The organism is Holdemanella biformis DSM 3989, from assembly GCF_000156655.1.
Lineage (GTDB): Bacteria > Bacillota_I > Bacilli_A > Erysipelotrichales > Erysipelotrichaceae > Holdemanella > Holdemanella biformis.
Window position 1 is genome coordinate 67818 of record NZ_DS996841.1, and the last position, 51821, is coordinate 119638.

Annotated in this window: 51 protein-coding genes, 1 pseudogene and 1 other annotated feature; of the genes and pseudogenes, 6 read left to right on the forward strand and 46 right to left on the reverse strand. The window is 33.4% G+C overall.

Annotation, left to right across the window (positions count from 1 at the left end):
* Positions 1-11: 11 nt before the first annotated feature.
* Positions 12-308, reverse strand: coding sequence for a hypothetical protein (locus EUBIFOR_RS01865; protein WP_147344676.1), 297 nt, complete (start codon positions 306-308; stop codon positions 12-14).
* Positions 309-339: 31 nt separating this feature from the next.
* Complete coding sequence (locus EUBIFOR_RS12630; protein ID WP_003864198.1) at positions 340-516, reverse strand: hypothetical protein; 177 nt, start codon at positions 514-516, stop codon at positions 340-342.
* A 206-nt stretch (positions 517-722) separates the two neighbouring features.
* On the opposite strand from EUBIFOR_RS12630, the gene EUBIFOR_RS01870 reads away from it, so the two are divergent.
* A complete protein-coding gene (locus tag EUBIFOR_RS01870) occupies positions 723-1847 on the forward strand; it encodes a GGDEF domain-containing protein (protein WP_050755922.1) in 1125 nt (374 codons plus the stop codon).
* A 63-nt stretch (positions 1848-1910) separates the two neighbouring features.
* Here the strand turns inward: EUBIFOR_RS01870 and EUBIFOR_RS01875 are convergent, their stop codons facing one another.
* The 5 genes from EUBIFOR_RS01875 to dxr all read right to left on the reverse strand — a co-directional run bounded on the left by EUBIFOR_RS01875 (position 1911) and on the right by dxr (position 8547).
* Positions 1911-2093, reverse strand: a complete 183-nt coding sequence (locus EUBIFOR_RS01875) for a hypothetical protein (protein ID WP_003864200.1) — start codon at positions 2091-2093, stop codon at positions 1911-1913.
* Entirely contained in the window at positions 2093-4018 is a 1926-nt protein-coding gene (metG, locus tag EUBIFOR_RS01880; protein ID WP_003864201.1) for a methionine--tRNA ligase, read from the reverse strand. Before metG ends, EUBIFOR_RS01875 begins: the two co-directional genes overlap by 1 nt.
* 41 nt (positions 4019-4059) lie before the next feature.
* Positions 4060-4257: a binding site (T-box leader), on the reverse strand.
* 40 nt (positions 4258-4297) lie between these two features.
* Positions 4298-5806: a PHP domain-containing protein gene (locus EUBIFOR_RS01885; RefSeq protein WP_040466164.1), complete on the reverse strand. Its 1509-nt coding sequence runs from the start codon at positions 5804-5806 to the stop codon at positions 4298-4300.
* Positions 5807-5871: 65 nt separating this feature from the next.
* Positions 5872-7359 carry an FIVAR domain-containing protein gene (locus tag EUBIFOR_RS01890; RefSeq protein ID WP_040466061.1) on the reverse strand — a complete coding sequence of 496 codons (1488 nt, stop codon included), beginning with the start codon at positions 7357-7359 and terminating at the stop codon, positions 5872-5874.
* A 51-nt stretch (positions 7360-7410) separates the two neighbouring features.
* Positions 7411-8547, reverse strand: coding sequence for a 1-deoxy-D-xylulose-5-phosphate reductoisomerase (gene dxr, locus EUBIFOR_RS01895; protein ID WP_003864204.1), 1137 nt, complete (start codon positions 8545-8547; stop codon positions 7411-7413).
* 74 nt (positions 8548-8621) lie between these two features.
* Here dxr and EUBIFOR_RS01900 point away from each other — a divergent pair, with 74 nt between their 5' ends.
* Positions 8622-9260 carry a cyclase family protein gene (locus EUBIFOR_RS01900; protein WP_003864205.1) on the forward strand — a complete coding sequence of 213 codons (639 nt, stop codon included), beginning with the start codon at positions 8622-8624 and terminating at the stop codon, positions 9258-9260.
* A gap of 16 nt (positions 9261-9276) precedes the next feature.
* Here the strand turns inward: EUBIFOR_RS01900 and EUBIFOR_RS01905 are convergent, their stop codons facing one another.
* The 14 genes from EUBIFOR_RS01905 to EUBIFOR_RS01960 form a co-directional block, all read right to left on the reverse strand.
* Positions 9277-10056, reverse strand: a complete 780-nt coding sequence (locus EUBIFOR_RS01905) for a GGDEF domain-containing protein (RefSeq protein WP_147587352.1) — start codon at positions 10054-10056, stop codon at positions 9277-9279.
* 45 nt (positions 10057-10101) lie between these two features.
* The gene (locus tag EUBIFOR_RS12635; RefSeq protein ID WP_003864207.1) at positions 10102-10362 is read right to left on the reverse strand and encodes a hypothetical protein; all 261 of its coding nucleotides are present in this window, start codon (positions 10360-10362) and stop codon (positions 10102-10104) included.
* Positions 10363-10424: 62 nt separating this feature from the next.
* A complete protein-coding gene (locus EUBIFOR_RS01910) occupies positions 10425-12839 on the reverse strand; it encodes a glycogen/starch/alpha-glucan phosphorylase (protein ID WP_003864208.1) in 2415 nt (804 codons plus the stop codon).
* A gap of 61 nt (positions 12840-12900) precedes the next feature.
* On the reverse strand, positions 12901-13419 hold the full coding sequence (locus EUBIFOR_RS01915) for a winged helix-turn-helix domain-containing protein (RefSeq protein WP_003864209.1): 519 nt from the start codon (positions 13417-13419) through the stop codon (positions 12901-12903).
* Between the two features lie 113 nt (positions 13420-13532).
* Positions 13533-14324: a Type 1 glutamine amidotransferase-like domain-containing protein gene (locus EUBIFOR_RS01920; RefSeq protein WP_003864210.1), complete on the reverse strand. Its 792-nt coding sequence runs from the start codon at positions 14322-14324 to the stop codon at positions 13533-13535.
* A gap of 33 nt (positions 14325-14357) precedes the next feature.
* Positions 14358-14996: a hypothetical protein gene (locus EUBIFOR_RS01925; RefSeq protein WP_003864211.1), complete on the reverse strand. Its 639-nt coding sequence runs from the start codon at positions 14994-14996 to the stop codon at positions 14358-14360.
* Between the two features lie 73 nt (positions 14997-15069).
* Positions 15070-16491 carry an Asp-tRNA(Asn)/Glu-tRNA(Gln) amidotransferase subunit GatB gene (gene gatB / locus EUBIFOR_RS01930; RefSeq protein WP_040466062.1) on the reverse strand — a complete coding sequence of 474 codons (1422 nt, stop codon included), beginning with the start codon at positions 16489-16491 and terminating at the stop codon, positions 15070-15072.
* Positions 16492-16493: 2 nt separating this feature from the next.
* A complete protein-coding gene (locus EUBIFOR_RS01935; protein WP_003864213.1) occupies positions 16494-17867 on the reverse strand; it encodes an amidase family protein in 1374 nt (457 codons plus the stop codon).
* Position 17868: 1 nt separating this feature from the next.
* Positions 17869-18162, reverse strand: coding sequence for an Asp-tRNA(Asn)/Glu-tRNA(Gln) amidotransferase subunit GatC (gene gatC, locus EUBIFOR_RS01940; protein WP_003864214.1), 294 nt, complete (start codon positions 18160-18162; stop codon positions 17869-17871).
* Between the two features lie 9 nt (positions 18163-18171).
* Positions 18172-19242: a CamS family sex pheromone protein gene (locus EUBIFOR_RS01945; RefSeq protein ID WP_003864215.1), complete on the reverse strand. Its 1071-nt coding sequence runs from the start codon at positions 19240-19242 to the stop codon at positions 18172-18174.
* Positions 19229-21223, reverse strand: coding sequence for an NAD-dependent DNA ligase LigA (gene ligA, locus EUBIFOR_RS01950; protein WP_040466063.1), 1995 nt, complete (start codon positions 21221-21223; stop codon positions 19229-19231). The genes EUBIFOR_RS01945 and ligA overlap by 14 nt, the downstream gene beginning before the upstream one ends.
* 9 nt (positions 21224-21232) lie before the next feature.
* Positions 21233-23410: an ATP-dependent helicase gene (locus EUBIFOR_RS01955; RefSeq protein WP_003864217.1), complete on the reverse strand. Its 2178-nt coding sequence runs from the start codon at positions 23408-23410 to the stop codon at positions 21233-21235.
* Between the two features lie 72 nt (positions 23411-23482).
* Complete coding sequence (locus EUBIFOR_RS12640) at positions 23483-23629, reverse strand: hypothetical protein (protein ID WP_003864218.1); 147 nt, start codon at positions 23627-23629, stop codon at positions 23483-23485.
* Positions 23630-23634: 5 nt separating this feature from the next.
* Positions 23635-24816, reverse strand: a complete 1182-nt coding sequence (locus tag EUBIFOR_RS01960; protein ID WP_040466064.1) for a hypothetical protein — start codon at positions 24814-24816, stop codon at positions 23635-23637.
* Between the two features lie 87 nt (positions 24817-24903).
* Between EUBIFOR_RS01960 and EUBIFOR_RS01965 the strand changes: the two genes are divergently transcribed.
* Positions 24904-25776: a class I SAM-dependent methyltransferase gene (locus EUBIFOR_RS01965; RefSeq protein ID WP_003864220.1), complete on the forward strand. Its 873-nt coding sequence runs from the start codon at positions 24904-24906 to the stop codon at positions 25774-25776.
* Between the two features lie 46 nt (positions 25777-25822).
* Here the strand turns inward: EUBIFOR_RS01965 and EUBIFOR_RS01970 are convergent, their stop codons facing one another.
* Positions 25823-26548, reverse strand: coding sequence for a hypothetical protein (locus tag EUBIFOR_RS01970; protein ID WP_003864221.1), 726 nt, complete (start codon positions 26546-26548; stop codon positions 25823-25825).
* Between the two features lie 59 nt (positions 26549-26607).
* On the opposite strand from EUBIFOR_RS01970, the gene EUBIFOR_RS01975 reads away from it, so the two are divergent.
* Positions 26608-27267, forward strand: coding sequence for an alpha/beta hydrolase (locus tag EUBIFOR_RS01975; RefSeq protein WP_003864222.1), 660 nt, complete (start codon positions 26608-26610; stop codon positions 27265-27267).
* Between the two features lie 227 nt (positions 27268-27494).
* Here the strand turns inward: EUBIFOR_RS01975 and EUBIFOR_RS01980 are convergent, their stop codons facing one another.
* The 21 genes from EUBIFOR_RS01980 to EUBIFOR_RS02080 all read right to left on the reverse strand — a co-directional run bounded on the left by EUBIFOR_RS01980 (position 27495) and on the right by EUBIFOR_RS02080 (position 46516).
* Positions 27495-27797: a hypothetical protein gene (locus EUBIFOR_RS01980; RefSeq protein WP_003864223.1), complete on the reverse strand. Its 303-nt coding sequence runs from the start codon at positions 27795-27797 to the stop codon at positions 27495-27497.
* A 24-nt stretch (positions 27798-27821) separates the two neighbouring features.
* Positions 27822-29402 carry an AAA family ATPase gene (locus EUBIFOR_RS01985; RefSeq protein ID WP_003864224.1) on the reverse strand — a complete coding sequence of 527 codons (1581 nt, stop codon included), beginning with the start codon at positions 29400-29402 and terminating at the stop codon, positions 27822-27824.
* Between the two features lie 78 nt (positions 29403-29480).
* Complete coding sequence (locus tag EUBIFOR_RS01990; RefSeq protein WP_003864225.1) at positions 29481-30830, reverse strand: MATE family efflux transporter; 1350 nt, start codon at positions 30828-30830, stop codon at positions 29481-29483.
* A gap of 1 nt (position 30831) precedes the next feature.
* Positions 30832-31485: an HAD family hydrolase gene (locus EUBIFOR_RS01995; protein WP_003864226.1), complete on the reverse strand. Its 654-nt coding sequence runs from the start codon at positions 31483-31485 to the stop codon at positions 30832-30834.
* Between the two features lie 49 nt (positions 31486-31534).
* Positions 31535-32599 carry an SIS domain-containing protein gene (locus tag EUBIFOR_RS02000; RefSeq protein ID WP_050755924.1) on the reverse strand — a complete coding sequence of 355 codons (1065 nt, stop codon included), beginning with the start codon at positions 32597-32599 and terminating at the stop codon, positions 31535-31537.
* Position 32600: 1 nt separating this feature from the next.
* Positions 32601-33026 (reverse strand): PTS sugar transporter subunit IIA, encoded by a 426-nt coding sequence (locus EUBIFOR_RS02005; protein WP_003864228.1) that lies wholly within the window; start codon positions 33024-33026, stop codon positions 32601-32603.
* Positions 33020-33652, reverse strand: a complete 633-nt coding sequence (locus EUBIFOR_RS02010) for an HAD family hydrolase (RefSeq protein ID WP_003864229.1) — start codon at positions 33650-33652, stop codon at positions 33020-33022. Before EUBIFOR_RS02010 ends, EUBIFOR_RS02005 begins: the two co-directional genes overlap by 7 nt.
* Positions 33652-34737, reverse strand: a complete 1086-nt coding sequence (locus tag EUBIFOR_RS02015; protein ID WP_040466067.1) for an SIS domain-containing protein — start codon at positions 34735-34737, stop codon at positions 33652-33654. The genes EUBIFOR_RS02010 and EUBIFOR_RS02015 overlap by 1 nt, the downstream gene beginning before the upstream one ends.
* A 13-nt stretch (positions 34738-34750) precedes the next feature.
* Complete coding sequence (locus tag EUBIFOR_RS02020) at positions 34751-35224, reverse strand: PTS sugar transporter subunit IIB (protein WP_040466068.1); 474 nt, start codon at positions 35222-35224, stop codon at positions 34751-34753.
* Positions 35148-36071 (reverse strand): PTS system mannose/fructose/sorbose family transporter subunit IID, encoded by a 924-nt coding sequence (locus EUBIFOR_RS02025; RefSeq protein WP_003864232.1) that lies wholly within the window; start codon positions 36069-36071, stop codon positions 35148-35150. Before EUBIFOR_RS02025 ends, EUBIFOR_RS02020 begins: the two co-directional genes overlap by 77 nt.
* A 3-nt stretch (positions 36072-36074) precedes the next feature.
* Positions 36075-36860 carry a PTS mannose/fructose/sorbose/N-acetylgalactosamine transporter subunit IIC gene (locus EUBIFOR_RS02030; RefSeq protein WP_003864233.1) on the reverse strand — a complete coding sequence of 262 codons (786 nt, stop codon included), beginning with the start codon at positions 36858-36860 and terminating at the stop codon, positions 36075-36077.
* A gap of 183 nt (positions 36861-37043) precedes the next feature.
* On the reverse strand, positions 37044-37775 hold the full coding sequence (locus EUBIFOR_RS02035) for a GntR family transcriptional regulator (protein WP_003864234.1): 732 nt from the start codon (positions 37773-37775) through the stop codon (positions 37044-37046).
* A complete protein-coding gene (locus EUBIFOR_RS02040; protein WP_003864235.1) occupies positions 37772-38293 on the reverse strand; it encodes a UTRA domain-containing protein in 522 nt (173 codons plus the stop codon). The genes EUBIFOR_RS02035 and EUBIFOR_RS02040 overlap by 4 nt, the downstream gene beginning before the upstream one ends.
* A gap of 130 nt (positions 38294-38423) precedes the next feature.
* On the reverse strand, positions 38424-39083 hold the full coding sequence (locus EUBIFOR_RS02045) for an HAD family hydrolase (RefSeq protein WP_003864236.1): 660 nt from the start codon (positions 39081-39083) through the stop codon (positions 38424-38426).
* Positions 39067-40146, reverse strand: a complete 1080-nt coding sequence (locus tag EUBIFOR_RS02050) for an SIS domain-containing protein (protein ID WP_003864237.1) — start codon at positions 40144-40146, stop codon at positions 39067-39069. Before EUBIFOR_RS02050 ends, EUBIFOR_RS02045 begins: the two co-directional genes overlap by 17 nt.
* 53 nt (positions 40147-40199) lie before the next feature.
* Positions 40200-41198, reverse strand: a complete 999-nt coding sequence (locus EUBIFOR_RS02055; RefSeq protein WP_040466069.1) for an SIS domain-containing protein — start codon at positions 41196-41198, stop codon at positions 40200-40202.
* 28 nt (positions 41199-41226) lie between these two features.
* Positions 41227-42045 carry a PTS system mannose/fructose/sorbose family transporter subunit IID gene (locus tag EUBIFOR_RS02060; RefSeq protein WP_003864239.1) on the reverse strand — a complete coding sequence of 273 codons (819 nt, stop codon included), beginning with the start codon at positions 42043-42045 and terminating at the stop codon, positions 41227-41229.
* The gene (locus tag EUBIFOR_RS02065; protein WP_003864240.1) at positions 42032-42808 is read right to left on the reverse strand and encodes a PTS mannose/fructose/sorbose/N-acetylgalactosamine transporter subunit IIC; all 777 of its coding nucleotides are present in this window, start codon (positions 42806-42808) and stop codon (positions 42032-42034) included. Before EUBIFOR_RS02065 ends, EUBIFOR_RS02060 begins: the two co-directional genes overlap by 14 nt.
* A 10-nt stretch (positions 42809-42818) precedes the next feature.
* Positions 42819-43286: a PTS sugar transporter subunit IIB gene (locus EUBIFOR_RS02070; protein WP_003864241.1), complete on the reverse strand. Its 468-nt coding sequence runs from the start codon at positions 43284-43286 to the stop codon at positions 42819-42821.
* 15 nt (positions 43287-43301) lie between these two features.
* Positions 43302-43715 carry a PTS sugar transporter subunit IIA gene (locus EUBIFOR_RS02075; protein ID WP_003864242.1) on the reverse strand — a complete coding sequence of 138 codons (414 nt, stop codon included), beginning with the start codon at positions 43713-43715 and terminating at the stop codon, positions 43302-43304.
* A gap of 101 nt (positions 43716-43816) precedes the next feature.
* Positions 43817-46516, reverse strand: coding sequence for a sigma 54-interacting transcriptional regulator (locus tag EUBIFOR_RS02080; RefSeq protein WP_040466070.1), 2700 nt, complete (start codon positions 46514-46516; stop codon positions 43817-43819).
* A gap of 57 nt (positions 46517-46573) precedes the next feature.
* On the opposite strand from EUBIFOR_RS02080, the gene EUBIFOR_RS02085 reads away from it, so the two are divergent.
* Positions 46574-47794 carry an RNA polymerase factor sigma-54 gene (locus EUBIFOR_RS02085; RefSeq protein WP_003864244.1) on the forward strand — a complete coding sequence of 407 codons (1221 nt, stop codon included), beginning with the start codon at positions 46574-46576 and terminating at the stop codon, positions 47792-47794.
* A gap of 225 nt (positions 47795-48019) precedes the next feature.
* Here EUBIFOR_RS02085 and EUBIFOR_RS02090 read toward each other — a convergent pair whose 3' ends face one another.
* The 3 genes from EUBIFOR_RS02090 to EUBIFOR_RS02100 form a co-directional block, all read right to left on the reverse strand.
* The gene (locus tag EUBIFOR_RS02090; protein WP_040466168.1) at positions 48020-49372 is read right to left on the reverse strand and encodes an MATE family efflux transporter; all 1353 of its coding nucleotides are present in this window, start codon (positions 49370-49372) and stop codon (positions 48020-48022) included.
* An 86-nt stretch (positions 49373-49458) separates the two neighbouring features.
* The gene (locus tag EUBIFOR_RS02095) at positions 49459-50211 is read right to left on the reverse strand and encodes a ZIP family metal transporter (protein ID WP_040466169.1); all 753 of its coding nucleotides are present in this window, start codon (positions 50209-50211) and stop codon (positions 49459-49461) included.
* Positions 50212-50247: 36 nt separating this feature from the next.
* On the reverse strand, positions 50248-51420 hold the full coding sequence (locus tag EUBIFOR_RS02100) for a M15 family metallopeptidase (RefSeq protein WP_040466071.1): 1173 nt from the start codon (positions 51418-51420) through the stop codon (positions 50248-50250).
* Positions 51421-51546: 126 nt separating this feature from the next.
* Here EUBIFOR_RS02100 and EUBIFOR_RS12885 point away from each other — a divergent pair.
* A pseudogene (locus EUBIFOR_RS12885) lies at positions 51547-51821 on the forward strand (amidohydrolase); the annotation flags it as partial.

Here is a 51821-nt window from a genome sequence, read left to right on the forward strand (position 1 = left end):
ATACCTCTTCCTCATTTCTTTTTGATTTTTTTAAAATCCTTCGAATTTAAAAAATAATACAAGATAAATGCCCATACAAGAAGGAGTACCGCACCTAATGATATAAATGCTTTGTAGTAAGGATAGGCAAAAATAGCTCCTACACTTAGAATCATGCCAACAAAGATATAGGAAACAAATTCTTGAATCACATCATAAATATCTTGAAAACTATATTGATTATGTGTTCCTTCATTTTCTTGTAGTCCATCATATACGCCTTGTGCAATATCTTTTAAAAACTTTTTCATACCTATAATATACCACAAGAAAAGGCTTTCTCCTTAGGAAAAGCCAACATTATTTATGATTCATCATTTTAAGTGCGATTCTTAAAATACAAACGCCCATTACCACAATCACAATTGAATTCAATAACCAAGTGTTCATTGTACTTGGAAGTTTATAAATAAAAACGGTACATGCCAAGAGAAGTAAAATAAAGAGTTCTACCACTGAATTTTTAATCACAATCATATCTGTACCTCCTTATACTTTTAGTATAAATTGCTTTAAACAAAGTACAATATGACTCGATACGATTGAACAGAAATTTATCCAACACTTAATTCATCCTTAATCTTTGTTAATTTTAATTTACATAAGAACCAATTTCTCATTTGCAAGTTCTTATAAAGAGGATTATTATAAAAGTGTTTAACCATAAAGAAACGGAGTTTATTATGATCAACATACCCGAGATACTGGTGGCAAACGGGACTGGGGCATTTTTAGTACTCTTCTTATTGTTATATCGAATACGAATTGCCCAAACAAATCAGTTTGATGAAAAAGCATATAACTTTATGCTTATAGTTACCTTTATTGCCACGATCAATGAAACGCTTAGTTTTATCATTGATGCACGCCCAGGTTTTATCTTTCATATTTTACAATATATCTCAAATACAATTTCTTCAGCTAGCTCAGGCATCATCGGATATTGTTGGTGTTTATTCGTAGAATATCATATTCACAGAAATTTTAAACGCATTAAAAAGAAATCAAGAATCCTAGCCATCCCATTGATCATAGCTATGATTTTATTAATTATCAATTTATGTGGTACCGATATTATTTTCGATATTTCTAAACAAAACAAATATACTCGTGGCCCTATCAATTTCCTTTTATATATCATTGTCTTTATTTATTATATCGAAAGTATATATACTGTACAAAAAGCTAGAAGCGACTCCATTTTAGTCGAATTCTTTCCCATTTACTTCTTTATCATCCCTTGCATGATTGGCACTATGATTCAAGGTTTCTTCTTTGGGATTTCTACGATTTGGCTTTGTGTCGCAATCGCATTTATCATTGTTTACATTGAAATTCAAATATCTATATCCTTTATTGATGATTTATCTGGACTTTACAATCGAAAATACATGAACCATTATCTAAATAAGCTACAAAACGATAAAACAAAACATGTATATGGATTTTTGATGGATATTAATGATTTCAAAGCCATCAACGATATATATGGACATTTAAAAGGTGATCAAGCCATCATTCAGTTTGGAAAAATTCTACAAAATTCAATTGACAAAGATTCAGTTGCCATTCGTATGGGTGGTGATGAATTTGTGATCTTCGCAATATTAAAATCCAATAAAGAAGGTTTAGCCTTAAAAAAACGCATTGAACAAAACGTACGACAATTTAATACGAATTCAATAGAACCATTCCACTTATCTTTCTCAATTGGAATTGCTAAATACAGCGGTAATATTGAGACATTCTTATCATCGATGGATGATTCCATGTATGAAGCTAAAAACATGCATCGTTTAATGCACTGATCAAGGCGAGTTCATCGCCTTTTTTATTTTGCACAAAAAAAAGATGAGCAATTTTAAAATTGATTACTCATCTAGTTTTTCAATTACTTTTTTAATGTAGTAGGTTCTTAATAAACCAAAGATCAAGATCACGATTCCGATAATGGAAATCGCTTTTTCTTGATACAACAAACCAAACACAAAGACGACAACGCCAAGGCCAGCAAGTTGTAATTGTTTAAAAACAACCTTTTGTTTATCATTCATTAGCGAACAGTTACACCATTAGGCATTTCTTTTGCGACTGTGACAAATGATAAGTCTTTATCGTCTGTAGCACAAAGAATCATACCATAAGATTCTACACCACGTAATTTAACTGGTTTTAAGTTTGTCACTACGACAACCTGTTTTCCAATCAACTCTTCTGGTTTGTAGTGTTTTGCGATACCACTCACAATTTGACGAACTTCACCACCCAAATCAACTTGTTCTACCAACAAACGATCAGCCTTTGGATGAGGTTCACATTTTACAATCGTACCTACTTTAAATTGTAGTTTCGCAAAATCATCAATTGTAACTTCTTCTACTTTTTCTTCTTCCTTTTTCGTTTCTTCTTTTTTCTTATTGAATTCTTCCATAAATTTCTTCTCGTCAATACGAGCAAACAATGGTTCACACTTTTCAACGACATGAATATCTGTTTCTAAGTTTCCAAAAGAATCACAAGAATCTAAATCGGTTACTTTTGTATTTAAGTACGCAAACATCTTTTCAGCTGTTTCAGGCAAGAATGAGTGTAATAATACAGCTGAAATACGAATTGATTCAAGCAAGTTATAAAGAACTGTTGCCAAACGATCTTGTTTCGATTCATCTTTAGCAAGTACCCAAGGCATAGTTTCATCAATATACTTATTTGTACGACGTAACAATGTGAATATTTCATCTAATGCATCACCAACACGAAGTTCTTCCATTTTAGCTTCCACTTTTTTCTTAGTCTCTAAAGCACAAGCCTTCAATTCTTCATCCACTGCCTCACATACATTTGGATTTGTAACTAAACCACCAAAGTATTTATTTGACATCGCAATTGTACGTGATACTAAATTACCTAAAATATTTGCCAAGTCCGAATTGATTCTTTCAATCACTAGATCCCAAGTAATTGTTCCATCTTGGGCAAATGGCATTTCATGTAAACAATAATAACGTACGGCATCTACACCAAAGTGTTCCACTAAATCTTCGGCATAAATTACATTTCCTTTCGATTTAGACATTTTATCACTACCAGTAAGTAGCCATGGGTGTCCAAACACTTTCTTTGGCAAAGGTAAATCTAAAGCCATTAAGATAATTGGCCAATAGATTGTGTGGAAACGTAAAATATCTTTACCAATAATGTGAGTTGCAGGCCAGTACTTTTTAAATTTTTCATCACTTTCACCATTGGCATGATAACCAAGAGTCGTAATATAGTTGCTTAATGCATCGATCCAAACGTATACAACGTGTTTTGGATCAAAATCAACAGGAACTCCCCAACTAAATGAAGTACGTGATACACATAAATCTTGTAATCCTGGACGTAAGAAGTTGTTCAACATTTCATTTTTACGAGATTCTGGTTGAATAAAATCAGGATGATCTTCAATATATTTGATCAAACGATCTGCATATTTTTGCATATTGAAGAAGTAAGCTTCTTCTTTTGCCTTTTTTACTGGACGACCACAATCTGGGCAACATCCATCAACAAGTTGAGATTCTGTCCAGAAAGATTCACAAGGCGTACAATACCATCCTTCATATGTTCCTTTATAAATATCTCCTTGGTCATATAAACGTTTAAAAATACTTTGTACTTCTTTAACATGATAATCATCTGTAGTACGTACAAAATAATCATAGCTTGTATTCATTAAATCCCAGTTGGATTTGATTTGAGCAGCTACACCATCGACAAATTCTTGTGGAGTAACTCCTGCAGCTTTTGCCTTTTCCTCAATTTTTACACCATGCTCATCTGTACCTGTTTGAAAAAATACATCATATCCTTGTGCTCTTTTAAAACGAGCAATCGCATCCGATAAGATAATTTCATATGTATTTCCAATATGAGGTCTACCAGATGTATACGCAATGGCAGTTGTTAAATAAAACGGTTCTTTCTTTTGTGTCATTTCTATTTCCTCCTATATTTTACAAATAAAAAAAGCCTTCATCCAAGGACGAAAGCTTCGTGGTACCACCTTAGTTTGTGTTTGCACACCTCAAGCTGTTAACGCCAGCATACGTCTTTATCTACATATCAATAAAGAAGCTCCAAGACCATATTCTTTATATCTTATACACAGATTTTCACCAAACATCTGCTCTCTATAGTATGCAATATAAATACTCTTCTTTTCTTTGCTTATTGACTGCTCTATTATACGCTATAAAACATATTTTGAGCAAATTTATTTTGCGGCTTTTGTCAAAATTCTTACAAGTGGCAATGCCTTTTCTGGGCAATTTGAAACACCCATATGATATTTTGGCTTAGTCGGACCATGATAATCACTACCACAAGAAACAAACAATTTACGTTTCTGTACAATTTTTAAAGCTGCCGCAATCGTTTGTTCATGAATATCATTTGAGAAGCATTCCACTCCATCCATACCTAAATCGACAATTTCTTCTAATACTTCATCTGAAATATAATCTAAATGCCAACTTGATAAAATCGCAATTCCACCAGCATTATGAATCGCATCAATGACTGCTTGAGCATCTGGATAATCTGCCTTTACATAACAAGGTCCATTCTTGCCAAATACATCTGTTTCAAATCTTGACATTGCAGCACTATGGCTTTCACAATTATCCAAATATTTCTTCACAAATGGCAATGAACGCGTTCTTTCATTATGGAAAACCATTTTTGTAATTTCTGTTGGTGTAATTGTTTGAAAACGAGAATTTGACATCAAAGAATCCACATCGATACGAATTCCTGAGAAATTTTCAAATTTTTCGACACGTTCAATCGATAATTCTTTTTCGCGCTTCAAAGAATTTTGTTCTAGTACTTCAAACACTTCGTTTGTCCAATCAATATAATAACCTAGAATACGAACTCGCATTCTTTTATATTGTGCATCAATTTCAACGCCTGGAATATATTGAATATTATACAGACTCGAAAAACGCATAGCTGCCGCATTTGCTCTTGCACAGTTATGGTCCGTAATCGAAATCACTTCTAAACCATTATCCTTTGCCTGCTTAAACAATTCTTCAACATCATAATATCCGTCATCACTATAATTTGATCGAATGTGTAAATCGATTGGTGTAACATGTAATTCTTCTTGAACCACTTCTGGCTTTGTTTCAAAACGAATCTCTTGATCTGGTTCACGAACTGGAACTAAGCCGAAAATCAAATCAAATAAAGTTTGTTGGTGTGGCATAACCAATACAAAGATTCCATTGATTATCCACCATAAAATAACACCTAAAACTTGAAAGAAGAAGCCAAAAATCATAAGTGGAACACCAAAGCCTAATGCTTGTCTTAAAATCAAGTTTAATGGCATTGCCTCTTTTTTATCTTTTTTTCTGACTAACTTCAAATCCAGCATGGCATAGCCAAAAGATTGACCATTTGTCCTAGCTGTAAAAAATGCAAGCAATAAGACGCTCGACACAAATAATAGTGCGAACATAATATAGAATAATAAATCAAAAAAGTGCGGTGGAATCAATCCACACATAATTAATAAAAACTCAATAACCCATATATAAACAGGAAGTAAACAAATATTGATATCCATTAAAAACGCAAATAAATGATCTTGATAATCGGATAGACTACGTTTTAAAGGCATCGCATATTTATATCCACCTGCACGATACAATTTCGATTTTTTTTGAAAATATGCCAGAGTTAGATCCTTAGCATTGTATTTTTGTTGTTTCATAAAATCATAAGCCTTTCTCGCATTATTATAACAATTTTTAAACATGAAAAAAAGGGCCACAGCCCTTAATCTTGTTTTCTTAGACGTTTTGTTACAAATGTTAACATACCCAAAGACATTACACATAACCATGTATATAATGTAGAATCTGTATTTGTAGCTGTGTTGATACTTGTACCAGAACTCATTTTTAAATTCTGTGCTTCCTGTAATAATTTTTGGTATGTTTTACCAACCTTATTTTTTAATTCGGCATTGACTGCTTTTTGATCCGGTGATGATAACTTTAACCAGCTAGGCATTGCCGAAAGAATCTTTTGATAGTTTAAATAATTTGCGGTAGCAAACACATTTCCACTTGCACTCGTTAAATAAGTCTTAATGAAATTATCTGCAGCGCTTGTTGTTGCCTTAGGCGAAGGTGTTTGTACAGATTGAACTGTATTCACTTGTTCTTGCACAACCAATTGAGGTGTATCCAACATTTGTTTTTGAGGCTCTACAACCACATTATTTTCTAGTGTCATCACCTTATATACAAAATTATCTTTATTTTCAAAATAAGCATTCAATCGTGCTAATGAATCATTGATTTCATCTTGTGTGGATTCATCGTTTGTAAGAATAACACTACAAGCATCCAATTCATTTTTAAAATTCATATAAGATGCTTCTTCAAGCATATCTTTGTCGGATTCTAAAAATGCATAGCCTTCCTGCACCTTTTCATTCAAAATACTAAAATCGGCTTTTTTTACCAATGCTTGAATTGCATTCTCTAAATCCTCTTGTGCCTTTTGAATTTCTTCGGCTGTACTATTTGCATTTTCTAAAACCGGCTTTGCCTGATTCAATGCTGTTTCATATGTGCGATAACTATTTTTTGTATATTCATCTTTCACATAATTTGATTGTTCAACTACACTCTTTAATCCAGAAAGATCGATCAATGCATTTTTTGCATTCACTAACTTAACTTGTGCTTCAACCACCTGCTCTAAAGTTGTAGTATCTTGTGCAATCAAATTATTTGATTCATTCACTTCAGATTTTAATGATGCATATGTACTTGCCGTATATAAAGAGGCATCTAAACTTTCTGCATCTTTTACTAAAAGTGACAATTGTTCTTTCGCATCCAAAACCATTTTACTAGCTTGACTTACAATAATGTCATATGCACTTAATGTACAATTCTTTGCCTTTTTCATACCTGCATCTTTATATGCAGTTTCATACGCATTCTTAATTTCATCCTGGTTTTCTTTTGTCAATTCCTTAAACAATTGATTACCAGTCAATACGATTGTACAATTCTTTTCATCTACTTTTGTGATCGTAGTATATTTTTCAATATCTTTATTGTTAAGGTCTTTAACAATTTCTTTTGTACTCAAATAATACTTAATATAATCTTCTGCTGAAATTGTTTGTTGGGCTTTTTCTTCTAATTTTACTGGCTGTAAATGTTTTGCAAGTACATCCATACTAGGATTTGAAGCCACACAAACCGCAACAGCACTTGCTACACAATAAACCTTTGTTTTATTCACGACAAACCCTCCATTCCATTTCACTATTTTACTCCCAAAATTTCAATTGGTCTAGTCCCAATATTCAATGACGAACTTTCTTGCCCATGCATCCGATGCTTCTAATTGCTCAATTGTAGGATTTTCAATATATTTTCCGTTCTTACAAGCTTGTTCAATACTCTCTTCAATTTGTAAAAAAGAAATCTTCTTCTCTAAGAATAATTGTACGGCCTGTTCATCCGCCCCATTAAATACAGCACCTAGATTTCCTTCTTTTTTACCAATTTCATAGGCTAGTTTCAACATTGGATAACGAACATAATCCATTTCTTTAAAATTCAAATCCATTGTCTTTGTCATATCCAAAGGATGATCCTCCTTTAATACCGGACGATCTGGATAACATAGTGCATATTGAATTGGTAAGCGCATATCGGCTGAACCTAGTTGTGCAATAATCGCATTATCATTATATTCAACCATAGAATGTACAATACTTTGACGATGTAATACTGTATCAATTTTTTCATAAGGCAAATCAAATAAATAATGAGCTTCAATCACTTCAAACCCCTTATTCACCATTGTTGCACTATCCACTGTAATTCTTTTACCCATATTCCAATTTGGATGTTTTAAAGTCTGTTCTACTGTTACATCACTTAATTCATCTCTAGATTTATCTCTAAAACTACCTCCACTTGCCGTAATAATCAAACGTTTTACATCTTCATTACGATTGCCTTGTAAAGACTGGAAAATAGCTGAATGTTCCGAATCAATTGGGTATAATTTTGTATTTGTTTCATGCAATGTCTTACGAACCAAAACACCACCCGCTACCAAACTTTCTTTGTTGGCTAAGGCAACATCGATACCTTTCTTTAAGGATGTAAGAGTTGGTTTTAAGCCTCTAAATCCAACCACCGCATTCACTAATAAATCATATTCACAATTTTCAATACAATCCACCATGGCATTCGTTCCACTAAAAACCTTTACGCCCTTTAATTGATTTGCCTTTGAAACATCTGAAATACCAGCTACTTGAATCGATGGATGTTTATCAATGATTTTTTGCATCACATCCGCTTGATGTCCAGCCGCTATTCCTACTAGACAAAACTTGTCTGGATGTTGTTCAATCACATCCACAGTTTGTAATCCAATTGAGCCTGTAGCCCCTAATAATAATATTCTTTTCATAACTAATCACCTGTATCTATAATTTTATCACAATACCACAAAAATTGTGGTTAAATATCTTTAGGAGGTAACTTATGAAAGTCATTGATTTAACACATACGATTTCTGAAGCTATGCCGGTTTACCCTGGAACCGAAAAGCCAAAACTCACTACCGTAAATACATATTCAAAAGATGGATTTAAAGAAACACTGATTCAAATATATTCTCATGTGGGAACGCATATGGATCCACCTGCCCATATCTTTGCGAGCCAAAAAACATTGGATCAATTTTCACCGGAACAATTCATTGGTAAAGCTCTAGTCATTGATTGTAGAGATTTAAAAGAAGGACAATCCATCACAATTGATAAAATCAATATAGACAAAGCTGTATCTGCAGACTTTCTTTTATTTAATTTAGGTTGGGACAAAAGATGGAAAGACGAGTCATACTTTAATGATTATCCATGTATTGATGATGAAGTATTAGAATTTATCCTTCAAGGAAATTTTAAAGGCATAGGTTTTGATGTGATTGGATTAGATCCTATTCATGATGAAAATTTAACTCGACACAAAGCTTTATTTAAAAATCGAGATATTGTGAATATTGAAAATCTTAAAAACCTAGATCAATGTGGAAATGACTTATTTTGGTTTAGTTGTTTTCCACTTAAAATTGAAAACTGCGATGGCTCACCCATTCGAGCTATAGCTTGGTACGATTAAAGACCGGCAATTTAATTTACCGGCCTTTTAATTTCTTCTTTTCATCATATAATTGTTTATCGGCTTTGATAAACCAATCATTCCATTTACGCATTTCTTTTTTATATTGCGCATATCCAATACTTACATCTAAATCAAACGGAAAAGATAATTGTTGTATATAAGTATGAATTCTTTGGCATAATCCTTCTACATCATTTCCTTTATAGACAATCACAAATTCATCGCCACCATAACGAGCAATAAAATCACTTTTTTCAATACAAGATTCTTTTAAACAGTTCGCGATGGCCTTTAATGCTAAATCCCCTTGCGTATGTCCATGCTCATCGTTGATTTTCTTAAATCTATTCACGTCCAACACTAACAAGTACATATTTAAATCTTGACTTCTTACGCACTCAAATAAATGCTGTTCCATACGATTACGGTTATTCAATTGTGTTAATGGATCAATAGAAATCATTTGTTCTTCCAAACTAATATATACAATAAGGATACTAAGACTAGTTCCGACACAAAAGATAGGAACCTGGCGAAAAACATCTTGAAGCGTACCTACAATCATCATAACAGCCATGTATATTCCTAAAATCTGATAGGATTTCTTTTGTTGATAATTTTTTGCTCTACAACTATACACATAAGCTTTATAAGCTCCTACAAGATAATATAAATCATTTATAAAAACATATAGAAGATAGAATGGTCCTTCTTGAAACTTTCCATTTTGATCAATTTTAAACAATATGCCATTTAATGGATTCATTAATAATAAAACAACACTTACAATCAAAGAAATTAAAGCTATAAGCGTTTGTCTTTTTTTGACATACTGTATTTATAACATTGTTAAAATGTAGTTAAACCATGAAAAAGTACACAATGAAAAGAACAGAAAACTCATTTCATTCAAAAAAAGATTCTGCACATTACTCATTCGTACTAAATCGGTTTGAAAATATAATATATGTACAAAGACAACTGCCAAAAAGCTGACTTTTTGACTGTTTTTCATCATGGAACGATACGTTTTAAAGCCTAGAATCAACATGATAGCTATACATATATAGTAGATTTCCGCAAAAAGAATTTCATTCATACAAATCCATTTTACCATGAAAAAAGACCATATCATCAAAGACATGATCTTTTAAAGTATTTTTATTTTTCAAATGACAATGGTTTTAAATCCCAAATTTCTTTTGCGTATTCGCTAATTGTACGATCACTTGAGAAATATCCAGACTTCGCAATGTTAATTAACATTGTCTTAGCCCAACGACTCTTATCCATGTAACGTGCTTGTACTTTTTCTTGCGCATATACATATGCTTCAAAGTCAGCTAATACGAAGAATTCATCATTACGCATCATTAAGTCGTTGTTGATCAACTTAAATTCATTTGGATCATTTGACCAAGTGCAGTTTTTAAGCGAATCAATTACCATACGAATATTGTAGCTTGAATTATATAAATTCCATGCATTATATGAGTTTTCATGACGAAGTTCATTAATGTCTTCTACATGTAAACCGAAGATTTCAGCATTTTCATATCCAACACGCTCAACAATTTCAACATTAGCACCATCTAATGTTCCAAGTGTAATAGCACCATTCATCATGTATTTCATGTTTCCAGTACCACTTGCTTCTTTACCAGCTGTAGAAATCTGTTCAGAAACATCTGCAGCGTTCAATAAGATTTCGGCAATAGAAACTGAATAGTTAGGAATGAATACAACCTTCATATATTTAGAAATTTCTGGATCATTATTAACCACATTGGCAACCATGTTGATTAATTTAATGATTTCCTTCGCTAAATCATAGCTAGCTGCAGCTTTTGCAGAATAGAAGAATGTACGAGGATAAATTCTGAATGAAGGATCTTGTTTCATTCTTAGATATAAATACATTACATGGAAGATATTTAATAATTGACGTTTGTATGCATGTAAACGTTTTGCCTGGCAATCAAAAATTGAATTTACATCAATATCGATACCAAGATTTTCTTTTACATAAGCAGCTAAGATCTTTTTACGCTCTAATTTCACATCCATGAATTTAGTTTGTAAAGCTTCATCTTCAACATGTGCCATTAAATCTTCTAATTTTTCTGGATTTGTTTTGAACTCATCACCAATTGTTTCTTCTAACAACTTTGTTAATTGAGGGTTAGAGAACAACAACCATCTACGATGTGTAATACCATTTGTTTTATTGTTAAATTTATTTGGATAAATTGTCACAAAATCTTTGAACACATCATTTACTAAAATTTCAGAGTGAAGTTTTGCAACACCATTTACACTATGTGAACCAACAACAGCCAAATTAGCCATGTGAACTTGTCCTTCTTTAAGGATAGAAACATTGTTGAAAATTCCACATAATCCTCTATGATCTACATCATATTTAAAACGACGGTTAATTTCTTCAATGATCATATATAGACGTGGCAACAATGAACGAACCATGTCTTGTGGCCATTTTTCTAGGGCTTCTGCCATAACTGTATGGTTTGTATACGCAACCGTCTTTGTTACGATATTCCATGCATCATCCCAATCATAGAAATAGTCATCTAATAATACACGCATTAATTCAGGAATAACTAATACTGGGTGTGTATCATTTAATTGGATTGCAACTTTATCTCCTAAGTTATCTAAACTTGGATATACACGTAAGTGTGAACGAATAATTTGATCGATACCAGCGCATACGAAGAAGTATTCTTGTGTTAAACGTAGACGTTTTCCTTCGATTGTTGAATCATCTGGATATACATTTGCTGTAATAGCTGTTACTTGATTTAAATATTCATTTAATCCACCTGAGTTTACAGAATCTTCATCAACTTCTGCATCCCATAAACGAAGTGTATTTGTAGTTGTTGTGTGGTATCCTACGATTGGTTCATCATAAGGTACAGCACGTACAACAAAATCCGGGTGATGTTGTGCATGGAATTTTCCATATCCATCCATATATCCATCAACATATCCACCAAATTTTACTTTAACAGCATGTTGAGGTTTCCATACTTCCCAAACATTACCATTTTTTAACCAGCAATCTGGCAATTCAATTTGTTGGTTATTTTCAATTTTTTGTTTAAACAAACCATAACGATAACGAATACAGTTACCATGTCCGGCTAAATCAAGAGATGCTAACGAATCCATGAAACAAGCAGCTAGTCTTCCTAAACCACCATTTCCTAATCCTGCATCGCTTTCAATATTTTCCATGTCATTAATGTCCATACCTAAATCTTTTAATCCATCTTTTACAACATCATAAATGTTAAGGTTCATTAGGTTGCTAGTCATTAAACGACCCATCAAAAATTCCATAGAAAAATAATAAAGCTGTTTCGATTCCGTTTTCTTGATCGCATTTTTTGTTTCTCTCCAATGCTCTCCAGCAAAATCACGAATCATGTTACCTAGGACAATATATCTCTCCTCTGGATATGTATCTTCAAAATCACGTCCGTAGGCATCAGAAACAGCTTCTTTAAAATTCTCTTTAAAACTATCTTTAGACTCAAATAGATGTGGCATAATCTAAAATCTCCTTCCAACGCCTTTATATTATACCTTTATTTGAGCCTATTTTTCAACTTTATCCCACTTTAAATACGTCAAACTGCCAAAAATAACCCACTGTTTTATGCGTTCCAATGTATTCATCACCCAGTAAACGACGAATTGTGGCAATATGTACAGTTAAAGTATTATCTAAAATCTCATGGTGATAAGCTTGTTCCAAGTAAAAGACCAACGCATTTCTTGAAACTGTCTTATGCGGTACATCCATTAATGTTGTAATAATTGTAAAGGCTGCTTTAGAAACCATAATTTTTTCAAGTCCCTTTTGAATAATATTCGAATCCATATCAATCAACAGATCTCCAGTTTTATATAACCCTCTTTTTCTTCGAACATTTTCAATATCCATATGAATTAAACCATTACTATAATTTGTAACCTCATCATTGACCTTCATATTCTGACAAAGCATGGCCGGTGTTTTATAATACACCTGTCCGTTTTCTTCAATACGATCAATGGGATATCCATTATTTAAAAGCCACTCCAACAATTCTAGATCCACTTCTGTGATCAACTTACAAAATTTCATTTACACTCTCCTATTTCTAACCATTTCACATGTGACTCACTATATTAAGTATCCCATATTAATGTGAATTTAACATGAAAAAATAACCAAAAACTAAAATGTGCAAATAATAATCAAAATAAATCAATTTTTCCAAAACAAGTAATACCCTTATCGATGATCATGCCACCATCTTCATAGATTCCATATATGGAAATTCCTTTTTCTTCTTTGACTTTTTCAATACTTTCCATTTGAATCTTACTTCTTCTAAAATGGGGTTCAATATCAAAACCGGATAAACAACCTAAACCATTTTGATACGAAAATTTTGGATAATCTTCATCCGGACTTATATGATACAAATCCAGTTGAATCATAGCTCCAGCACTATATCCAATCATAATACCCTTATAATTTTTAATGATTTTCTTTAACTTCTTTTCCTTAATACGCTTCATCATCAAATCTGGAGCTCCACCTGTCAACATTAAAATGGAACTATTTAATATTTTCATCTTCATTTCATCAATTGTATCTTTAAAATAATTTACCCATACAATTTGCTCATCACAAATACCATATTTATGGAATACATCTTGATTTGAACGATACCATATGCCTTGTCCTGGTGCATATTGTTTATTCCAGTCAACCTCATTTTTTGTATCATCAAAGAAACTAAATGGTAATATACAAACACGATCCTGTTTTGAAATATACTTTTTTAAATTCATATAGATCCATTTTTCATCGATCATACTCGTGTTGAGCAATATATGGACTGGATTTTCTAAGCCCTTTACTTCTTTTACTGTATCAAACGTATATGGTTTACTATTTTCAAACTCCTCAAAACATTTCATATCCCCACTAGCTTCATGCATCGTTACTACATTATTCTTTTGATCAATATATAATTTCATTTTTGTTTTACCTCCAAGAAAAAAGATGGACGCTTATTGTCCATCCTCTTCATTTTGTGCATTTGCGCTATTCTGTTGAATTTGTTCACTTGCTGCTTTTAATTGATTTGAAAGCTCTGCATCTTTAGCGGCTGTCATATTGTCTGTTATAGGACCACTACTTGCACCTGTCTTTGTCAATTTTAAATATGTCCAACCATCCGCAGTATGTGTATCATCAATTAAATAATTATAAGAATCGATTTCTAAATCATACATTTTTGATCCATCTTTGTTTGTAAAATATGTATCAATTGGAAGTTGCTCATTCACAATATTATAAGCACTATCAATAGCTGCACTTGCCACATCATCCGTAGCACTATCTACCAAATCAATATGTACTCTAAGTGTAGCACTCAATAGATTCACACTTACTTTATCTACATTTTCAATATTAGAAAGTGCACTCTCTAATGATGAAATATTATCATCCGTAATAGCTGGATCTAAATCTGTTTTAGAAAAACGACTTCCTTCAACAGGATGATTTTGCCCACCTATACTCGTCAATAATACATAACCCACAATCACAACCGGAATCAAAATTATAATTAACGTAAACCATACAAGTTTATGTCCTTGTCCTTTAGATTTATTGGAAGCAACTCTTTTACGTTTCATCTTGGCCATAAAAAACCTCCTAACAACATTATTATTATACCACAGGATATAAAAACATTAAAAGTCTGAATGAATCAGACTTTTATCTTTTCTTTAATTCTTCTTGAATCAATTCGTTTGTACGCTTAGGATTTGCCTGTCCACGACTTGCCTTCATGACCTGTCCAACCAAGAATCCTACAGCACGATCCTTACCATTTTTAAAATCTTCAATAGATTGAGGGTTGGCATCTAAAACACTATTGACGATTGCCAAAATAGCACCATCATCACTCACTTGTTTCATTCCCTTTTCTTCGATGACCTTCTTAGGATCTTTTCCTTGCATAACTTCTTCAAAGACGACTTTACCTTGTTTACCACTAATTTCACCAGCCTCAATAACATTGATCAAACTAGCTAAGTTTTCACTTGAACAAGGCACATTTTTGAAGTTTAAGTTATTTTTATTTAAATAAGCTGAAACATCCCCGATCACCCAGTTACATGCTTTTTTCGCAAATTTTGTAGATTTCAATACTTCTTCAAAGAAATCCGCCATTTCACGATCTGAAACCAATACACTCGCATCATATTCACTAAGTTCATAATCTTTCATGAAACGTGCTAAACGTGCATCTGGAAGCTCTTCTAAGTTATCTTGAATGGATTTAACCCAGTCAAGATCTAATTGGATTGGGAAAATATTTGGTTCTGGGAAATATTTATAGTCAACATTTCCTTCTTTTTTACGCATTAGAATTGTAGTCTTTTGTGCTTCATCATAACGACGAGTCGCCTGTTCTACTTTTTCACCTGCATCTAACAAGGCACTTTGACGTTCAATTTCAGCTTGAACTGCCTTTTGTACATTCGCAATCGAGTTCAAGTTCTTGATTTCTGTCTTTGTTCCTAAAGTATCTTTATCTTTACTCAACGAAATATTGACATCACAACGCATACTTCCCTCTTCCATCTTAACGTCACTGACATTCAAATATAGAAGGTTTTTACGTAAGGTTTCTACATAAGCCGCTGCTTCTTTTGCGCTATGCATATCTGGCTTAGATACAATTTCAATCAATGGCGTACCCGCACGGTTGAAATCAATATAAGTACCTGTCTCTTTATGGAACTGTTTTGCGGTATCCTCTTCCATATGAATACGTTCGATACGAATTTGTTTCTTTTTGCCATCTACATCAATTTCTACATAACCATTTGTTCCGATTGGATGGAATTGTTGTGTAATTTGAAATCCCTTAGGAAGATCTGAATAATAATAGTTTTTACGGTCAAAACGAACCAATGTTTCTAGATCACAATGCATAGCTGTACATGCCTTAATAGCTAAAGCTACTGCCTCTTTATTTACACAAGGTAAACATCCAGGATGTCCTAAATCAACAACGCTTGTACATGTATTTGCCGTTTCTCCAAAACGAACGGGAGCACCTGAAAACATTTTTGTGTTTGTCTTTAATTCACAGTGAATTTCAATACCAATTGTTACAAAATAATTCATTCCTATCCCTCCACACATTGTCCTTTTAAACCAGTGCACTCTTCAATAGCACTTGACACATCAAACATTTTTTGTTCTTCAAATGGCTTACAAGTTAAATTCACAGCTACAGGCATAGAATCAACTTTACCTAAAGGAAGTGTAATACTTGGATAACCAGAGAAATTTTGTAGTTGCATATGCTCTTCGGCAAAACTAGATACACCAAAACGAACATTTGAACTTTCATGGATCAATGGTGCAATTGTTGGTGCTGCAACACTTAATACAGCATCACATTCTTCAAACATCTTCGCATAAGCTTGAACAATTAAACGACGAATCTTTTGTGCTTTTCTAAATAAACGATCTTGGTTTTCTTCAAATAAAGAATAAGAGCCAATCACAAAACGAGCACGAACATAACTTGAGAACCCTTTTGTACGTGTATTTGTCATGACCTCTTCTAAATCTTGACCTTCTTCACGCATACCAAAACGAATACCATCTAAATTTGAATGGTTGGCCGTTGCTTCTGCATTCGCAATTGTTTTATAAACAGGGGCAATCAATTCCATGTATTCTTTTGGCATTTCAACATTGACAATTTTTGCCCCTTTTTCTTCTAATTTAGAAACTAAGGCATTAAATTGCGCTTTTAACTCTTCATTTTCAACTTCATCTAAAACGGTTTTAAATACACCAATTGTTTTATTTGTAAGATCGCTATTCAATAATTTCGAATATTCGCCAACTTCTTTGTAGCTTGAAGTCATATCATGGTCATCACGACCTGCCAAAACTTCTAAAGCTAAAGCTGCATCTTTTACATTTGTCGTAAAATATCCAACGTGATCCAAAGAACTTGCATAAGGAATAATTCCATAACGTGAAATACGTCCATAAGTTGGTTTTACACCAACAACACCACAATATGCTGCAGGTTTTCGAACACTATCACCTGTATCTGTACCGATTGCCAAAGGTACACATCCTGCGGCAACTAAAGCTGCACATCCTCCACTAGATCCTCCAGGAATACGATCTAGATCATAAGGATTGTGTACGGCTCCTGTATAGGCATTTTTATTGGTTCCGCCCATACCAAGCTCATCCATACTTGCTTTACATATAAAATCAGCACCCGCTTCTCTTAATTTCTTAACGATTGTCGCATCATAAACAGGAACATAGTTATCTAAAATACGACTGCTTGCCGTAGTTTTGATACCACAAGTAGAAATATTATCTTTCAATGCGACTGGAACACCTGCAAGTTTTCCTGCATTTGTGTTTGCATCTTCATCGATCATAGTTACAACCGCATTTAACTTCGGTTGTACGGCATTGATTTTTTCAATAGCCACATTTTTATTTACACAATTTGAAATTTCCATCTTACTTCACCACCTTTGGAACGTGAACATGTCCCATACGAGCATCTTTAACATTTTTTAATGCTTCTTCTTGCGTTAATACGTCACTTACAACATCTTCTCTTAAGAAGACTGTAGGTGTTTCAAAAGGATAGACCATAGGTTCTACCCCTTGGGTGTCCACTTTTTCAAAAAGGGATACTTGCTTCTCGACGGCAACAAAATCTTTTTTCAATTCTTCGATTTCTTCGTCACTCAAATCAAACTTTAAGTCGTTTGCTAATTTGTGAAAATATTCTGTACTGAACTTTTCCATATTCTCCTCCTATATCTTACTGATCACATTACATTCACTTGAACCAGATTTTCTTTCTATTAATGCATACACTGTATCATCATTTAGAATGGTAATCAAATAGTCACACTTCTTCGTTTCAAATGTACTCATTTGATCTTTCGCATGTTCAATAATAGCTAAAACTTCTCCAGCTGTTTTTCCGTGTGCTGTAATAGTCAAATTTAATTTTCTTAATTTTTTCGATTCGAACTTCGCTTCTCCTGTCACAAACGTGTTGTCTGGTAAAACGTTCGCTATCTCTTCTTTAAAGGTTGTAAATTCATCCGCGGCCGTTGCATCCAATTCTGTAAAGCGAGAACTTGGAACTAAGACCCATTCTTGTGTTAAAGATGTAAAATTTCCTTGTCCACCCTTATAATAACCTTCATATACATAGCCACCCTTATCTGTCGCATTTGTATCATCCAATTTATAGGCCGCTATATAGATAGGAATATTTTTATTAATTTCATTAAAACGCTCATGCATATAAGATGCTAATTTAGAAAAAGTCACTTCCAAATAATTTTGCATCTTTTCATCCGTAATATCTACACTCGATCCATCTGATGCATTTAAGTTTCCATTGACGACTAGACCCAATGAAATGCCTTTTAATGTATCGTTTGTATACCAGTCTAATTCATAAATATCCACTAGAATTGTCGCATTTGTCACAATTCCATTTCCCGTATCAAATTCTTCATCTGCACTTGGATTTAGACCATTGGGATTGCCATCACGAACCGTTCCAAGTAATCCTCTAGATCCGTCTGTCGCATCTAATTCGTCATAATCTAAGAATTGGTGTGTCTTATAACCTACAGAAGAAGTGGAAAAATATTTCTTTGAAAGATCCATCAATCCGCTTTCCATTTCAACACGCAAATCTGTATCATTGATCAATCCTACATGTTTACTTCGTGTATCACTTGCTTCATAAGGCAAAATAGCCTGATACGAATCTTCATCTAAGGCATTTGCCTGATTTTTATTACCGGTAGAACAAGCGCATAAACTCATTGCCAATAAACCAATCAATAATTTACTCTTTCGCATTTTCTACCTCCTGTACAAATTCTTCTTCACTCATTGTCATAACACCTAAGCTTTGTGCCTTTGTAAGCTTAGATCCTGCAGCCGTACCATAAATAACATAATCCGTCTTTTTGGATACAGAGCCAGAAACATTCGCTCCTAATGATTCTAAAATAGCTTTTGCCTCATTACGCGTATAATGTTCTAATGTACCCGTTAAAACACATGTTTTATTTGTGAATCGACTTTCAACGACTTGTTTCTTTTCTTGCTTGAAATTACATCCAGCCTGTTTTAATACATCAATTAAATGAAGATTCTTTTCTTCCTTAAAGAATGCCACAACACTTGAAGCTGTAATCAAACCAATATCATGAATTAAAACTAATTCATCAACACAAGCATGCATTAAAGTATCAATATCACCAAATTGCTCAGCCAAGATCATTGCGGCTTTTTTACCAACTTGGCGAATTCCTAAACCATATAAAATAACACCTAATGGTTGTTTCTTACTTTTTTCAATCGATTCTAAAAGCTTATCCACAGACTTTTTTTGATAGCCTGGTTTTTCAATCAATTCATCATAATAACGATCTAAAAAATAGATATCTTCAATCGAATTCAAATAGCCCCATTCATGGAGCTGTTCAATTTTTTTATCGCCTAAAGTATCAATATTCATCGCATCTCTTGAAGCAAAATGAATCATACTTTCAACAACACGAGCTGGACAATCTTGATTAATACAATAGTGTGCTGCTTCATCAGGTAATCGCACTAAATGGGAACCACAAATTGGACAAGTCGTTGGAAACTTGTATGGCACTTGTGTTCCATCTCTTCTTTCAGGAACGCTTGTTACCACTTCCGGAATAATTTCTCCAGCCTTTCGAACAACAACAATATCACCAATACGAAGATCTTTATTGACAATCATATCTTCATTATGAAGTTGAGCAGCACTCACTGTAGTTCCTGCAACACGTACTGGTTCTAATACGGCATTCGGTGTGATTTTTCCTGTACGCCCTACTGTAATCACAATGTCTTTTAATCGTGTTAAAACTTCTTGTGCTGGAAATTTGTAGGCTGTCGCATAACGTGGAACCTTCGCCGTACTTCCAAGCCTTCTTTGATCCGCTAAATTATTTAATTTAATGACCATACCATCGATTTCATATGGAAGATCCTCACGTTTTTCTTGGATTTCCTGGATAAATTGCCAAATCTGCTCAACAGTTGTACAAACTTTTCGCAATGGATTGGTTCTAAAATGCATCTTAGACATAGCTTGCAATGCTTCTTCTTGTGTTTGTACGGCAAAATCGGAAGCATTTTGAAAATAATACCAATAGGCATCTAATTTACGGCTAGCACATATACTTGAATCCAATTGTCGAATGCTTCCTGCAGCTGCATTTCTTGGATTCGCAAAAGGGGCCAATCCTTTTTCTTCTTGTCTTTTATTCAATTGTTCAAAGCTAGCCTTAGGCATATAGACTTCACCACGAACTTCAACATGACGCATTTCAGGAATATGCATAGGTATGGAAAGAATGGTTTTCACATTATTTGAAACATCTTCTCCAACAATTCCATCCCCTCTTGTCACGGCTCTAGTAAAGTTTCCATCATCATAAAGTAAAGCCATCGCAAGTCCGTCGTATTTGCATTCTACGACAAATTCTGGATTTGAAACACTTTCTGAGATTCTTTGAACAAATTCTTCAATTTCTTCTTTATTAAAAACATTTGACAAAGAAAGCATCTGCGTATCATGTGTCACTTTTTCAAAGCCATCAAGTACAGAGCCAATGATTCTTTGACTAGGACTTGTCGCATCATACATTTCTGGATATTTTTCTTCCAATGCCATTAATTCCTGCATTAAACGATCGTATTCTTGATCGGTTATGCTTGGATTGTCATATACATAATATTCGATAGAATACTTTTCTAATTCTTTACGTAATTCTAAAATTCTTGCCTTTTCATCCATCATACTCACCTAGGCTTTCTTTATAGAAGGATGTGCTGCATTTAATTTTTTCACACCAATTGTATGACCAAAGGCAATCGTTGCGACATCTCCACGAATTTCAAGTACAACACCCTGACCATAAATTGTATGTTCAACGGCATCCCCTTTACGTAAACGCACTTTCTTTTTATTCGCACCAAGCTTAGATGGTCTTCCTGTTAAGGATTGAGAAACAACAGCCTTTGGCTGTTTTGGTGCTTCTTCCTTTTCTTCTTGGACAATATATTCCATTGGGATTTCAGCTCTAAAACGACTTGGTGTTTTAAACGCATCCTGCATATAACTAAAGCCTGTATTCCATGTAATGTATAGTGTTTTTTTAGCACGTGTCATCGCAACATATAGAAGTCTTCTTTCTTCTTCTAAAGCTTTCATACCACCTTCATCACAAGCTCTTGAACTTGGGAACACACCATCATTAAAGTTAACTAAGAATACTGTATCAAACTCTAATCCTTTTGCGGCATGCACTGTCATTAAGCTTACTGTATTTTCACTTGTTTCTTGTGTTTTATCTGTAAATAAGGCAATGTCTTGTAAATAAGATTCTAAAGTCATTTCAGGATCTTCGATCATACTTTGGGCAATGTCTTCTTTTAATTCTTTCAAGTTATCAATACGGTCTTGACCACTTTCGCGATCTTCTTTCAACATCGAAATATAGCCTGTTGTATCTAATACATAATCCAAGAAATCTTCTAAGGCATAATGCTCCCTATTTTCACGTAGATCTTCAATTAAATCTACAAACATTTCACATTTCTTCGTAACTGCCGTACTTAATCCAATTGGATCTTTCATAACATCATATAGATTCATGTGTCTTTCGGCTGCCTGTTTTTGAAGATTTTCAATTGTACGCGCACCAATACCACGTCTAGGCACATTGATCACACGTAGTACAGCTAAATCTAATGCCATTTGGTCTGGATCTTCTTCGTTACGGTTTGTACATAATCTTAAATAACATAGCGCATCTTTGATTTCTTGTCGTTCATAGAAACGAATTCCACCATAGATCACATATGGAATACCTACCGATTTAAAAATTCTTTCAAATGCACGTGAAGAATAGTTTGAACGATAAAGAATCGCCATATCTTTGTATTCTAAACCTTTTTTGTGTTTTTCATTAATTTGACGAGCCACAAAGATTGGTTCTTCGCTATCTTCTTTTCCTTCAAACATCGTGATCTTTTCATCACCAGGAAGTTTTGTATATAAATCTTTATCAATACGTTCCTTATTGTATTTAATAACCGCATTACTTGCATCTAGAATAGGTTGTGTTGAACGATAGTTTTCATTCAAGATGACCGTTTTACAAGGTTCAAAATCTTTATTAAATTTCAAGATAATATCAACACTTGCTCCACGCCAAGTATAGATTGTCTGGTCTGGATCTCCTACAACACATAAGTGTGTATTTTTACCTGTTAATAGCTTGATGATTCCATACTGAATAGGGTCCACATCCTGGAATTCATCTACATGAATGTAATCTAAACGATTTTGCCATTTTTCTTTAACACTAGAAACACTATTCAACAAGCGATGTCCTTCTAATAATAAATCATCAAAATCCATAGCTTTCATTTCATTACGACGTGCTTCGTAACCTGCATAGATTTTAGCTAAAGTAATACTTACATCATCCATAGCCATATTTGCGGCCATTTGTGGATCAATATAGTTTGTCTTATAAGCACTAATAGCACCAAGTGCACGATTATAAGAAATCGTTGTTTTATCAACTTCTAATGTTTTATAAATTGGTTTTAAGATGGCCTTTTGATCTTCCGGATCCATAATTGCGAATGTTTTTGGATATCCTATCAAGTCAGCATCTTCTCTAAGCATTCTTACACATAAAGAGTGAATTGTTGAAATACGCACCACACTTGTCATACTGCCTAGTTGTGCAGTTAATCGAGTTTTCATTTCATTTGCTGCTTTATTTGTAAATGTAATGGCCAAGATACGATTTGGTAAAATACCACAATCTTGGACCAAATAAACAATACGTGCCATTAAGACACGTGTTTTTCCACTACCTGCCCCCGCAATAATACGAACGTGTTCGTTAATTGTCGTTGCAGCCGTTCTCTGATTTTCATTTAATGTATCTAATATTGAGTTACTCATAATTTTTAATCACCGTATCAATTTTACCATAAACCCTAAAAAAGTGCTCAGAAATATGAGCACTCCATTCTATTATTTATTGGTAAAACTTTTCGCAATCGCTTTGACAATTTCTACCTTCTTATGTTTTGGTGTTAATACTGTAGGCATAAATCCATAATCCATCAACAATTGATCAATAGATGAATAGCCATTTGCTTTCGCTATCTTTTCTAACACTTTATCTAGTCTTCCTGTGTTTTCGTAAAGCCAGATTCCTTAATGCATTGTTCTAAGAATTTCAAATCTTTTTCTTTAGCACATACATCGTGGAAATATAAGAATTTTTCTTTATAACGAAGCACAGCCTCTAATACATAGATTCCGTCTTCTTGCCATGAATCCATCCAAATCGTTTTCTTATCATATTGGATTGGATCTTGTTCCATAATATGATCTAAGTTTGTGACAATACCCGGTTGTTTACTCGCCTGAATCAACCAATCCCATTGCGCTTCATCTGTATATGGAGACATTAAACATAAGGCTTGATTTACTGGATCATAGCTTCTTTCAGCTGCACCACTGGCAACAACTCTTGCATCCTCAAATAAGTGATACACTTCTTTAATACGATATTGAATCGCTTCTTGTTCCATATTTTTTGCATTCTGTAATTTATTTTCCCTACCCAACTTTTCACATAAGTCAGCATATGCATCTAATGGAAGATCTACATTATGATCTTTTTCATAAGCAGCCTCGATATATTCACAAATATCATTGGCATGCTTAATAGTATTTTCATTCATTAATGTATACTTTCCAACACCTTCTTTGGCAAGTAAAGTCAATGCACAATTCTTATAGAATTTTGCATCTCTTTCCCAATTGTTCCATACATAGAAAGAATCCATCAAGTCACGAGTATTCATATGTTTAAATTCTTTTAAATCCAAATCCCCCTGACTTGTAAGAATGCGATCTTCTTTTTGAAGAGGTAAGAAATACGTTTCATCATACATATAATTTTGTTGGCGCATCACTTCATTTTCTAATAGAACACCACGAATATAATCCATTTCATCCTCATACATAGAACTCAATCGATCAAAATCTTCATCCTTATCAAATTCCATATCATCCATTAGTTCATATTCACCAGGAATTTCTTCCTGAATATCTTTAAATATATCTACCACAAACGCATGAAATCCTGGACCTGCATGACGTGTATTAGCACGTAAAACCATATCACCATCTTCTTCTGTCACAACAATCTTTCCTTGTGGACAAACTAAGATATCAACATGATCATAACGATCTTCAATTTGCACTTCTTCTCGTCTTGCGATAAGTCCTAAAACTTCATACAATTCATTCATTTCTTTTTCATTTCGATCTTTACAAATCATTTGAACAAACATGTTAAAACCTCCTTCTAGAGTCACACTCTATTATATCATAGTTGGCAAATCTATGTTATAATCAAATGGTTAAAGGAGAACTTAAGTATGAATCAAATTGCTAAAGAATGGCAAGACTATGAAGTTATTGATACTGGAAATAAAGAAAAACTAGAAAGATGGAATCAAACGATTCTTAGAAGACCGGATCCTGTGGCAATCTGGCCAATTGAAGATGAGCGTGCATGGAATAAAGCCGATGCTGTATATCACCGTTCTAAATCGGGTGGTGGTCATTGGGAAATGAAAAAGCCTGTTAAAGAATTCTGGACTATTGGATATAAAGGATTACGTTTTAAAATCAGTCCAACCGGATTTAAACACACGGGACTATTCCCTGAACAAGCTAGCAACTGGGATTTTATGGCCAATAAGATCAAAGAATCAAAACGTGATGATTTAAGAATCTTAAATCTATTTGCCTATACAGGTGGCGCTACCATGGCCTGCTCAAAAGCGGGAGCGAAAGAAGTTGTGCATGTTGATGCTTCAAAAGGTATGATTCAATGGGCAAAAGAAAACATGCAACTTTCGAATTTACAAGATCATACGATTCGTTTTATTGTGGATGATTGTATTAAATTTGTAAAAAGAGAACAAAGAAGAGGAAGAAAATACGATGGTATCGTCATGGATCCACCTAGTTATGGTAGAGGTCCTAATGGTGAACTTTGGAAATTGGAAGAAGAATTATTCCCATTGATTCAAGAATGTATGAAGATTTTAAGTGATGATGCCCTATTCTTTATTGTGAACTGTTATACAACTGGATTTAGTTGTTCAACACTCAATGAAGCTTTATCTAGATCGATTCAAAAAGAAAAAGGTGGACACATTGAATGTGGTGAAAACCTACTTCCTGTTACGACAAATGATAGTGTATTACCATGTGGAATCTTTGGAAGATGGACAAATGACTAGTCCATCTTTTTTTGTTTAGAAAAAGAAAAAAGGAAGAAAACTCTTCCTAACAAACCATCCACTCGGGATAGAATTGAATCCCATTTTTGATCATACGATGAATCAACGGTCTTCCTAAAGTCTGAAAATAATGTTCAATCGTTGTGACTTGTAAAACTAAAAGATCTGCCGTTTTTCCAATTTCAATCGATCCACGATCTAGTAAATTAAATTCTTTAGCTGGCAAAGACGTCATACTTTCTAATAATGTTCTCGAACACACTCGATGTGTTTGAAACAATACATAACTCATAGGTGCCATACTATATACATAGGAGTTTGGAAGTCCAAATCCACAACTCATTAAAAAAGTTTCTGGAATTTTATCATTTAATTCATTTAAACGATGTAAAACCGGAAGCTTAGGCTGATTCTTTTTATAAAAAACATCCTGTTCCAACTTCATTCTTTGCGAATTTGGATTGTCACAAATCAAAGTTAAGATTCCATTTTGGCGCATCGCATACAACGCATTGATATCTTGTCTTAATTGATCGCCTAAACGTACGTGTGTAAAACTTTTAAATTGACAATCAATAAAAGCTGGTACAACGCATTCACCTTGCGCATCAATCACTCGTGTTGCAGGATCAAGCCATTCTTTATAAGAACCCGTATTGATTTCAATAATCTTATCATGGTGACATGCAATAAAGGCATGATGTAAGATTGTAAAATTCTTATCACATGTATATAAATTTTCAATATTTTTAATCAGTAAAGTTGCCTTCATGATACATGTGACCTTCCTTTCAATAGATGTTATAATAATTATACAACGAGGTGATGCGAATGTCTTTATTTAATCGAAGAAAGAAACCTATAATAGTAACAATCCATGGATTTGGAAGAAATCTAAGTCATGAATTTGATCCATTAGCGCGCTATTTAAAAGCTAAAAAATATGAAGTAATCCAATTTGATATGTATGATTTAAACAATCCAAATGATGCCAACTACAAAGATTGGGTACAAAGATGTGAAGCCAAATTAAGTCTTGCCATTAAAGAAAATCCCAATGTCATTCTAATTGGATTCTCCATGGGAGGTGTAATCGCCAGTTATTTGGCTAGCATTTATAAAGTGCAATCCTTAATCCTTTGTGCACCGGCCTTTGAATATCTTGACATCAAAAAAGTAACGGGTTTATTTAAAAAATCCGACAAAGAAAAGAAAGGCCCAAGCTCAAAGCAGTACCAAGCCTTCACAAAGATTGTTTCTCAATATAAAGAATCCATTTCTCAAATTGAATGTCCAATCCTTATGTTGCATGGAACAAGTGATGAAGTGATTGCCCCATCAAGTTCTACTCATGCCTATAAAAAAATTCCGGCCCAAAAGAAACGATTAATATATATTGAAGGTGCCAAACATAGAATGTTATATGATGGAAGAATGGAACAGACTGTATTTACAATCATCGAACAAATGCTTGAAAATAAAATATTCTAAAAAGCTGTCGAATAAGACAGCTTTTTCATTTATTGCCAACTATAAAATATGCTTTATCTAAAGATATTCTAGCATATTTTCATTTCCATTTGCACCTTTAAGGACTTTTTTATTAACTTCATTTGCACCTATAAGCACTTTTTTCACTCCTCCATTTGCACCTTTAAGGGCTTTTTTTGCCTTATGATTTGCACCTACAAAGAAAAAAAGCCTGTATTTCTACAAGCTTAATCACCAATAATTGAATAAAACTGATCATAAGAAGGTTTTAATACTTCATATACATCTGGCTGAATACGATATTGCGTATAATCACGCAATCTTCCATCCTCTTCTTTTTCAATGACCCTTCTTTCAATCATTTTTTTATTCTTCAATAAACCACCCTGTTTGACATCACCCTTATATTCCAAAGGTTCATTATCATTATCTAATAGTTCTTCAAACAAAGCCTTATCCTTTTTATTTAAGGATGTCATAAAATTCCATAAATCTGGAACATTCATCTTTTTCTCTTTCTTAAAAAACATAATTATCACCTATTTTTAATACCATTAAAACTTCTCTATTTTACAACGATGTTCTTTTGTCTTGGAATCATAAGTAATTCCAACCAATAATAAATTATCGGTATATTCTTGAATCGATTGAGGATATACTTTTTCCTTGATTTGATCTAATGCACTTTGAACATTATGATTCCATTTTAGCTCCACCAATAAGGCAGGATAATAATCTTTATATTCAAGTTTAGGAATATAAACAAAATCCGCAAATCCTCTTCCTGTTGGCAATTCTCGTATTGGTTTAAAATAATATTTCAAAGTTGATAAATACGCAATTGTTAAAACACTGCTCAAACTATTTTCATTATGATATGTAATATTAGAAGCATACGTATTATGAATCTTTTCCATTTGTTTAGCTACAACTTCTGTCTTCATTTGACAAGTTGCTTCTAAAATGGTATCCGATTCCCTTTCAAATTGAATCAAATCATTCCATTTATCTTCTGAAACAGAATTCACAAATTCTTGTCGAATTTCTTCATTTGGAATAAATACCGTCTTATATGTTTGATTGTATCCCAAATATCCTAAATGAACCAATGCCGTTAAGACATCATCCATATTTTTAAATGAAACCATATCATTTTGAAAAGACGTTGTCTGCATCTTCACTTCATTACCACTTAACATTTCTAAAACAGCTTCTTTTAAGCCATCAAAATTCATTTGAATCAAACTATGAATTGATTCATAGCTACTTGTCTGTGCCCAATAACCTTGAAACACACCTAAAGTAAATAAACTCACAACGGCTTTCGGATTATATACATGCTGATGATTTAAGTAATATCCATCATACCATTTTTTAATTCTATCAAAATCTATATTGTATTTATTACTTAATCCTTTTACTTCCCCCTCTGTAAATCCGATAAAAGAAGCCAATGGACCTGGATTTAACATTGTATATTCATCAAAATTATTCAATGCGGACTGTGTCATCGTTCTTTTGATTGGTAAAATACCTGTTAAATACGCTAATGCGATATAACGAGAAGGTTGTGATCCTTTAAATAATCCTTTTAAGAAATCAATATATTCTTCTAGTAATTTTTTATTATCCGCATTATCACGAATCAATACATCCCATTCATCAATGATTACCACAAAGCGATGTCCTGTTTCATCATTGATTTTAGAAAGTGTACCAGACAAAGAAATAATTCCATTATAGTCAATATTGCAATACTCATTCTGTAATTCATGCATACAACTCTCTTTGATATAATTGACAATATCATTTATATTTTCAACTTGATCTTTACACCACTGTACATCAATATGAATGACATCATACTGATTTATATACTTTTCAAATGTAGAACACGAAGAAATCGTATATGGCTGAAATAATTCTCTAGAATCACATCCCTTTGAATAATAAGCACAAAGCATATCGGCAGTCATGGATTTTCCAAAACGTCTAGGTCTTGAATTACAAATGAATTTAGCTGTAGTTGAAAGCACACTATTTGTATATTCAATTAAACCCGTTTTATCCACATATATTTTTGAATGAACCGCTTCATTAAAATTCGCATTATCGGGATTTAGAAATATAGACATACAAATTCCTCCTACGCCACTATTATATCAGAAAAAGACTATAGTATTTAAAAAAACGAGATGTTAGTTCATCTCGCCTTACTTCACTCCATGGCTTTTTAAATAAGAAGGTATGATTTTTATAAAACAAATGATTGTCACAATACTTGCATAAATATCTGCTACAGGTTGTGCATAGAAAATATTTGAAACCCCTAAAAAAGCAGGCAATAAACATGTGCAACCCAAATACATCAGCTTACGATTTAATGATAAAAATAATGATAATTTTACATTAGATAATCCTGTAATTCCATCCACTAAAACATATTGAATGGACATCATCAAAATACCTAAACAGAAGATTTTAATAGCCCTATTTGCGATTGGCATAGTCATGGCATCATTAGTAAACATAGCCACAAATACATTTGAGTAACACATTGAAATAATGAACATGACCAAACAAAATAAAAACGCAAATGAAATCACAATTTTAAAGGCTTCTTTGATCTTCTTTAAATTTTGCGAACCAAAATGATACGCAAAGATCGGTTGTGTACCCGAACTAATTCCTAATAATGGTCCTGTAATCAATAAGAAATAGCTTTGAGCCACAGTAATAGCCGAAATATAAATATCCCCCATATTTTCACCATACTTTTGAAGCATCATATTCATCACAATCAAAATGATTGAATCGGATGCGATAATCAGAAATGGAGAAAACCCAAGTTTTACAATGTGCTTCATCTTCTCTATAGATAATTCTTCTTTATGAAGTTTGATTTTTGATTTAAATCTTAAAAAACAAAGCACAAACATACACGATAAAAATTGAGCAATCACCGTACCAATAGCTGCTCCAGCCACACCAATTTTAAGTGTACGAATCAAAATAAAGTCAAAAATAATATTTGTGAAAGCCCCAATACATACGCTCAACATCGCAATAGTGGCATAGCCCTGTCCCGTTATAAAATAATTCAATCCAATCGACATTAAGGCAAAGAAAGTTCCTAATGTATAAATTGTTAAATAAGTATTGGCATAAGGATAAAGGGCATCACTGCCTCCAAACCAATAAATCAAATTGTGTTTTAAAAGAATGAATCCAAATGTTAAACAAATAGAAAGAACAACCATCATCACAAAACTGTTATATAAGATTTGACTGGCCCTTTTCTCATTCTTTTGCCCTAAACACATGGATAGCCAGATTGAACCACCAATACCAACAAGCGTTCCAAAACTCGATAATAAAGTTACGATTGGCCCACATATTCCAACGGCTGCCAAACATACATTTCCCACTTCTTCAATTTGTCCTACAAACATACGATCGACAATGGAATATAAAATGTTGACTAACTGTGCAATCATACTCGGTATAGCTAAAGACATGACTAGTTTTAACATAGGAGTATTTTCAAAATCATTTTGTCGCATTTTATACCCTATTTTCTTTAATATAATCTCTAGCTTCCATTAAATCTTTCGCAGTATAAACCGTCTGCTTCTTTTGTACATCTGTAGGTGCAATAATATCTGGCACTTGAATACAGTCAATACCTGCTCTATAAGCAGCCTCAACACCAACTACACTATCCTCTAAGACTAGAGCATTTCTTGCGTCTGTATTCATTTTCTTTAAAACACTTAAATAAATTTCTGGATCTGGTTTACGATTTATGACTTCATCCCCACATAATACATAATCAAAACGATCATATACGCCAACTCGTTTTAATCTATCTTCAGTAAGCTCTCTTCTTGTCGTAGTTGCGACAGCCTTTTTAATATGATGCGCATCCAAAAAATCTAATATTTCAATTAAGCCTGGCTTTACTGGCACTTCCTTTTCTAACATACCATATCCAATACGTTCCCATTCTTGAATAACCAATTCTTGAATGTCAGAAGATAAATATCGATCCAATACTTCTTTTTCATCTCTACCACTTTTACCAATCAATTTTGGAAATAATGTAGAACCCATATTTTGAATACCATACTTATCTCCTGCCTTGTCAAACGCCTTTTTCCATACACTTTCAGTATCTAACATCAACCCATCAACATCAAAAACAACTAACTCTAACATGTGCATCCTCCCCTAGATACGAAAAGCCCATCTGGGCTTTGCTTTTTAATTATACTCTAGTATTCACAAAATCTGTATAGTCATTATTCGCATCACGATTTGGATCTAAACCATGAAGTTCAGGTACAAATACAGATATGATTTGAATCAAGTAAATGATAGAAAATATTGAATGATCCACATGATATAAATCAACAGGATAAATATAATCATCATATGCATAACTTTGATTTGTGATCAATAAAACTGGAATTTGTTTAGATTTAAGATATTGATATGTTTTGTACATCAATTCCTTTTCCGTACCATCATCCAACAACAATACATGTGAAGATGTATTTAAAGATCTGTGCATACCATGTGAAAATTCTAAAATATCATTAAACATGGTTGGCATACACATTGTTTCCATTAGTTTAAGCTGGCCTTCTAGACAAGAGCCAAATTGCATTCCATCACCAATCACATAGATATCTTTCATATCTTTTCCATAACTTGCATCTTTAAGCCAAGATACAAAACTATCCATTAATGATTCAAGATTCTTGATTTCATTTTTTAACTCTTCAAAATATTTCTTCACTTCTTCATTTGAAACAAATCCTTTGAAATATCCCGAATAAATACCAATCAACATCAACAATAATAATGTACAACTATACCCTTTTGTCTTCGCATTACTATCTTCTTCATCACAATGATAATACAACGTATGATTTCCTAATGTATCCATAGGTGAATCTTTTACATTTGTAAGTGTTAGAAGTGTAAAACCTTTATCTTTCATTTGTTCTAAAACTTCTAAAACGCCTCGACTTGTACCTGTTTCACTAATACCAATCACCAATGTCTTATCTTTATTTTCATAATTGATGGATTTGGCATTATGCTTAAAATTACTAGGTGTATAGACATATACACGAACATGAGCCATATCACTTATAAAACTAGCAACTGAAGTAGCTGCATTATAAGAACTTCCATGTGCACATATATAAATAGTATCAAAATCCTTTACTTTTTGAATAACCTCTTTATTTTCTGGATTATTTAAGATATTCAATAAATATGTAGGCTCTTCTTCTATATACTGCCACATTATGCTTCGAATCATTTTACCACTCCTCATCCGATGAATCATCATCTGATTCTAGTTGCTTTTCAAATTTACCAATTTGAGTTTGACCAACCTCACAAGCCTTATTTGCGATTTCAATTGCACTTGAACCCATATTACGCATCATAATACATTCAATCAACATGCCCAAATTTGTACCATAGACAACTTGGATCTTTTCATTTTCTAAAGCTTCCATAACAGCCGTATTAAATGGAGATCCACTTAGTAAATCCGCAAACACAACAATTTCACCATCAAATTTACTTAATGCGTTATGCATATTTTCTTTCAATTCCGTTGCCGTATCTCCTTGTGGAAAATCAACAACTTCTACCCCTTCTAGACTTTGCATGATCAACTCTACACTTGAAGCAATGCCACTAGCAAAATGACCATGGCCTGTAATAAGAATTCCTACCATATATCTTCCTCCATAATCTGTTTTAGTGAACTTATAATTAAGTTTGCGTCTGTCAAATCTTGATAAAGTTTACTATTATATAATCCCATAACTTTTAGTCCTGCTTTTTTTGCAGCTTCAATTCCATACTCCGAATCTTCTACAACCCATATTTCATCTTTAGAAACACCGATTTGTTTACATGTATATTCATAAATTTCTGGATCTGGTTTTGTCCTTTTAAAATTTTCTCCACTCACAATATATTTAAAATAAGTTTCAATCTCACATTGTTTTAAAACATCTTCAATATTGTCCATTGGAGAAGATGAAGCAAGTGCCATCGTAATTTCGTTATTCTTTAAATATGCAAGTAATTCCAATACATAAGGCATGCGTATTTTTAAATAATCCACTTTATGATTTTCAAAAAATGTTTTCTTTAAATCCTGTGCCCTTTCTACACTCATGTCTAATCGACTAGCGATAAATTCGTCTTCTGTCTTTCTAGAACAACCAATAAGAAAGAGAAGTTCTTCTTTTTCAATAAAAACTCCTCTATCTTTAAAAAACTGCATAAATAATTCTTGATATTTCACTTCACTATTTATTAGGACACCATCCATATCAAAAATAATAGCTTTCATTAGTCTTTGTAGTGAGCTAAATTTTCATCAAATGGGTTGATAGCTGTATCAATACCAATATCCTTAGCGCCTTTTGCGGCAACAAATTGGAATGGAACTGTAAACATCAATGGAGCCAAATATTTATTTGTCTTAACAGAGAATACACAATCTCTAGGATCATTTCCTAAATCTTTACATGTGATAAAGTGAACACGATCTGTGTATTTTTTAAAGGATTTACTGAAATCTACACTGTGTTCAAATTCAGCTTCATCACTTCCAATAATACAAATGGTTTGTTTTTTAGAAATAGCCATTGTAGGGCCATGAGAATATTCTTCAATTTCATATCCCAATGCAGGAAGTCTTAACATTTCTCCAACTTTTAACTGTGCTTCAATCGCTGTCGCAAAATCAATACCATAGCCCAAGAAATATAAGCGATCACTATTTACAATTGTTGTGCGGTTACGATCGTACCAAGCTTCACTTTCATCAACTACAGTTTGGAATTGATCTACTAGCTTCTTAGTCTCATCCAAAGCTTTTTCATACTCATCATCACTCATTACGCCTTTTACATGAGCGCATTCAACAGCCCATAGATATACAGAAATAACAGATGTTGTATATCCTTTTGTTTCTGGTGGAGTCAATTCATCCCCAACTAAAAGATGTACTTTTGTATCTACATATTTAGTAATTTCACTATTTAGATTCCCCGTGATTGCCAAAGTATGATAACCTTCTTGTTTTGCGTATTTCATGACTTCACAAGTCGAAATAGATGTTCCAGATTGAGAAATACCAACATATAGAATTTCATCTTTCTTTAATAGTCCTGACCAATCTGCTTTTTCATAATTTTTAAATACAGTTGGATATTGATATTCTGCATCAATTCCTACTAGATGTTTGAAATAATAAGTTCCTAAAATAGATACATTATAAGATGTTCCCGAACCAAAGAAGATCACTTTTTTAATATTATTTTTTGTGAATACATCTACAAATGGTTTCACAAAAACATCTTTATTTTCAAAAACATATTTTAATCTTTCTGGTTGTTCTTTAATATATCCTAATACTGTTGGCTCTGCCATAATCGAATCCTCCTTAAAATTCTTTTGAAATGTCATCTTTTGACACATTTGGTGTTATTTGATAATACATTGGAATATTGTGTTCTTTGATTTTTTTGAATGCAGCTGCCTCTTTTTCATTCACAAACATATTGTTACGAATCTGTTTAGCACCATCTTTTGTAGACATATTACCTACAGTAACATGATCAAATGTATAGCCATAATCTAACATTTCAGCAAGTGGTTCAGGTGAACGCACTAGAATCATAACGCGAATTCCTTCATCGATTTTACGAAGCAATTTCTCTGCAGCTTTCTTCGAATCAAAAATTGACAATTTACATCTTGGTGGAGTACCAAATTTCAAAGATACTTTACGATTTTCATCATTCACGATTTCATTATCGACAATCAAAATTCGTTGTACATCAAACTGTGGAATCCAATAGCCACAAACTTGGCCATGAATCAAACGATCGTCCACACGTACTTCTACTATAGCCATAATAACCTCCTATAGGGCAATAATGCCAAATACACCTAATACAAATCCAATCACTACGATTGCTGAAATAATCTTTGTGATTTTGATATTCCTTTTTAATAGCTGAATAAATACCTAATGTTGCAGCTAAAGGCAATAATTTAGGCATAATTTGATCTAAGTATTCTTGAATTACAATTTTATTTCCTGAAATTGTGAATTCTAAAGGACATGATACAGTTACCCAGCTTGCGATCATACAACCAATGGCAGCCACACCAAGGATACCTGCACAATATGTAAACAATTGCATCTTTCCAGATTTTTCTAAGTCAATCAATAATTGATTTCCACTTGTATATCCAATCTTTAATCCATAATAACGAGTTAAGAATGTTGGAATGTTGAATAAAATTAATAGAATAAATGGAGCAATTGGATTTCCTGCTTTCGCAAAACCAATTGATAATGAACAAGCCAAGATTCTAAAGATACCCCAGAAGAATGTATCTCCAATACCACTTAATGGACCCATCAAACTAACTTTGATCGCATTGATAGAAGCTGGATCAAAATTAGGATCACGCTTTACGCTTTCTTCCATCGCAATTGAGATTCCCATAACGAATGGTGCTGGTGCAATTGTCATATTGAATGCTGCACTTTCACGAAGCATAGCTTGTTTTAAGCCTTCTTCATCATCTTTATAAATTTTCTTTAAAATATGTTCAATACAATATAGATAAGCAAGACCTTCCATCTTTTCATAGTTGAATGATCCAAGTAAAGTAAATGATCTCCAGAATACTTTTCTAAAATCTTTTTTTGTTATATTATTTTCAACACTAATTACATCATTTTTAGCCATGTTCTAGTCCTCCCATTCATCATCCAAAGCTGAAGCACTTTGAACAACTGTTCCTTGGTTTGAGCGAATTTGATAAATAATCATTGCGATTGCGAATGCGATCAATGTGATACCAACCATAGTGATGGCTTGACCTGCATATGCTGCAAGAACAAATCCAATAATTAAGTATGGTGTTAAATCTTTTTCGAAGATAATGTTCAATAATAACGCAAATCCTAATGCAGGAAGCAATGCAGCTACACCGTTTAATCCAGCATTTGCCCATGCAGGAAGTCCATCTGCGATAGCTTGGATTACGCCATGTCCAAAATACATAGCTACAAATGCAACTAATGAATATAATGCGAATGTTGCCCAGTTACAGAAATGATGAGTCAATGCGATTGACTTAAAGTTACCTGCTTCAATATCATTATCTACTTTGTGCATCAATCCAGAATAAGAAGCAATTAGTAACGTGTTAATAAACTGCATAACAACTGCAACTGGAACACCAAATAGAATAGCTGTTTCAGCACCTTTGCCAGTCATAATCGCAACAGCTGCACCAATTGTTCCACCAGTACCAATATCAAGTTGAGCTGTAGGACCAATACCAGTTGCTCCCATCCATAAAAGTTGTAATTCTGCACCAACCTTCAATCCTTTCGTAACATCACCTAAAGCTAAACCAACTAAAAATCCAGTAACAACAGGTTCACGAAATTTCGCTTCACCTAACCAGTTTCCATCCAAAACGGTTAGACCAGCAATCAAGCCGATTAATAACGCCTGAATAAATGTCATATTTCTCTCCTCCTTAATGACATTGGTATATATCAAATACCATTTCCTGATTTATTTATACCATGTATGTATACCAATATCAATAATTTCTTTGGCGCATATGTATACCAATTCGATATTAGTCGCAAAAAAAGAGGTATCCATCAATTAGACACCTCTATTCTAATATACTTATATACCAATTTATTGACTTCTAAACTTCAAGCCTTGGGTTACATATTTAAATGATGAATACTTTGGATTATGATATGAAATTGTATACTCCACCAATTCACGATTCTCATCATAACCATGATAATCAAAAATAAATACATTTCTTTCAATATCCATATATTTTCGATACTCTATCGGCAAAGAATCAATGCGCAAATAAGAAACCATAGTTCTAGGTCGATGTCCTAAATCATCCATATAGTCATATAATGAAAAGCTTTCAAAATCAAAACGCTCTGCATCCTCAAATTTAGAACAAGGAATATATACCTTCTGTAATGCATAAGGCTCATCATTGATATAAGATAAACGAATGATTTCATATATATGATCTTCATTTGGAAAAACTTCCTTTAATTTATCTTCAGGCTTTATCTTTGTCAAAGATAGTGTTTTACGACTCGATTTCATTCCCTTTTGACGAATCTGTGCACTCAATGAATAAACACCGGCACGACCTAATTCTAGTTTTTCTTCAACATATGGAACTTTCGCAACATAGTTTCCACTGCCTCTTTTTGTTTTAATAACCCCTTCTTCTTGTAGTTTTTTTAATGCATTTCGCACCGTCATTCGATTGATTCCATATTGTTCGGACATCTCTCTTTCACTCACTAAACGATCTCCGACTTGAAGCTGTCCATCCTGAATTTTCTTTTTGATGCTGTCCATCAGTTGTACATAGATTGGTTTTTCACTCATATTTCTGACACACTCCTATATCTATAAAAGCTTGGTAGACTTGACATTTCAAAATATTCAAAAAGCTCATGATCATTTTTTGAAACATAAGAAGTTCCACGATTTAATAAAATCTCACATTTTCCTTCTAATCCTAATAATCTTTTTTCTTCCCTTTTTGCTTCCACCAATAATAATTCTTCTTGTGTTTCATAAACCTGTATACCATATTCCTTTAATAAAAGGCCATAAAACGATGTATTCCCAAGATCATATTCTTCAAGTCCTTCCACCTTCGAATATTCAATATATGTTTTCTCAATCGATTGAGCAATACCTTCTACATATCGAACACGACATAAATAGAAGAGTTTAGTAGCCAACGGCACATTTAATTGTTTCGACAAATAGTAATTGGATTCAATCACTTTCTTTTCAATAATACGATTTTCTAAAGTAAGCCCTTGTTCACGAATCGCTTCTGTAACCGACATAAAACAATCTATGTCGCGAAGTACATATATATTATCCTTATCCATACTCTTTTCTCCCTATATAATTGGTATACCCATCATATCATGTTTTGGTATACAAAAAAAGGAGACGATTCATAAATATCGCCTCTGACCCAAAAAACAACATTTGTATAGCACAATAAAAGAAGCAACGTTACTTTGCTTCTAATATATCTATAACCCTTTTCAAATTTTCACATTGATATTGGACATATTTCATATCTTCATCATTGAATTGTACTTGATCAGGAATCCAAACCCTTTTCATATTCGCATTATAAGCAGCACGAATCCCATTCTTACTATCTTCTAGTACGATACAATTTTCAGGCTTTACTCCCATCTTTTTCGCACACGCCAAAAATAAATCGGGAGCTGGCTTTGACGCATATTCATCTTGTGATGAAAGCATCAAATCCGCTCTAAAATCAAACCCGCAGTTATTCACTAAACGCTTAATGTGCGTAACACTTGAGCTTGACGCAATACAAATACTATAGTTATGCGCTTTTAAATAATCATACAATTCTTTCAAGCCATATTTATTGGCAGAGCCTGGAATCGCAAAGCGTTTCTCGTAATAAGAAACAAATTCATCATCCGCAATTTCCAACATATCCTCTAACCATGGATAGTCCTTATGGTAAATCGAATAATCGAAATAACTTGTTCCAAGCATGCCAAGTAAATATTCTCTTGGAAAGTAATGATCGTGTTTTTTACAAATGTCTTCAAACACATCGATATATAGGGTTTCCGTATCAAACATCAACCCGTCCATATCAAAAATAACAGTATTAATCGTCTCCATCATAATTCACAAAATTCTCCGTTTTTGCGGCTGCAATAGCCTTAAATTCTTTCAATAATGGATGTTGATAAATAGAATGTAAATCGTTTGAAATAATAAAGCTTAATAGTTGTACAAATGGTAAATAAACAATTGGTGAAAGTTCACTTGATACAGTACCACTCAAGCTTAAAACATGATCATCATCCGCTAATCCAGGATTATTTGAAATCAAATAAGCACGCTCACTTACTTTGCGTGTAGCCTTATATACTTGTTCTACACGATGACTTGCGCCATCGTTTCCATCAAAGAAAATCACATTGTATTGTGGCGTTAATTGTAAATTCGGACCATGAATATATTCTTCAATTTCGTAACAGCAACTTGGAATATGAATGGTTTCCCCCATTTTTAATGCACTTTCAAGTGCTGTTCCATAATTGGCACCAGCTCCACAACTATAAACCCAAGACATAGATGAGAATTCTTTATAGTGTAATTCAATAAACTCAGTCGCTTTCTCAATCATTTCCTCATTTAAATTGACAGCTTTTTTTAACTCTTCTAAATATTCAGTCTTACCAGAATACGTAATTGCGAATAAATCTAAAAATAACGCTAAAGTTGAAACACCCTTTGTGACATAGCCAACTAATTCTTCGCCAACACCATATTCAATCACAACATCCGCAACATCTTTTACATCGCTATTTATATTTCCTGTTAAACAAATAGCTCTACATTGTTTTTTCTTAATAATTTTTAATGCTTCAATTGCATTTGTACTTAAACCACTCTGTGTAACCACTAAGACTAAGTCGTTTTCTTTAATATCATTTTCATAATACGTAAATGTATATGGAGTAATGATTCTAACTTCTAAACCACTCACTTTTTCCACAAAACTTCGAGCACAATAACATGCATTATGACTCGATCCAGAAGCCACAAGCAAAATACGTTTGATTTCTTTTTGTTGCACTTCCTTCATCAATGGTTCAACCAATGCAGTGTATTGTTCAATATTTGTTCTTAATACGCCTGGTGTTTCTTTCACATAATCAAGCATTGTTAATTTTTCCATATGTACCTCCCCTAAACAACATATAAAAGGTGGAATGGTTCCACCTTTATATTTTAGTATTCTAATCTTCTGTAATAACGACGGATTTCCATTGGGTGACGAGTTTCGATTTCCATGTGAACGTCAATTCTGTTGTTTACAGCATGCATTACATGGTGAGACAAGTGTTTACGATATTTTTCGCTAATACCCTTTAATTCGTAATCTTTAGAATCGATAATTGTGTAGTTTGCACAAATTCTTGGAATGAAGTTAGCAACACGTTCAGATAATGGACGTTGAGCATCTTCACCAATATAAATTGTAACTGGAGTTTCTTTAGTTACGATTTCGAACATACCGTGGAAGAATTCATTTGATGTGATTGATTTAGTTTTTAACCATAATTGTTCTTCCCAGTAGCACATTGCGTATGAGTAAGTTGCTCCCCATTGGTTACCAGCACCTACGAAGTAGTGCATTTCATCATTCCAGTGTTTTTTAGCGAATTCAATTGCGAATGGTTCAGCTTGCTTTTCAACTTCTACTAAATCTTGTGCTAAGTATTTGTCGAATTCTGCATACATATCTTCGTAGTCCTCGAATTCACCATTGTTGAACATGAAACGGTCAGCAACCATGAAGAATTTTAATTGTTCGTTAATTGGATAAGAAATCTTGTAGTCTGCTAAGTCCAATAAGATAGCTTCTTTAGCATCAACAAATGAGATAACTGTAGCGCCAACTTCTGCTTTGATTTTTTTGATAGCATCAACAACTTCTTTAGTATTTCCAGTTACAGAAGAGATAATAACAACTGTATCTTTAGTAATACGTTTGTTTCCTGTAGTTAAGTATTCTGCAGCATTTTCTGCCCAAGTTTCAATAGCACTCATCTCTTTCATGTGTACTGTAGCTTGCATAGCACTTGCCCAAGTACCACCAACACCTAACCAGCAGATGTTTGAATATCCACGTTCGCAGATTTCATCAACGATTTCGTTGATTTGAGGGCGTAGAGCCAATGCTCCATTTACGCTATCGATTTTTTCTTGTTCATTAAATTTAATCATTTTCTTTTCCTCCATTTATTTAAATTTATTAACAACCTAAGATACCAAAGAATGAGCCAATCAATCCGATTGCGACACACAATAACAACAATGTAGTTGTCTTAATATTTTTCTTTTTCAATAAGTAGTAAACCAATAATGTGAATAATAATGGCATTAAACCAGGCATGATATTGTTGAATACATCATTTAATGTAGTTGCTTCATCACCAGAACCAAATGCCAATGGGAATTTGATTGAAACGTTTTCAGCAGTCATACCACCAACAACCATCAATCCTAAAACGCTTGCTGCATAAGTAAGTTTTGACATCAATCCATTTTCCTGGATCTTAGCCAAGAATCCACTACCTAATTTATAACCAGCGTTCATTAAGTAATAACGTAATCCTTGAGCAGGGATGTTGAAGATCAATAAGAATAAGATAGGTCCTAAGATATTTCCTTGGTTCGCTAATGATAGACCAACACCAGTAGCGATGATACGTAATGTTCCCCAGATGAATGAGTCACCAATACCAGCTAAAGGTCCCATCAATGAAACCTTAACGCTATTGATACTTTCTGTATCGAAGTTAGAATCATTTGCGTTACTTTCTTCCATAGCAGCACTGATACCAAGAATCAATGTTGACAATTGAGGTGTTGTATTGAAGAATTCCAAGTGACGTTGCATAGCTGCAATTTGGTCTTCTTTATTTGAATACAATTTTTTGATTACTGGTAACATACAGTAGCAGTATGCCATGTTCATCTGTCTTTCATAGTTCCAGTCCCATTCCATTCCGAATGAACGCCAAAATACTTGATTTAATTCTTTTTTTGTTAATTTATTAGAAGTCGTCATCTTCGTCTAATCCTCCTTCTGTAGCTGTTTGAGCTGAGTTGCTACGTAATTGAGTTAATACGATGGCAATAATAGCTCCAAAAATTGCAATTGCAGTTACTGGAATTCCTAAGTATACGCTTAATGCGAATCCTAAGAAGAAGAAACATGCAACTTCTTTGTCCATGATCATCATCAACAATAAGCCAAATCCAATTGCAGGTAATAAGCCCATTGTAATTTGTAAACCATTTGAGATCCATTCAGGAATTACATTTAATAAAGCCTGTACAGCAGGTCCACCTGCATAGTATCCACATGCTACGATAACACCGATAATCAAGTTAACACCAAAGAATCCACCTAAGAAGTGCATTCTCGCAACGCCAGCCATATTTCCTTCAGCTGCATATGCATCTGCTTTGTGAACAAATGGAGGTAAAATAAATACCATTCCAACGTTCTTTGCGATTAAAACCAATGAAGCAACTGGTAAACCAACAGTCAATGCAGTTTCTGGTCCAGCTCCTGTTGTGATTGTGAAAGCTGTTCCTAATACGGTTCCTGAAATCATTTCAGGTGGAATACTAGCTCCGATTGAGAAAGCTCCCATAAATGCTAATTCTAATGTTGCCGCTAAAGTAACACCTGTTGGGATATCACCAAGTACAACGCCTGTCAAAGCTCCCATAACCAATGGTCTTGACAACAAGCTTGTACCGAACAAATATTCAGCATTTCCAAGCATTGCTACCAAGCCAAGTAAAATTGCTTGTAATAACATATTTCTCCTCCTATAATACTTTCTCTACGTTTACTGGACTATCTTCTGGAACCATCTGAATTGTTACATCCACACCTGATTCACATAATCCTTTTAAAATTGTTTCTTCTGCTGGAGTAATATTCATTGCCTTTGAAATATTACGAGTTTCAGCAGTAGCCTTAGTACCACCAAGATTTAATTTATTGATGTTGCACTCTTTACACAATCTTTCAGCATCCTTAATCGATTCAACTACAGTCAATAATTTGTATTTGTCTGTAACACCACTGTTGATCGCATTTACTGCATCATCCATATTTTTAATAACTAATTTAACACCACTTGGTTTTGCCAACTTAATTGATGTTTTTCTTAAATCATCTTTCATAACTGCATCGCACGCAATTAAGATACAATCTGCTTCAACTGCATTTTTCCAAGAAAAAGCAACTTGACCATGTAACAATCTGTGATCCACTCTTAATAATTTGATCATTTTTTTCTCCTCCTATTAGAAATCTTCATCATCTTCGCTTGTCATACCATTCATAACTGTCATTCCCTCTTTAGCGGCTTCAATCAAATCGTTCGCATCTGCTAATTCAAGATTTTGGTCCAAGCTTTTCATCACTACATCTAATGCCAATCCCATGTTCATTCCTGAAAAAATCATTACATTATCCAATACTGCAAGTTTAGATAAAGCTGTGTGAATACTTCCACCTTTGATATCACACAAGATTACAATTTGTTCTTCGCTTTCTTTTGCTTCTTTCAAAACTTCTTGATAAAAATCTTCAGGATTTTGTCCAGGAAGCAAGCTATATGTTTCTACATCCTTAGCTAAATCTCCAACGATCATAGAAACTGAATCTTTCATTCCTTTAGATAATCCTCCATGTGAGGCAAATATTACTCTGCTCATTCATCTTTCTCCTTTCTGTATTACGTCGTTCACTTATATACAAGCAAATATTATGCCATAGAAATAAGCTTACAAAAAAAAGATGAGTTTCCCCATCTTTACTAGTTATTCTTCACATAATTATAAATATGAATCATTTCCTCTGTAGGAATATCTACACCATAGAAATCTTCTACTTGCTTAAACGCCTTCTTAACATAGTCCACAAAATCTTTGTGTTCATTTAAGAAATCCAAGCTTGGATCATACTCAGCATTTCTTGAAACAACAAGTCTTTCGATCAAACAACAAATGTGTACGTACAATCCAAAACAAGTTCGATTGCTGAAACGAACACCAACATACTTTTGTAAAACATCAATCGCATTGGCAACCTGCTCTAATAGTTTTGCCGGATTTAATATCGTTAGTGCATTCATAATATTACTCAATGAGAAATTATGCAGAATATTTTTATCAAACAAAGACAGCTGTTCTTCATTCATATAATCTTTGAAGTATTGATTGAAATCTCCAAATGTATCTTCAATAATCAAATCTTCAATACCCACAAATGGAATATCCTCCATATTTGGATCTAACGTTCCAAGTACACATAAAACATCATATTCTTCAAATACATTGTTCTTTTTACCTAATTCAATCAATTCCGAATAATTCAACGTCTTCACATCTAAATTGATTCCATCTGGAAAAGATTGCTCCAACATCGACTTTAATTTCTTGGCCGTACCCAATCCACTTGCGCAAGAACATAGAATGACTGGCTGTTTTTGTTGATGCTTTTCAATATGATACGCAAAATTGACACGGAAAGCATCAATCGTTTTTTGTAGTATGCTCTCCATCTCTACATTATTACGAATTCCATTTCCAATTTCTAAAGCGATTGGAGTACTCACATTGTTGATAATTCCAATATTCGCATTTTCTATATGCAAACCTTTATAAATATCTTCCAAACTACCCATATCCACTAAAAGATACAATTCTTTGACCTTGCCAATATGATCCAAATACCGATTCAGTTTCTCAATCATTGTGGCCGTATCAATATATAAAGGCATATCTAGCGCATCAAAAATATATTGTCCTAAAAAACGATTGGCAGCATCCGCAATACTTGAAGCCGTAGAAAAACCATGCGATAGAACAACAGCTGCTTTTTGAGAAAGCCTTGAATCTTTTTGTACATTATAAACATAGAAGATAAATGTACAAATAATAATGGAATACATATCCATTTCTAGATAGGACTTTAAATACGTACAAATTTCTAGAGATACATTGGTCGCTCTAAAAAATTCTTCTTGCAACAATTGATATAAATCATCACACTCTTCTTCATGTTTTAAAAACCAGCTTCTTAAATCATGATATTCATGATGAATCTCATCTAAATAAGATGCGATAGCTAACGTTTCATTATTTGTAATTTTTAATCCATACCGCGATTCAATCAAGTTAAAGATATGCTGCACACCACGATTATAATAATCGACCTGACTCGATTCTTTCTTTCTAAAGATCAAGTTATCAAAATATTTTTGAACATAATTCTTTTCTTTTGCCATAAAATCCGACAAGCTTGTATGTTCCTCTTTATATTTTCGATAACACGCCAACAAGCTATCATTTAATTGAAGAATTTCTTTTGTACCATTATAGTACCCCTGCAAATCATCCACATATATATATTCATCATCATCCAAGACCGTTTTTTGATTCGCATAAACCTGCTGTAAAAGATCTTTAGGCAAACTGTCCAAATGAATCACTAATTCGTCATTGACCTTATCAAATAAAGAATTGATACAACAAGACTGCACACTACTCTTTAATTGACCAATATTACCTGGCATCTTACTTTGTAACAGCGCATTATACACTTTGCTACTCATCTTGATCTGACAATCTAAACGTTTTTCTTCCCGACTAAAAATATCATACAACAACTCAATACGCTCTTGCGTACCTCTTTGTTCAAGACTAGGAATGATGATTGTCATGGGAATACGTCGCATTAATGTTTTTAACAGTACTTTATTCGGATTTTCTGTAGTCGCAAATACAATACGAACATTAGACTTATACCACTTTTCATTATCACCCACACGATGATAAATACCTTGATCCATAAACAAGAACAACTTTTCCTGGCATTCAGCCTTTAGTTCGTGGACCTCATCTAAAAATAAAACACCATTGTTAGCTAACGCAATCAGACCTTCATTGTCTTTTTCAGCTCCTGTAAAAGCACCTTTAACATGACCAAATAAGTTGGCCGTTAATAATTCAGGGTTGTTGGCATATTCACTACAATTGACCTGTACAAACTGTCCATCTTTTGAAATGACGCCCTGATTTTTTGCCCACTCATACGTCAACTTTGCAATTAAAGACTTACCTGTTCCTGTAGGCCCATAAAGTAACATAGGTAAACCATTAGGGGGATACGAAATAGTAGCTTTACATTGTTTAACAGTTTGAGCCAAAGAATGATTCATGCCCACTAGTTTTTCAAAATCCTTCTTTTCCTGATTTGACAATAAATCATCTAAACTTGCATATACACAACCCTTAAAAGGAATTGCCTTTTCTTTTAAATACTCGACAGATATGAAATAAAACGGCTTTGATTCAATGCGAATCAATTTATTTTCTTTTACTAATTTATTTAATACAACAGACACCTGCGAACGACTTATCTTTAGATTTTCACTAATCAAGGCAACACTAGTCTTATCAAAATCTTCCTTGTCGCAGCATGCTAAAATATATGCTAATATTTTTTCTATCATGTTACCCTCCACTTTTTTTGAATTATTATACCATAATATGTTATAACATATATACATATGAAACAAGATTTGATTTATACACACACCTACAAACAGACATTGCATATGACAACAGGTTTAAAGTCCCATCTTGAAATATTAAGTAAAGATCGACAGACTTTATCCGATCTTTTATATAATGTCAGTCAAAACAATCCCTTTTTAGAATACACTCCCAGTCAAGATATCCAACAATATCTTGAAACCGGCATATCCAATAAACCGAGTCTAAAGGATGAACTTTATTTGCAGCTGCATACAAGCACCAAAAAATACAATGAACCCATTGCCAATTATATTATTGAATCCTTAGATAGTCATGGTTTCTTTGATCAAGATATCCATACTGTCCTATCGGACTTAAAATGCACTAAAGCCCAATTTGAAGAAACACTCTCTTTCATTCAAACCTTTGAACCTATTGGTGTGGCTGCTAAAAACAGTATTGATTCTTTAATGATTCAATTAAAAACAAAAGGCTATACAGTCGCATACACGATTTTAAAGAATTATTCAAAAGAACTTGAAGAAAAAGATTTCTATACAATTTCTGAATCTTTAGATATACCTTATGAAACTGTATTTGATGAATTAGCACACATGCAAGAGTGCAATCCATTTCCTTGCAGTGAATATGACACAGAAAGTACGACAAATTTAGCTTTACCTGAATTCACAATTGAAATTGATGAAGATCAATTAAAAATCATCCCCAAAGAAATGGGAAATCTATCGCTTCATTGTGAAGAAGTAAAATTGTCAAAAGAAGCTAAAAAATATTTAAATGAAGCTAAATTTTATATAGATAGTATCAACCGGCGAAATAAAACCATTCTTTTACTCGCAAATATCTTAATTACCCATCAAAAGAATTATTTTCTATTTCAAGATGATTTAAAAGAATGCACACTTAAAGAAATTGCTGAAGAATCAGGCTACTCGATTTCAACCGTTTCTAGGACTCTGAGTGATAAATATTATGAATTTAATGATCATATGTATCCTGTAAAAGATTTATTTATTTCAAAGACACACAAAGGAAGCAGTAAAGACTCGATTCAAAAAGCCATTCAATTATTGATTGAAGTGGAAAATCCAGAAAATCCTCTACAAGATGAAGAAATTGTAGAAGAACTTAAAAATATGGAACTCTACGCATCCAGAAGAACCATATCAAAATATCGAAAGGAATTAAATATTCCCAATTCAAAACAAAGAAAAAAGGCGAGACTCTACTAAATCTCGCCCCTTACCTTGTTCTCTACAAACTTTTTAAATAGTTTTCAACATTTAAATACTGAATAGTATCCATTTCTGTATTTTCTCCACGATAAATCAATAACATGAAAAAGAGGCAACATTACATTACTTCTATAGTTTCACATACAATTTTTTCAACTTCCATTTTATTATACCCTTTATACCCATTACCCATTTTATAGGGGGTATAAAAAAAGGAGACGATTAATAAATATCGCCTCTTACTAGTTTTTTTGAATATATATGATAATACCCCATCAATAGTGCCGCATTTACGATCCATGTCAATGGCCAACCCAAGAATACAGTAATTAATTCCGAACTAAATTGTGTTGCCACAAATAAATAGACTTGTCTTAAAATAACGAAACATAAAATCATTGAATACATTGGTACTTTAGATAAACCAACACCTCTTAAAGCACCTGCAGTAATATGGGATAAAGGAAGGAAGATATAGCCTGGCGCAAAGACAGAAATCATAGTCACACCAGCTACAATCACATCTTTATCTTGTGAGAATAATCCAACTAAGAACTCTCCATTTGTATAAATCAAGAAGGCTCCTAACGCGATGATTATTTCACACATCAATAATGTTGTATACAAGCCTTTTCTTACACGCTTATAGTTTTGAGCCCCATAATTCTGTCCCACAAACGTTGTGATAGCCATCGAGAAACTTTGAATTGGAAGCTGCAAGAAACCATCTAGTTTTGTAGTTGTACTATACCCTGCAACAGCAGCCGATCCAAATTTAGAAATATACGATTGAACAATCACATTGGAAAAAGAAACTATACTATTTTGTAGAGCTGCCGGTATTCCAATCGAAATAATTCTTGATAGAATGGGCTTTGAAAAACGAATCTTAGAAATATATACCTTATACTCTTTATCTGTATGCATCAATTCATGCATGACTAGAATGGCAGAAACAAGCTGTGCCAAAGTTGTCGCAATACCAACACCGGCAACACCTAAATGAAAGTAGATCACAAACACAAAGTCTAATACAATATTGACTAAACTCGATACGACTAAGTAAATCAACGGATTTTTACTATCGCCCAAAGCTCTTAAAATTCCGGCTCCCATATTATAAATTAATGAAAAGGACACACCCGCAAAATAAATTTGAAGATAGATCACGGCCAAAGGTAAAACTTCTTTAGGAGAACCAATCATAACTAAGATGGGTTTAGAAAGGGCAATACCCAATATTGTGAATAAGACACATAAAACTAAAGTTAAAGCTAAAGATGTATGAATGGAATCCTGCATCTTCTTTGTTTCTTTGGCTCCAAAATATTGTGCAATCACAACACCAGCACCCGTTGATAATCCCATAAAGAATCCAACTAACATATTAATGATGGAAGTCGATTGTCCTACGGCGGCAAGGGCATGTGAACTGACAAAGTTTCCTACCACATATGAATCGACTGTATTGTATAATTGTTGAAATAAATTTCCAACCAGTAATGGTAAAGAAAATATCAATATTGATTTCCATATGCTTCCCTTTAATAAATCTGTGCTTTCCAACGCCTTCACCCTTCCCAAAAGAAAATGCAGAATTCCATATTGGTCTTCTACATAATGTAAAATAATATTAACTCTTTTCTGAAAAAATTGAAAGCTTATCCTAAAATTACATCCAATACCATCATCACACAAAATCCAAACAAGAAAGAAATTGTTGGAAGATTCGAATGTTTTCCTTGAGCCATTTCAGGAACAAGTTCTTCAATCACCACAAACAACATGGCTCCTGCCGCAAAACTTAAACAAAACGGTAAACATTGTAAGATCCAATTTGAAAACAAAATTGTGAAAAAACCAAATATAGGTTCTACAATACCCGATAATGAACCTATCAAAAATGCCTTATGTTTTGAAAAGCCATTGCTCTTTAAGGGTAAAGATAAAATAGCGCCTTCCGGAAAATTTTGTATCGCAATCCCAATGGATAAAGCTAAAGCCGCATATATACTTCCTGTTCGAATTGCTTGTGCTAGTACTATACCAACAGCCATTCCTTCTGGAATATTATGCAAAGTTACCGCAAATACTAGCTTTGTGGTTTTCTTAAAATGCGATTCTTTTCCCTCTTCATCATTTGTTCCAGGATGCATATGAGGAACAATACAATCTAAGAAAAGAAGTAATAAAGCTCCTAAGAATATGCCAAGTACAATAATCAAAATATTCTTTTCTTGTTCCATCGCTGGAATCAATAAAGACCAAATACTAGCAGCCACCATGACACCAGAGGCAATACCTGAAAAGCATCTAGATAAAAGTTCATTCTTTTTATTTTTGATAAAGTACACAATGGCTGAGCCTAAAGTAGTACCAAAAAAAGGAATTAGTAATCCTAACCACATAATCATCACCATAGTCAGTTTAAACTAATTCCTTTATATACGTCAATTCAAACGCAAATTATATGCAAATCCATGATGCTCAATATAATCCTCTAAGATCCATCCTTTATCATGAATTTCTTTAGCGGCTTCTTTTCCTACATATCTAAAATGCCATGGCTCATTTGTAGCACCTGTTCTATCACCTGCATTTTCTGGGAAACGCAAAATAAATCCATATTTATAGGCATTTTCTTCAACCCAATTATAGTCTGGTGTTTCACCAAATGTCCCATACGTTCCATCCATTACACTTTGACTTGTTAGATCCACACTCAATCCGCATTGGTGTTCACTTGATCCTGGAACAGAAACTAAACTTGCCGCATAAGCCGCTTCATACATCGCAAAATATTCATTATAAACAGCTAATTGCGTTTTATAAGAACGATACGAACTCTTAATCGCAATACTATACCCTTGTTTCAAGCCATCCTTATACATATTTTCAAGTGCCGTTGCCGCGCAATCTCTTAATTGCCCCACTTCACTTTCATAAGGAATATTTACATCTCTTAAATCACTTGGTACATAATCACTTGGAACACTAAAACCATTCTTAATTAAAACCAACATATTTGAAGGATCCTCAATGGTATATGTACGATCATCACGCTTACTTGAATCAATGCCTGGATAAGAAACGGTTAATACAGCTTTTAATGGTTTGAATCCAGAATCTACATATTCCTTGATATCTTTGATTTGTGCCCCTTTAATTGCCAAATATTTCTCTGCCTTTTTATAAGGTACACTAGCCGAGATCAATGTATCCAAATTTGAAATGGTATATACATCTGAATTTTTAAACAATACATCTTTTGTATATCCTAAATAATTCAAATCTTCCATTCTTTCATAGTAAGAATCAATATAATAAACAACTTTCTTCACACTCTTTTTTGAAGCCCTGTAATATTCATCATACAATAAATAATGCGAATCATTTTTAACCTTATCCCACTTTGAAATATCAATAATTTGATCATAGTCCAAGATATCTTTGATGTCATCTTTTTCTAATTTTAATACAACTTTCTTATCTTCTTTATGATATCCCTTAATACTCAATCGAATACTTGTAAAATTCGCAATCAATAATGCGATACAAATCACTGGAATCAACACGACAATTGCGATTCTTTTTCTATTCACTTTTCTTTTTACCTTTTTCATAAACTCACCAAGAATCATTATATAGAATAAGAACTTGAAAAACAAATGGGCTTCATTTACAAAACATTTTCATCTTATATGTAATATTTTTCACAACGTGATACAATAGATTCTAGAGGTGATTATATGTTATTCAAGAACGCAACCATTTATACAATGGAACAAGAACCTTTTGTAGGCGATTTTAAAATCGATAAGGGTGTATTTACACAAGTAGGAAAAAATCTAACACCAGATGTTGGTGAAGATGTACAAGATTTAAATGGACTCTTTGTATTTCCTGGTTTAGTTGAAAGTCATTGTCATTTAGGTATGGAAGAAACAGCCATTCGCTTTGAAGGTGATGATGTCAACGAAATCACAGATCCAATTACCCCAAATATGCGCGGTATTGATGGATG

Coding starts and splice junctions, on each gene's coding strand:
- ligA (WP_040466063.1), bottom strand. CDS start 21,223: ATGGATGAAAAGGCAAGAATTTTAGAATTACGTAAAGAATTAGAAAAG.
- EUBIFOR_RS02010 (WP_003864229.1), bottom strand. CDS start 33,652: ATGAAAGCTATTATTTTTGATATGGATGGTGTCCTAATAAATAGTGAA.
- EUBIFOR_RS02080 (WP_040466070.1), bottom strand. CDS start 46,516: ATGATAGAAAAAATATTAGCATATATTTTAGCATGCTGCGACAAGGAA.
- gatC (WP_003864214.1), bottom strand. CDS start 18,162: ATGGAAAAGTTCAGTACAGAATATTTTCACAAATTAGCAAACGACTTA.
- EUBIFOR_RS01915 (WP_003864209.1), bottom strand. CDS start 13,419: ATGAAATTTTGTAAGTTGATCACAGAAGTGGATCTAGAATTGTTGGAG.
- EUBIFOR_RS01960 (WP_040466064.1), bottom strand. CDS start 24,816: ATGTTTGTTCAAATGATTTGTAAAGATCGAAATGAAAAAGAAATGAAT.
- EUBIFOR_RS02020 (WP_040466068.1), bottom strand. CDS start 35,224: ATGGCTATAGTAGAAGTACGTGTGGACGATCGTTTGATTCATGGCCAA.
- EUBIFOR_RS02075 (WP_003864242.1), bottom strand. CDS start 43,715: ATGAGCAGAGTAATATTTGCCTCACATGGAGGATTATCTAAAGGAATG.
- EUBIFOR_RS01875 (WP_003864200.1), bottom strand. CDS start 2,093: ATGAATGATAAACAAAAGGTTGTTTTTAAACAATTACAACTTGCTGGC.
- EUBIFOR_RS02035 (WP_003864234.1), bottom strand. CDS start 37,775: ATGAGTGAAAAACCAATCTATGTACAACTGATGGACAGCATCAAAAAG.
- EUBIFOR_RS01885 (WP_040466164.1), bottom strand. CDS start 5,806: ATGAAACAACAAAAATACAATGCTAAGGATCTAACTCTGGCATATTTT.
- EUBIFOR_RS02060 (WP_003864239.1), bottom strand. CDS start 42,045: ATGACGACTTCTAATAAATTAACAAAAAAAGAATTAAATCAAGTATTT.
- EUBIFOR_RS01975 (WP_003864222.1), top strand. CDS start 26,608: ATGTCTTTATTTAATCGAAGAAAGAAACCTATAATAGTAACAATCCAT.
- EUBIFOR_RS01920 (WP_003864210.1), bottom strand. CDS start 14,324: ATGAAATTATATATTGATCAAAAGAATAATGTAGTAACGATGCATGAA.
- EUBIFOR_RS01995 (WP_003864226.1), bottom strand. CDS start 31,485: ATGTTAGAGTTAGTTGTTTTTGATGTTGATGGGTTGATGTTAGATACT.
- EUBIFOR_RS12630 (WP_003864198.1), bottom strand. CDS start 516: ATGATTGTGATTAAAAATTCAGTGGTAGAACTCTTTATTTTACTTCTC.
- EUBIFOR_RS01945 (WP_003864215.1), bottom strand. CDS start 19,242: ATGCGAAAGAGTAAATTATTGATTGGTTTATTGGCAATGAGTTTATGC.
- EUBIFOR_RS01910 (WP_003864208.1), bottom strand. CDS start 12,839: ATGCCACATCTATTTGAGTCTAAAGATAGTTTTAAAGAGAATTTTAAA.
- EUBIFOR_RS01870 (WP_050755922.1), top strand. CDS start 723: ATGATCAACATACCCGAGATACTGGTGGCAAACGGGACTGGGGCATTT.
- EUBIFOR_RS02070 (WP_003864241.1), bottom strand. CDS start 43,286: ATGATCAAATTATTAAGAGTGGATCACAGATTGTTACATGGTCAAGTT.
- EUBIFOR_RS02005 (WP_003864228.1), bottom strand. CDS start 33,026: ATGGTAGGAATTCTTATTACAGGCCATGGTCATTTTGCTAGTGGCATT.
- EUBIFOR_RS02040 (WP_003864235.1), bottom strand. CDS start 38,293: ATGGATAAGGATAATATATATGTACTTCGCGACATAGATTGTTTTATG.
- EUBIFOR_RS01970 (WP_003864221.1), bottom strand. CDS start 26,548: ATGAAGGCAACTTTACTGATTAAAAATATTGAAAATTTATATACATGT.
- gatB (WP_040466062.1), bottom strand. CDS start 16,491: ATGAATTATTTTGTAACAATTGGTATTGAAATTCACTGTGAATTAAAG.
- EUBIFOR_RS02100 (WP_040466071.1), bottom strand. CDS start 51,420: ATGAAAAAGGTAAAAAGAAAAGTGAATAGAAAAAGAATCGCAATTGTC.
- dxr (WP_003864204.1), bottom strand. CDS start 8,547: ATGAAAAGAATATTATTATTAGGGGCTACAGGCTCAATTGGATTACAA.
- EUBIFOR_RS12635 (WP_003864207.1), bottom strand. CDS start 10,362: ATGAATGAAATTCTTTTTGCGGAAATCTACTATATATGTATAGCTATC.
- EUBIFOR_RS01980 (WP_003864223.1), bottom strand. CDS start 27,797: ATGTTTTTTAAGAAAGAGAAAAAGATGAATGTTCCAGATTTATGGAAT.
- EUBIFOR_RS01965 (WP_003864220.1), top strand. CDS start 24,904: ATGAATCAAATTGCTAAAGAATGGCAAGACTATGAAGTTATTGATACT.
- EUBIFOR_RS02015 (WP_040466067.1), bottom strand. CDS start 34,737: ATGGCAGAGCCAACAGTATTAGGATATATTAAAGAACAACCAGAAAGA.
- metG (WP_003864201.1), bottom strand. CDS start 4,018: ATGACACAAAAGAAAGAACCGTTTTATTTAACAACTGCCATTGCGTAT.
- EUBIFOR_RS02030 (WP_003864233.1), bottom strand. CDS start 36,860: ATGACATTTATTCAGGCGTTATTAATCGGCTTGATTGCTGGTCTAACC.
- EUBIFOR_RS02050 (WP_003864237.1), bottom strand. CDS start 40,146: ATGGAAAAATTAACAATGCTTGATTATGTGAAAGAAACACCAGGCGTA.
- EUBIFOR_RS02095 (WP_040466169.1), bottom strand. CDS start 50,211: ATGATTATGTGGTTAGGATTACTAATTCCTTTTTTTGGTACTACTTTA.
- EUBIFOR_RS01990 (WP_003864225.1), bottom strand. CDS start 30,830: ATGCGACAAAATGATTTTGAAAATACTCCTATGTTAAAACTAGTCATG.
- EUBIFOR_RS02045 (WP_003864236.1), bottom strand. CDS start 39,083: ATGATGGAGACGATTAATACTGTTATTTTTGATATGGACGGGTTGATG.
- EUBIFOR_RS01900 (WP_003864205.1), top strand. CDS start 8,622: ATGAAAGTCATTGATTTAACACATACGATTTCTGAAGCTATGCCGGTT.
- EUBIFOR_RS02025 (WP_003864232.1), bottom strand. CDS start 36,071: ATGGCTAAAAATGATGTAATTAGTGTTGAAAATAATATAACAAAAAAA.
- EUBIFOR_RS01935 (WP_003864213.1), bottom strand. CDS start 17,867: ATGGAAATTTCAAATTGTGTAAATAAAAATGTGGCTATTGAAAAAATC.
- EUBIFOR_RS01985 (WP_003864224.1), bottom strand. CDS start 29,402: ATGTCTATATTTCTAAATCCCGATAATGCGAATTTTAATGAAGCGGTT.
- EUBIFOR_RS02055 (WP_040466069.1), bottom strand. CDS start 41,198: ATGATTAAATTTAATGAACAAGAAAAAATCGATAGCGTAAATGGAGCA.
- EUBIFOR_RS02085 (WP_003864244.1), top strand. CDS start 46,574: ATGAAACAAGATTTGATTTATACACACACCTACAAACAGACATTGCAT.
- EUBIFOR_RS01955 (WP_003864217.1), bottom strand. CDS start 23,410: ATGAGTAACTCAATATTAGATACATTAAATGAAAATCAGAGAACGGCT.
- EUBIFOR_RS02065 (WP_003864240.1), bottom strand. CDS start 42,808: ATGTTATTACAAGCAATTTTACTTGGCTTGGTAGCAATGCTTGGAAAT.
- EUBIFOR_RS01925 (WP_003864211.1), bottom strand. CDS start 14,996: ATGGCCAAGATGAAACGTAAAAGAGTTGCTTCCAATAAATCTAAAGGA.
- EUBIFOR_RS02000 (WP_050755924.1), bottom strand. CDS start 32,599: ATGATTCGAAGCATAATGTGGCAGTATATAGAAGAAGAGCCTACATAT.